36 protein-coding genes and 1 pseudogene are annotated in these 43,591 nt (G+C 66.6%); 18 read left to right on the forward strand and 19 right to left on the reverse strand.

Annotated elements, in window-relative coordinates; genetic code table 11:
* Window positions 1-1,643, forward strand: a 1,643-nt coding sequence (locus DB30_RS37185; RefSeq protein WP_146662363.1) for an RHS repeat-associated core domain-containing protein, incomplete at its 5' end; no start/stop codon positions are given.
* A gap of 900 nt (window positions 1,644-2,543) precedes the next feature.
* Here the strand turns inward: DB30_RS37185 and DB30_RS37190 are convergent.
* From DB30_RS37190 to DB30_RS37225, 8 genes are all read right to left on the reverse strand, one after another.
* Window positions 2,544-3,002: an ATP-binding protein gene (locus DB30_RS37190; protein WP_165704124.1), complete on the reverse strand. Its 459-nt coding sequence runs from the start codon at window positions 3,000-3,002 to the stop codon at window positions 2,544-2,546.
* 223 nt (window positions 3,003-3,225) lie between these two features.
* Window positions 3,226-4,296, reverse strand: coding sequence for a pyridoxal phosphate-dependent aminotransferase (locus DB30_RS37195; protein ID WP_052558205.1), 1,071 nt, complete (start codon window positions 4,294-4,296; stop codon window positions 3,226-3,228).
* Entirely contained in the window at window positions 4,293-5,606 is a 1,314-nt protein-coding gene (gene hisD, locus DB30_RS37200; RefSeq protein WP_052558207.1) for a histidinol dehydrogenase, read from the reverse strand. Before hisD ends, DB30_RS37195 begins: the two co-directional genes overlap by 4 nt.
* A gap of 82 nt (window positions 5,607-5,688) precedes the next feature.
* Complete coding sequence (locus tag DB30_RS37205) at window positions 5,689-6,078, reverse strand: YbjN domain-containing protein (RefSeq protein WP_052558209.1); 390 nt, start codon at window positions 6,076-6,078, stop codon at window positions 5,689-5,691.
* A gap of 62 nt (window positions 6,079-6,140) precedes the next feature.
* Entirely contained in the window at window positions 6,141-7,013 is an 873-nt protein-coding gene (locus DB30_RS41970; RefSeq protein ID WP_052558211.1) for a hypothetical protein, read from the reverse strand.
* Window positions 7,014-7,064: 51 nt separating this feature from the next.
* Window positions 7,065-8,216: an O-antigen ligase family protein gene (locus DB30_RS37215; RefSeq protein ID WP_052558213.1), complete on the reverse strand. Its 1,152-nt coding sequence runs from the start codon at window positions 8,214-8,216 to the stop codon at window positions 7,065-7,067.
* Between the two features lie 34 nt (window positions 8,217-8,250).
* Window positions 8,251-9,105, reverse strand: coding sequence for an XrtA system polysaccharide deacetylase (locus DB30_RS37220; protein WP_052558216.1), 855 nt, complete (start codon window positions 9,103-9,105; stop codon window positions 8,251-8,253).
* 2 nt (window positions 9,106-9,107) lie between these two features.
* Complete coding sequence (locus DB30_RS37225) at window positions 9,108-11,339, reverse strand: RCC1 domain-containing protein (protein WP_146662367.1); 2,232 nt, start codon at window positions 11,337-11,339, stop codon at window positions 9,108-9,110.
* Between the two features lie 202 nt (window positions 11,340-11,541).
* Here DB30_RS37225 and DB30_RS37230 point away from each other — a divergent pair, with 202 nt between their 5' ends.
* Entirely contained in the window at window positions 11,542-12,777 is a 1,236-nt protein-coding gene (locus tag DB30_RS37230) for a DUF2341 domain-containing protein (protein ID WP_146662369.1), read from the forward strand.
* Window positions 12,778-13,649: 872 nt separating this feature from the next.
* Here the strand turns inward: DB30_RS37230 and DB30_RS37235 are convergent.
* Both DB30_RS37235 and DB30_RS37240 read right to left on the reverse strand, forming a co-directional pair.
* Complete coding sequence (locus DB30_RS37235) at window positions 13,650-14,495, reverse strand: class I SAM-dependent methyltransferase (RefSeq protein ID WP_052558222.1); 846 nt, start codon at window positions 14,493-14,495, stop codon at window positions 13,650-13,652.
* A 14-nt stretch (window positions 14,496-14,509) separates the two neighbouring features.
* A complete protein-coding gene (locus DB30_RS37240) occupies window positions 14,510-15,001 on the reverse strand; it encodes an FKBP-type peptidyl-prolyl cis-trans isomerase (protein ID WP_052558224.1) in 492 nt (163 codons plus the stop codon).
* A gap of 64 nt (window positions 15,002-15,065) precedes the next feature.
* Here DB30_RS37240 and DB30_RS37245 point away from each other — a divergent pair, with 64 nt between their 5' ends.
* Entirely contained in the window at window positions 15,066-15,437 is a 372-nt protein-coding gene (locus DB30_RS37245) for a Spx/MgsR family RNA polymerase-binding regulatory protein (protein ID WP_052558226.1), read from the forward strand.
* A 6-nt stretch (window positions 15,438-15,443) separates the two neighbouring features.
* Here the strand turns inward: DB30_RS37245 and trhA are convergent, their stop codons facing one another.
* Window positions 15,444-16,112, reverse strand: a complete 669-nt coding sequence (gene trhA, locus DB30_RS37250) for a PAQR family membrane homeostasis protein TrhA (RefSeq protein ID WP_165704125.1) — start codon at window positions 16,110-16,112, stop codon at window positions 15,444-15,446.
* 196 nt (window positions 16,113-16,308) lie between these two features.
* Here trhA and DB30_RS37255 point away from each other — a divergent pair, with 196 nt between their 5' ends.
* From DB30_RS37255 to DB30_RS37275, 5 genes are all read left to right on the forward strand, one after another.
* A complete protein-coding gene (locus tag DB30_RS37255; protein ID WP_052558230.1) occupies window positions 16,309-17,196 on the forward strand; it encodes a hypothetical protein in 888 nt (295 codons plus the stop codon).
* A gap of 237 nt (window positions 17,197-17,433) precedes the next feature.
* Window positions 17,434-17,955, forward strand: a complete 522-nt coding sequence (gene rpsF / locus DB30_RS37260) for a 30S ribosomal protein S6 (protein WP_052558232.1) — start codon at window positions 17,434-17,436, stop codon at window positions 17,953-17,955.
* Window positions 17,956-17,960: 5 nt separating this feature from the next.
* Window positions 17,961-18,212, forward strand: coding sequence for a 30S ribosomal protein S18 (rpsR, locus tag DB30_RS37265; protein WP_052558278.1), 252 nt, complete (start codon window positions 17,961-17,963; stop codon window positions 18,210-18,212).
* A gap of 8 nt (window positions 18,213-18,220) precedes the next feature.
* On the forward strand, window positions 18,221-18,670 hold the full coding sequence (gene rplI, locus DB30_RS37270) for a 50S ribosomal protein L9 (protein WP_052558281.1): 450 nt from the start codon (window positions 18,221-18,223) through the stop codon (window positions 18,668-18,670).
* Window positions 18,671-19,121: 451 nt separating this feature from the next.
* A complete protein-coding gene (locus tag DB30_RS37275) occupies window positions 19,122-19,655 on the forward strand; it encodes a pseudouridine synthase (protein WP_052558234.1) in 534 nt (177 codons plus the stop codon).
* A gap of 14 nt (window positions 19,656-19,669) precedes the next feature.
* Here the strand turns inward: DB30_RS37275 and DB30_RS37280 are convergent, their stop codons facing one another.
* A complete protein-coding gene (locus DB30_RS37280) occupies window positions 19,670-21,115 on the reverse strand; it encodes a hypothetical protein (protein ID WP_146662377.1) in 1,446 nt (481 codons plus the stop codon).
* Window positions 21,116-21,254: 139 nt separating this feature from the next.
* Here DB30_RS37280 and DB30_RS37285 point away from each other — a divergent pair, with 139 nt between their 5' ends.
* From DB30_RS37285 to DB30_RS37295, 3 genes are read left to right on the forward strand one after another with little or no spacing between them, the layout of a single operon-like run.
* A complete protein-coding gene (locus DB30_RS37285) occupies window positions 21,255-22,403 on the forward strand; it encodes an alpha/beta hydrolase family protein (RefSeq protein ID WP_146662379.1) in 1,149 nt (382 codons plus the stop codon).
* Window positions 22,404-22,427: 24 nt separating this feature from the next.
* A complete protein-coding gene (locus DB30_RS37290; RefSeq protein ID WP_052558240.1) occupies window positions 22,428-23,039 on the forward strand; it encodes a Coq4 family protein in 612 nt (203 codons plus the stop codon).
* Window positions 23,040-23,052: 13 nt separating this feature from the next.
* Window positions 23,053-24,177 carry an SMP-30/gluconolactonase/LRE family protein gene (locus DB30_RS37295; protein ID WP_052558242.1) on the forward strand — a complete coding sequence of 375 codons (1,125 nt, stop codon included), beginning with the start codon at window positions 23,053-23,055 and terminating at the stop codon, window positions 24,175-24,177.
* Between the two features lie 361 nt (window positions 24,178-24,538).
* On the opposite strand, the gene DB30_RS37300 is transcribed toward DB30_RS37295, so the two are convergent.
* Both DB30_RS37300 and DB30_RS37305 read right to left on the reverse strand, forming a co-directional pair.
* Complete coding sequence (locus DB30_RS37300; RefSeq protein ID WP_146662381.1) at window positions 24,539-26,203, reverse strand: vWA domain-containing protein; 1,665 nt, start codon at window positions 26,201-26,203, stop codon at window positions 24,539-24,541.
* Between the two features lie 441 nt (window positions 26,204-26,644).
* On the reverse strand, window positions 26,645-28,111 hold the full coding sequence (locus DB30_RS37305; RefSeq protein ID WP_052558247.1) for a TIGR02996 domain-containing protein: 1,467 nt from the start codon (window positions 28,109-28,111) through the stop codon (window positions 26,645-26,647).
* 114 nt (window positions 28,112-28,225) lie between these two features.
* Between DB30_RS37305 and DB30_RS37310 the strand changes: the two genes are divergently transcribed.
* Both DB30_RS37310 and DB30_RS37315 read left to right on the forward strand, forming a co-directional pair.
* Window positions 28,226-28,762 (forward strand): hemerythrin domain-containing protein, encoded by a 537-nt coding sequence (locus tag DB30_RS37310; protein WP_052558250.1) that lies wholly within the window; start codon window positions 28,226-28,228, stop codon window positions 28,760-28,762.
* 108 nt (window positions 28,763-28,870) lie between these two features.
* Window positions 28,871-29,926, forward strand: coding sequence for an STAS domain-containing protein (locus DB30_RS37315; RefSeq protein ID WP_240480417.1), 1,056 nt, complete (start codon window positions 28,871-28,873; stop codon window positions 29,924-29,926).
* Between the two features lie 6 nt (window positions 29,927-29,932).
* On the opposite strand, the gene DB30_RS37320 is transcribed toward DB30_RS37315, so the two are convergent.
* From DB30_RS37320 to DB30_RS37330, 3 genes are all read right to left on the reverse strand, one after another.
* Window positions 29,933-31,534 carry a phosphatase PAP2 family protein gene (locus DB30_RS37320; protein WP_052558253.1) on the reverse strand — a complete coding sequence of 534 codons (1,602 nt, stop codon included), beginning with the start codon at window positions 31,532-31,534 and terminating at the stop codon, window positions 29,933-29,935.
* A complete protein-coding gene (locus DB30_RS37325; protein ID WP_052558255.1) occupies window positions 31,528-33,273 on the reverse strand; it encodes a polyprenyl synthetase family protein in 1,746 nt (581 codons plus the stop codon). The genes DB30_RS37320 and DB30_RS37325 overlap by 7 nt, the downstream gene beginning before the upstream one ends.
* A 224-nt stretch (window positions 33,274-33,497) precedes the next feature.
* A complete protein-coding gene (locus DB30_RS37330; RefSeq protein WP_052558257.1) occupies window positions 33,498-35,321 on the reverse strand; it encodes a hybrid sensor histidine kinase/response regulator in 1,824 nt (607 codons plus the stop codon).
* A 441-nt stretch (window positions 35,322-35,762) separates the two neighbouring features.
* Between DB30_RS37330 and DB30_RS41975 the strand changes: the two genes are divergently transcribed.
* A complete protein-coding gene (locus tag DB30_RS41975) occupies window positions 35,763-36,680 on the forward strand; it encodes a hypothetical protein (RefSeq protein WP_205633156.1) in 918 nt (305 codons plus the stop codon).
* Between the two features lie 76 nt (window positions 36,681-36,756).
* On the forward strand, window positions 36,757-38,328 hold the full coding sequence (locus DB30_RS37340; protein WP_052558263.1) for a Rossmann-fold NAD(P)-binding domain-containing protein: 1,572 nt from the start codon (window positions 36,757-36,759) through the stop codon (window positions 38,326-38,328).
* Between the two features lie 326 nt (window positions 38,329-38,654).
* On the opposite strand, the gene DB30_RS37345 is transcribed toward DB30_RS37340, so the two are convergent.
* Entirely contained in the window at window positions 38,655-39,539 is an 885-nt protein-coding gene (locus DB30_RS37345) for a transposase (RefSeq protein WP_165704126.1), read from the reverse strand.
* A gap of 766 nt (window positions 39,540-40,305) precedes the next feature.
* Between DB30_RS37345 and DB30_RS37350 the strand changes: the two genes are divergently transcribed.
* A complete protein-coding gene (locus DB30_RS37350) occupies window positions 40,306-40,803 on the forward strand; it encodes a hypothetical protein (RefSeq protein ID WP_146662387.1) in 498 nt (165 codons plus the stop codon).
* Window positions 40,804-41,505: 702 nt separating this feature from the next.
* On the opposite strand, the gene DB30_RS37355 is transcribed toward DB30_RS37350, so the two are convergent.
* Window positions 41,506-42,060 (reverse strand): hypothetical protein, encoded by a 555-nt coding sequence (locus tag DB30_RS37355; RefSeq protein WP_052558272.1) that lies wholly within the window; start codon window positions 42,058-42,060, stop codon window positions 41,506-41,508.
* Window positions 42,061-42,802: 742 nt separating this feature from the next.
* Between DB30_RS37355 and DB30_RS41980 the strand changes: the two genes are divergently transcribed.
* Window positions 42,803-43,135: a hypothetical protein gene (locus DB30_RS41980; RefSeq protein ID WP_052558275.1), complete on the forward strand. Its 333-nt coding sequence runs from the start codon at window positions 42,803-42,805 to the stop codon at window positions 43,133-43,135.
* 134 nt (window positions 43,136-43,269) lie between these two features.
* Window positions 43,270-43,591, forward strand: a pseudogene (locus DB30_RS41985) (hypothetical protein); the annotation flags it as partial.

Raw genomic sequence — 43,591 nt, forward strand, 5'->3', positions numbered from 1 at the left:
GCAACATGACCGCGATGCCGCACCTGTCGAGCATGGTGTGGAACCACGACGACGAACTGCGCGAGGTCACCGTCGGCACCGAGACGGTCTACTTCCAGTACGCGGGCGGCATGCGCAGCCGGAAGTACGTGGAGAAGTCGGGCGCGACCACCGAAGAGCGCATCTGCCTCGGCCCATTCGAGATCTATCGCAAGCGCATCAGCGGCACGCTCGACCTCGAGCGCGAGTCGATACACATCAGCGACGATACCGGCCGCATCTGCATCATCGAGACCAAGACCGTCGATGGCGGCTCCGCGATCGGGAGCCCTACTGGGATCTGGCGTTACCAGCTGAGCAACCACCTCGGCTCCACCGCGACCGAGGTCGACGGTAGCGGCGCGGTCATCTCCTACGAGGAGTACCACCCCTACGGCACGAGCGCGTATCGGGCTGTGAATGCCAGCATCGACGTGTCAGCGAAGCGCTACCGCTACACGGGCATGGAGCGAGACGAGGAGACGGGACTCGAGTACCACTCGGCACGGTATTATGTGGGGTGGTTGGGGCGATGGACAGCGGCGGACCCAGTTGGGCTCGGGGATGGGGTCAACCGCTATGCATACGTGACTGTCACTCCAACCATGTTGAAGGATACGGGAGGTAAGTCTGGCTATTCCCCGATTTACGACCAAGAGCAGACAACCCAGCACCTCGAAGATGAGTTAACAAATCTAAATGGGGAGCTAGATGAAATATGGAGTCGAATTCGAGAAGAAGGGATCAACGAGATCTCGGACGGGTTGTGGGAGACCTACGAGGATGCGATTGATGACATCGGAAGTGATATACGCACGACCCGAGACCGCCTACGGACTGCGCGGGCGGTTCTGGCCGTTGCAAAAGACCCCGCCGCCATCCACGATCTTGTTGGATTCTCCGAGGTTGAACTCGAGCTCATCTCGCGCGGCGGGCACGCTTTGCAATTGTCCGAGCGCATGCTCCAGGAGACCCGACAACACGTTGCTCGGACGCCAAACGCGCAAGAAAAAGGCAAACAGATTCGCGCCCAGAAGCAGGAGGCCAGGCTGTGGTTCGCCGGAAACGCGGCTCTGGTACTGGGGACTTGGGAGACACTCGTCGCCGCGCGAGTCGGGCTTGTCACGGTCGAGGCCCGAGCTGCGGCCGTGAGCCGCGGAAGCGCTGGCGTCGGAGCAAGTGAGGAGAATCTCAGTATCTCCGATGACTATTTCCGAGTCAACGAAACTCCTACAGGTTCTACCTCCCGGGGCACCTCTCATCTCGATGGCTTTCATGAGAATGCCCTTACATTAGTGACCAGCCGACCAGTTGGGCGGGAACCATGGGCCCCGGCGGTTCCGCCGGAACATGCGGGGACGCTGCTGCTGCCAACTTGGTCGCGTTCGAGGCGCAGGGCGCTCGGATCATTCATGGAGGATCAAATCGGTTCAACCACTGGGCGGTCAGCATTACGGAAGATGGTGCGACGACAATTATTGACCCAACTCTACGTGACAACCTCGCTGCAGCAGGCGCACAATATGACGACATCTTGCTCGGTCAAGATCGCTTTTCGTTCGAGCGCTGGCAGTTGTTGCAGCAACGATTCCCGAGCATACCCGAGTGAGGAAACTCTGGCATGAAAAAGACCCGAATCGCGATATATGGCCCCCCCCTTGCTGGCAAAACAACCATCATGCTAGCAATGGGAAATCATGTGGGAAAAAAGCTACAGTGTTTCAATGTGCCCTCGGCGCCGCCTGGAGGTGACAGTGCGTCGCCGCCGAAACACACGGCTGTGGCCCTTCACTTCACCCAAAGCCATCGACTCTTTGAACTTGTCACAATTCCGGGCGGAGTCTTCGGACCTTACGCTTGGCAGACTGTTTTGAGTTCGGCCGCGGGGGTCATACTCGTACTGGACTTCGGGGTACGTACTGAGAAAGAGATCATTGACTCCGTCAACAAGATAGGATCGCTCGATCACAATATCAATCAGCTTTGCCTTGCTATCAGCAAGCGTGACCTTGTGGCGAGGGGTGTGTCACCCCAAGTGCAGTCGGCAATAGCGCGAGCATTCTCGCATCAAAATTGTCGAGAGTTTCGTACCCGAGTCGATCTCCCAGAAACTCTTATTGCACCTGTGGAGTGGTTGAGTACCAAATTTACGTGATTGAAGCAGAACCGATACCGGACCGGGAGTCTTCGCTCGGAGCTCCGGACTCGGAGTCTTCCTGGCCGGACAGCAGGCGGAGGCCCGAGGTAGGGCCACCCCCGCCGATACCGGACCGGGAGTCTTCGCTGGAACGCCGCCGCGCGCGAGGCCCGACTCGCTCCGCGACCAAGGTTGAGTCGCAAGTTTACGTCCAATTTGGGTTCTGATGGCCCATTCCTTGGCCTTGCACCCACCTAGCCGCCGACCCCTGTCCTCGATGGATATTCCGGCGTACTTGGGCAGCCGGTCCGGCGTACTTGGGCAAGCAGCCCGGACACACTTGGGCAAGATGGGAGCGCAGCGACCGCGTTCGTAGCGTGTTTGGAGTTCAGCTCTTGGTGTTGAGGCCTCTTTGTTTGCGGCCCGAGGGGCCGACGAGGGTGATGACGTGAGCATTATGCACGACGCGGTCGCAGATCGCGTCGGCGACGGTGGGATCGCCGAGGGCGGCGTGCCACTTGGCCGTGGGAAGCTGACTGGTGATCACGGTCGAGGAGCGATCGTAGCGGTCCTCGAGGATCTCGAGAAGATCGCGGCGCTCAGCGTCCTTGAGCGGGGCGATCAGGAAGTCATCGAGCACGAGCACGCTGACCTTGGCGAGGCGCACGAGCATGCGAGGGTAACTCCCGTCGGCGCGGGCGATCGCCAGCTGTTGCACGAGACGAGGCACGCGTGTGTAGAGGGTCCGGTGACCATGGCGACAAGCGGCCTGGGCCAGGGCGGCGCCGAGGTAGCTCTTGCCGCAGCCGGTCTTGCCGATGCAGATCAAGGTTCGCTGAGCGGTCACCAATGGAGAGCGTAATATTCTCGTAGCTCATGGCTACTTTCTTGCAGAAGCACACTCTAATCGGGTGTACTGGTCTTGCTGGCGACGAGCTGCCGCTGCTCGGTCAGCGCGTGGCCCTTGAAGTCGAACGCCGTGGTGGTGGCCACGCCGGCGCCATCGTAGACACGGTAGACGCGGCCGCGATGGTTGGTGGCGGCCGGTGTCGCTAGCGGCGTAACCGGCCTCAGAGGCGCAGGCCCAGCGCGAGCGCGAGCCGCTCGAGGTCTTCGTCGGTACCCACGCTGACCCGCACACACCCCGACAGCCCAGCGACCCGGGTGACATCCTTGACCCGCACGCCGGCATCCTCGAGCTGGCTGACCAACCCCTGGGCCCGCGCGTCATCGGGCAGCCGCAGCAGCACCAGGTTGGCGTGGGCCGGGAACAGCTCGGCATCGGGCAGCTGGCCCAGCAACTCGATCAAGCGACCACGATTGCGGATCGTCTTTGCGATCATCCCCGCCTGCACGTCGGCGAACCGGGTCAGCGCGGCCTCGGCCACGGCGATGCTGGTCTGCGACACATTGTACGGATGCCGGACCTTGTTGAGCGCCAGCGCGAGCGCTGGATCGGCGATGCAGTAGCCCACCCGCAGCGCCGCCAGCCCGATCTTCGACAGCGTGCCCATGTGGACCTGGTTGCTGGGCGCGGCTGGATCCCACAGTGAACAGCCAGGTTCGTACGCAGCGTAGGCCTCGTCGATCACGAACACGGTCGCCGGGAATTCGCGGACCAACGCGTGGATCAGCTCCGCGTCCCACAGGCTCGAGGTCGGGTTGTTGGGCCGCGCCAAGAAGCACACCGCCGCGCCCGGCAGCGCCGCCCGCATGCCCACCGCGTCGAGCTGCAGCGCGGCGGTCAACGGCACCTCGCGCACGTCCACGCCAAACACCTGGGCCGAGTGGGCGTACATCACGAAGGTTGGCGTGGGGATCACCATGTGCCCGGCCCCCGGCGCGCCCGACAGCGCCGTGACCAACCCCGAGATGATCTCGTCGCTGCCGTTGCCAAGCACGATTCGCTCGGGGTCGCACCCGTGCTTGTCCGCGAGCGCCCGTCGCAAGCTGCGGCCGGAGGTGTCGGGGTAGCGGTTGAGCTCGATCTCGCGAACGATCTCGCCAAGCGCGGTGCGGACCTCGAGCGGCCACGGCTCGGGGCACTCGTTGGCGTGCATGCGGCTGGGCGCGGTCGAAGGCGGGAGGTCGTAGACCTCGAGCGGGGCCAGTGTGGGGCGGATGTGTCGCTGCCAGCTCATGACTTGCTCTCCAGGCGCTGCTCGACGGCGCGGGCGTGGCCTTCTAGGCCCTCGGCGCGGGCCAGCGTGGTGATCGCCTGGGCCTGCGCGCGCAGCTGCTCGGGACCAAGCTCGAGCACGCTGGTGTAGCGGACGAAGTCCCAGCAACCCAGCGGCGAAGAGAAGCGCGCGCCGCCGGCCGTCGGCAGCACGTGGCTTGGGCCCGCCGTGTAGTCGCCGGCCGCCTCGGGTGTCCACGGGCCCACGAAGATCGCCCCGGCCCGGCGGATCTTCGCGGCCATGCTGGCGGGGTCTTCGACGAGCAGCTCGAGGTGCTCGGGCGCGTAGGCGTTGGCCTGCGAGATCAGGGCCTCGCGCGTCTCCACGAGCACGGCCGCGCCTTGATCTCGCAGGGCCGCGCTGGCGATCTGGCGACGCGGCAGAGCTTCGAGCTGGCGGGCCAGCGCGGCGTTCACAGCCTGGATCAGCGCGGGGTCGGTGGTCAGCAGCACCGGCGAGGCCAGCACGTCGTGCTCGGCTTGGCTGATCAGATCCGCGGCCACGAGATTGGCGCTGGCGCTGTGATCCGCGACGACCAAGATCTCCGACGGCCCGGCGATCGAGTCGATGTCCACGCGGCCAAACACCAAGCGCTTCGCCGCGGTCACGTAGGCGTTGCCGGGCCCCACGATCTTGTCCACGCGCGGGACCGTAGCGGTGCCAAACGCGACGGCCGCGATCGCCTGGGCGCCGCCGATCTGGAACACCCGATCCACGCCAGCCAGCGCCGCCGCTGCGAGCACGACCTCGCTCGGTCGCGGGGTCAGCAGCACGACCTCGTCGACCCCAACGACCTTGGCCGGGATCGCGGCGTGCAACACCGAAGATGGGTAGGCCGCGGTCCCGCCTGGGGCGTACACGGCGACCCGCGCGAGCGGGCCCACGCGGCTGCGCAGGGTCTCGCCCGGGGTCTCGGTGCCCGTGCTGATCAGCGCTCGATTCTGCAGCTCGTGGAACGAACGCACGCGCGCCGCCGCCTGCTCGAGCGCCGCACGAAGCGTGGGGTCGAGGGCAGCCAAGGCCTGGTCACAGCGCGACCGGGGCAGCTCGAAATCAGACGCCTCCAAGCTCCGCTGCTCGAAGCGCTGGGTCAGCTCGATGATCGCCGCGTCGCCGCGGGTGCGGACCTGCTCGACGATCCCCCGCGCGGCCTGATCGGCCTCACCGTCGAGCCCAAACGAGCGCCCGCACAGCTGCCGCCAGCGCTCCGCTGGGTTTGGGTCGTGACCGCGTAGATCGAGGACAGACAGGCCCATGAACGGCTCCGACATGCGGCCGCACCTTAGCACTCATCCTTGGTTGCGCGGAGCTCAGCGCGGCGCCCCCTCGTGACATTGCTGCGAGCGCTGCGGCTCAGTTCTCGTCGGTGTGGAAGATCGCCTGCTCGTAGCGATCTGCGGTCATGGCCATGTAGGCCAGCGACTGCTGAACCTCGCTGGCGTCGGCCTCGCGGATCAAGAAGGTGTCCACGACGGCGAGCTTGTCGTCGTGGATCGCCAGCGCGCCGAAGCGCATGCGCGCGTTGAGCCGCAGCGCCGCGGTCAGCCGGTTGTTGTTGAGCGACTTGACCGGGCCGATGACGCTGTAGAAGCGGACGTAGGTCTCGCCGTCCTCGTCAAAGCTGTCGAGCGCGATCTTCTGGCTGCGCGCACCATCGAGCGGGATCGAGACGCGCCCTTCGCTGTAGCTCCAACCGGCTGCTTGGCAGATGTTCTGGAGCGTCTGAATGATGGTCTCGAGCATGCCCCAGGGTCGGCGAGGAGCCTGCGCGGATCAAGGGTCAACCGCGCGCTCGCTGGGTCCGCTCACTGCTGGAAGCAGTAGATGGGTAGCTGCGCCGAGCAGTGCTGAGCACACTGCTGCGCCGCAGACCACCCAGACATGCCCTTGGCGTCGCCGACCACGCCATGCTTTTCCTGCTGCGAACCGTTGTTGACCCACTCCGTGCAGTTGGGCTCGACGTAGACCCCACCGTTGCTGGTGCCCGTCCAGACCGCGTAGGGGAGCTGACAGTCTTCAGCGGGGGCCGGCTGCATCGGGGCGCCCGACTCGTCGCGGTCGATTGGCGCCTGGATTGAACCATCGACGAGATCGGCCCACGACTGGGCGACGACGACGAGGTCGGTGCGAACGTAGGGCCCCACCTGGCTGTAGTACTTATCTGGGTAGTTATCGGCGGTGCTCAACCACGGCGCGTACTCGCCCGGGAGGTTGGCGCTCTCCGCTGCCTCGGCGCATATGAAGGTGGCGCCCGCGATGCCGCCCAACAAGCCGTTGCTGCGCGTCGAGGTCACGAACACGTACTTGACGTCGACGCAGTCGGTCGCCATGCAGATCTGATCTGCACCACACGTGTCGCCACAAGCACCGCAGTTGTCGGGATCCGAGACGAGGTCGACGCACAGGCCATCGCAATCGGTGAGCTCGGGTTGGCAGGCGCTGCCGGTGTCGTCCCCGTCCCCGTCCCCAGTCGTCGTCGTGTCCCCATCACCATCACCATCACCATCGCCGGTGTCGGTGGTTGGGTCGCCGTCGCCCGTGCTTGGATCCCCGTCGCCGTCGCCTGGCCCGTCGCCGGACTCGTCGTCAACGGCTGACTGGCGATCGTTGAAGGCCGGGTTTGGCGAGGTGCACCCACACATGAGCGCAGCGGCGACGACAACACGGACGCGCGACATACGGGGCCATCATAGCGCGTGCGCCCGGCCACGCGAGTCCGCGCTGGTTCGTCAGGTTTCGCGCACGGACGGCGTCCACGCCAGCGCAGCCAACACCCACAAGTGCCGCCAGTGGACCGTGTCGATCACCAACGACTCCACACACACGGCGGCCAACGAGGCCGCGACCACCGCCATCGCAACTTGGCGCCGAGGCTCCCGCGAGCTCAACGCCGTCCAGATCGCCATGAACAGCGACGAGAACATCAGCCCCGCCAACGCGAGCCCACCCAGATACCCATTCTCGACCAAGCCCCGCACATAGGTGTTGTGGGCGGCCCGCGTGAACACCCGCTCGGACTGCCCAGGGCCGATCCCAAACGGGCTCGAGATCGCGACCTCGAGCGCTTCGCGCTGGGTCGCAAACCGATCCACGTCGTACTCCTGCGGCCCAAGCCGCTGGGCCAGCATGTCTTGGACCACGCCAACGTCGACCAGGCGATCCAGCGCGACCGCCAGCAACACCACCGCGACCGGCACCGCGAGCAGCGTCATCGTCCGCGACCGACGCGAGCCCACGCCAACCAAGCGCAGCAAGAAGAACGTGAACATCGCAACCGCGATGCTGATCCAGGCCCCGCGCGAGTAGGTCAGCAGGATCCCCACACCGCACACGACCAGCGCCACCGCCCACGGCAGCCGACGCCCGCGCTCGAGCAAGACCAAGCGTGAAGCCGACCACACCGCGGGCGCGACCAGGTAGGCACCGAGCACGTTGGCGTCCTTGAAGAACGCGTGCAGGCGACCCTGCGGGGCCAGCTGCTCGGCGAAGGGCAACGCGCCAAAGTAGGCGGCGATCGCGATCGTGGTGGTCACCACCGCGCCCCAGGTCCACCCCCACATCACCAGCTGCGCGCCGCGTTCGCCGTGCTTGCCAACGAACCCCGCCGTGAACACCCAGGCGATCGCCAAGTAGGCCGTGATCGCCCCAAACCGCAGCGCCACGCCAAGGTCGCGGGCCGGCACCAGCGAGATCGCGTTGGCCAGCAAGAACAGCGCGACCGCGGCCAGGGCGACGCTCCCACGCTTGGGGATCGACAGCCGCCGCATCACCAGCGCGATCGGCAGCAGCAAGATGATCAGCAGATCAAAGGGCGCCGGCTCGACGACGACCAACGCACCGAGCGCCATCAGCACGACGACCACCACGTCCAAGCCGCTCACGCGGCGGCGGGGCTTTGCGTCACGCGGGCGCGACTCAGGCTGCTTGCTCGGCACGCGTGCGGGCCTTGGCGACGTTGGTTGCCCACGGACCCATCGGCCCCCACTCGAACTCGGTGAGCAGGCGCTCGAGCCGAGCGAGGGTCTTGCCGAGGTTGTTGTAGTGGCGGAACCGCTTGACCGCGGACAAGGGCATGCGCGGCTGCTCGGGGTCGAACTCCCACGGGTGCGCGTAGAAGATCGCCGGCCGGCCCGCGCGATGGCAGCGGCGGATCAGCGCGGCGCTGAGCTCGTAGGGGTACAGGCGAAAGTAGCCGCCGCCCGTGCACGGCAGCCGCCGACCGCCAAACTCCACGACCGACATCGGCAGCTCGAGCAGGTGTTCACCGATCTTGTAAGGATGAAGCGGCGCGTCGGCGATGCCGTACTCCGGGTGGCCGCCAAACGGGAACACCGAAGAGTCCCAGCGCAGCCCGTGGCGCTCGAGCACCGGGACCGCCCACATCGTCTGCTGGGTCAGCGAGAACGAGGGCGCGCGGTAGCCCAGGATCGGCGCGCCCGCCAGCTCGCGCAGCAGCGGCATCGCCTTGCCTAGATCCGCGTCGAGGCGCTGGGGATCCAGGTAGCCAAGCCGGTGGTGGTGGTAGCCGTGACACGCGATCTCGTGACCGGCGGCCGCGACCTCGCGGATCAGCTGGGGGGCCCGCTCGGCGATCCAACCCAGCACGAAGAAGGTCGCCTGAACCCCGCGACGATCAAACAGATCGAGCAGCCGCTTGGTGCTGTCAACGACCCGCAGCTCGCACGCGTCCCAGACCTCACGACCCAGCAGGTCGTCGAAGTTGGACACGCAAAACCAGTCCTCGAGGTCGATGCTCAGCAGGTTGCGCATGGCTAGAAGAGCGGGACGACGCCCACCGAGGCCGGGAATTCGTCGTCGCCAACGAAGTTCTCGTTGCCGTAGCCAAGCCGACCTTGGCCGCCGTCGCCCCAACACAAGATCCTGCCGTCTTCCCGGGTTGCGCAGGTGGTGTAGCCGTCGGCGGCGATGTCGATTGCGAGCCCGCCGATCTCGACCGGGCCCCCGCTGCTCGCGGGCTCGTTGTCACCGATGTTGGTCACGTTGCCGTAGCCAAGCTGCCCGCGCGCGCCCCAGCCCCAGCAGCGGATCGTACCGTCGTCGAGCAGCGCGCAGGTGTGCGCGGTGCCAGCCTCGAGCTTGACCGGGGTGCCGCCAACGTCGACGAAGCCGACCGCGCTCGGGACGTTGCTGAGCCCGACCCACGCGACGTTGCCGTAGCCAAGCCGGCCCTCGTTGCCCTTGCCCCAACACTTGACTTGGTTGGTGTCGAGGATCGCACAGTTGTGATACCAGCCGCCCGCGAGCTGGGTGACCAGGCCGCCGATCGGCACCGGACCCGCCGAGGCTGGGGTCTCGTCGTCGCCGATGTCGTTGGCGTTGCCGTAGCCAAGCTGCCCGTTGTTGGCCTCGCCCCAGCAGCGCACGGTGCCGTCATTGAGCAGCGCGCAGGTGTGGGCAAAACCCAGGACCAGCTGCGTGACCGTGCCGCCAACCATGACCGGGCCAAACATCGCCACGTGCTCGGCCGGGGTCTCGTCGTCGCCCACGTCTTCGTTGAGGTTGCCAAGCGCGTAGCCAAGCCGGCCTTCGCTCTCGCGGCCCCAGCAGACCACGCTGCCGTTGCCCAGCACGGCGCAGGTGTGAAACGACCCGCCCTCCGTCGCCAGGATCGCCGCGGGCCCGCCCAGATCCACGAAGCCAACGCTGGACGGGAGCTCGTCGTCGCCGATGACGTTGACGTTGCCGTAGCCCAGCTGCCCGTCGCCGGCCCGCCCAAAGCAGCGGACCTGGCCGCCGGCATAGCCGACGCAGCTGTGCGAGATCCCAGCGACGACCGAGCTGATTGGCCCGGCCAAGCTGACAAAGCCCGCGCTGCTGGCCGGCTCGTCGTCACCAAGGTTGTCCTCGTTGCCGTAGCCGGTCCGGCCGTCGTCGCCGTTGCCCCAGCACAGCAGCTTGCCGTGATCGAGCAGCCCGCAGGTGTGGTTGCCGCCCGCCGCGACCTGGATGATCTGCGTGCTCGAGCAGTCGTTGTGGCACGCGTCGTCGTCGTTGGCGTTTTGGTCGTCGCAGTCCTCGTTGTCGGCCCACACGAACCCATCGCCGCACACGGCCAGCTCGCAGGTGATCGGGCAGCTGTCGGTGTTGTCGGCGTTGCCGTCGTCGCACTGCTCACCGGGGCCCTGGTCGCCGTCGCCGCAGCCGTTGAGCACGCAGCCGTTGAGGCAGCTCATGCCCGGCCCGATGTTGTCCATGCCCGGATCACACTCTTCGTTGACCGCGTGCTGGAAGCCGTCGCCGCACGTGTTGTCCAGACACGCGGGGGTGCAGTCGGCCTCGGGGGCATTGAACGCGCCGTCGTCACAGTCTTCGACGCCCTCGCGCACGAAGCCGTCGCTGCACTCGGCCCACACGCAGGTGTTGAGGCAGTCATCCGTGTTGCTGAGGTTGCCGTCTTCGCAGTCCTCGCCGGGATCGACGATCCCGTTGCCGCACTGCCCGGTGGTGCAGTCGCTGTTGCAGCCGTCACCGTCAAACGGGTTGCCGTCGTCGCACTGCTCGCCCGGGCCCCAGAACCCGTCGCCGCACACGTTGATCTGGCAGCCGGGCACGCACGCGTCGTTGGGGCCGATGTCGGGGCCGGTGTCGCACTCCTCGATGCCCTCGAACACGAACCCGTCACCGCAAAAATTGAGCTCGCAGCTGTTGGTGCACGCGTCGTTGTTGCTGCTGTTGCCGTCGTCGCACTGCTCGTCGAGGTCGACCACGCCGTCGCCACACTCGCTCCAGCTGGTGTCCGTGTCCGTGTCGGTTGGGTCCGTGTCGGTCGTGTCCGTGCTTGGATCGGTGGTGTCTTCGTACGAGAAGCTCGTGCCCTCGTAGTCGGTGTCGACGAACAACACCGTGTCGGAGCGACCGCAACCTGCGAGCGCCAGCGACACGACACACAGCCCGGTGACACCGCTGACAGCGGCCAACGTGGTCCCGCGAGCGCGACCCGAGCGGGCGGTTAGGGCGCCACTCCGGCGCGCAGCAATGAGCATGGGTCGAATGTACACCGACACTGCTGGCTTGTCCGCGATCGCGTGCACGCCCCCCTCACGAAGTCGAACCACAGGCTCGCCGCGGGGTGGGCGGGACACTCCGTGTGAAGGATCGCCGACCTCGTGACATGCAGCCCTCCGCCTCGCGCCCTTGGTCTTCAGTCCCCACCATGTGCGGATCCGGCTCCGCTATACTCCGCGGATGCGACTGTGTTCGAGTCGAATTTCGACCCTGAGCCTGCTGTGTCTGTGTCTGTCGCCTACGTTGGGGTGCTTTTCCGACGAAAACCCCAACGCAGGACGGGAGACGGGAGACACGCAGGGCGATGGCGATGGCGATGGCGACGGCGATGGTGACGGTGACGGTGATCCCGGCGATGGCGACGGCGACCCCGGCGATGGCGACGGCGACCCCGGTGACGGCGACGGCGACGGCGACGGCGACGGCGACGGCGACGGCTGGCAGCAACGTCGCAAGCTGACCTTCGTCCCAAGTCTGCTCGGCGACGGCCTGACCGACTTCCCCGTGTTGGTCGTGCTCAACCAAGGCCGGATCGACTACGACCTGATGAAGGCCGACGGCGGAGACCTCCGGTTCTTCGACCGAAACCAGGCCCCGCTCGCCTACGAGATCGAGAGCTGGGACCCCAACGGCACGTCCTACGTGTGGGTGCGGATCCCCGAGATCGACGCCAACGACGATCACTTTTTCATGGACTCTGGCAACCTGCGCGCGGGCGACTCGCAGGACGCCCCAGCGGTGTGGGCAGGGGTGTATCTCGCGGTCTGGCACCTCGCGGATGACACGAACGGCAACATGCACGACTCGACCGGCAACGGCTTCGACGGCGTGCTCTCACCCGGAAACGACATCGCATCGATCGCCGGCGCGGTCGGGCCAGCGCTGTTGTTTGACGGCGACGAGTACGTCGAGATCGCCGATGACGACGCGCTCGACCTCACCCAAAGCGTGACCGTGGAGGGCTGGGCCCGGCCAACCTCCACGGCCTCGAGCTATCGGGCAATCCTCGCCAAGCCGGTCGGGAACAGCCCCTACGCGCTGATGGCTTCGTCGTGCTGCATGCCCAACCTGTCGGGCTTCCATGTGCGCACGATGCAAAACTTCGCGGTCGGCGCGACGGCGGATGAACACATTCCGATCAATCAGTGGTCGTACATGGTGGGCATTTTTGACGCCGGCGTGATGTCGGGCAAGCCGTTCTTGTTCTTGGATGGCGAGCTCGAGATGATCGGCGACAATGGGATCGTCGCGATGAAAGTCAACGCCGAGCCGGTTCGGATCGGCGTCAACTTCAGCGGGGCAATCGACGAGGTCCGCATCGCACCCGTGCCCAAGACCGCCACGTGGGTTCGCGCGCAGGCGGAATCAATGAACGACGAGCTGCTATCCTTCGGCCCGCCGATGCCTCCGCCCTGAACCCGCCGAGGCTCGGCCTCAGACCGTCGAGCATGTAGAGCGGCCTGAGCGGGTGCGGGGGTCGATGTGCTGATCGGGCAGCGCGCACGACCCGTGAGGGTCTCTTGTGCGCTTCTCGTCGTTCGAGACGGCGGCTACGCGCTCGGGATCGAGGGGCGTCTTGGGGTCCAACAATGCTGGTTGCGGTGGTTCCACTCGATGCTTGCCGTGGTCGATCGAATGCTTTCGAGTGGTCGAGCAGGTGCGGCGACTGCGAGCATCCGAGCATCCCAACATCCCAGCAGCCCAGCAGCGGCCCGGCGTGGCGTCGCCCAAGACGCCGCCGATGACAACCCGCTCGCAACCGGAGCCGGGCGTGCGCGGGCGATGCTCGAGGTACGCCCGCGAAACCAGTAGATGCCGGCAAGGGTGGACGACGGCCCGCTCGAGTGGAGCGGTAGTTGACCCAGAACTGCCCGATCCCAAGCGCGTAGCCGCCGTCTCGAACGACGAGAAGCGCACAGAAGACCCGTGAGGGTCGCTCCGGGCACAATAAGAGGGCGTTGCGAGTGCATCACCGAAGCCACAGCCCGACCTCGCCGACAGCGATCCATGACAACGCAAATTAGCGTCTTGAGCCCTCCGTGCCCGGAGCGACCCTCACGGGTCGTGCGCGCTGCCCGATCAACACATCGACCCCCGCAGACCCCCCAAAGCACGACCCAATCAGTGTCTCGCTGCGACGAGACTGTCCCGCTGCGACGAGACACTCGGCTCTCAACTCGTCCGAGACCACGGCTCCTCCACACCACCAGTCGTCGGCGGACTGAAGTTTACGGCCTCTGTCGCTCACCCGAAGCGACCTCCTTGCAAGGATTGGGGTGTCGAGGGCACTAGCGGCGGCGCGCGGTGACCAACACCCGGTTCTCCCAGCCCGTCGCCCGCCCGAGCAGCCCAAACCCGACGATGCCCGCGCGCAGGATCGGATCGGACTTGTTCTTGGCCAGCAGCTCGCGCATCGGTGTCGAGCGCGGCTCGATGTCCAGCACGTCGAAGCCAAGGTCCCCCAGCACGATCTTCCAGGCGCGGCGGCCGAACTTGAAGATGTGCGTGCCGGGGTGGATCCCAACCTCGAACGCACCTTGCGACTGGACGCGCCCGCGCAAGAACAACACGTGGTGGTACACGCTCTCTTGCGCGGGGGTCTCGGCGATGAACACCCCGCCGGGCCGCAGCACCCGCAGGACCTGGGCCAAGAACGCGTCGGGCCGATCCATGTGCTCGACCACGTTGAACGCCGCGACCACGTCGAGCGAGTTGGCTTCGTAGCTCTCGTCCAAGGTTGCGAGCCGGACCGCGCCGGGCATCCGGCGGTTGGCCTCCTCCACGGCCGTGGCCGACAGATCCGCCCCGCTCGCGTCGTAGCCAGCCCCGCGGGCCTGGTAGATGAAGTCCCCGTGCATGCAGCCGACCTCGAGCAAGCGCGGGTGGCTGGACGGCGGCGCGACCCGGCTCAGCTGCTGCAGGCGCGCCGCGTTCTCCGTGTGGATCGTGGCCTCGACCTCCAGGTAGGCCGCCTCGTTGTCGGGGTTGAAGTCCTCGTCGAAGCGGGTTGGATCACACCACAGCACCATGCAGTGGGGGCAGCGGCGGATCTCGAAGCGCGGGCGATGCATGTGCACCGGGGCTTCGAGGTAGCCACAGAACACGCAGTTGGGCTGGGCGTGGGCTTGGACCACCGCAGCATCTTACGTCATGGGCTGGCGCGCCGCTCGACCAGCTCGACCAAGAACGTGAGGTTCGCGTCAGGCGGCAGGCCAGGCATCTTGCGGCCGCGGTAGGCCAGCCGGGGCGGGACCACGAAGCGCCGCCGCTCCCCGAGCCGCATGCCCTCGAGGCCAAGGTGCATCCCGTCGATCACATCGCCGCTTTGGTTGAGCTGGACCGACAGCGGCTTGCCGCGATCGTGCGAGCTGTCGAGCACGGAACCGTTGGGGAGCAGCACGATGTAGTGGACCTTCAGCCACTCGCCGTCGCTCGCGCTCGGGCCCTCGCCCTCGGCGAACACGTCGATCTGCACGCACGGCAGGCCGCGCGGGCCCTCGAGCGTCTCGGCGTCGCAGTCCGGGTTGATCGCCGCGCGGACCGGCGCGCCCTCGTAGGCTTCGCGGGGCGCGGGTTGCTTGGCGCAGGCGAGCAGGCCCAGCGCGAGCAGGAGCAGCGGAACAAGCGACGAGCGGCGCACGCCACAGGGTACTCGGGGTTTGGCAATTTGACGCGTGGCGTGACCAGGGGGACAAACCCCGCGCATGAGCGCCGCCAAGCCGATCGAGATCTACCAGTACCCAAACTGCTCGACCTGCCGCAAAGCCCTGAAGTGGCTCGACGCCCAGGGCGTCGCCTACCGCAGCATCAACATCGTCGATCAGCCGCCCAGCGAGGCCACCCTCGCCAAGGTCATGAAGCTCGCGGGCGTCGAGCTGCGCAAGCTGTTCAACACCTCGGGCCAGAGCTACCGCCAGGGTGACTGGAAGCAAAAGCTCACCGAGATCTCCACCGCCGACGCGCTCGCGGCTCTGGCTGCTGACGGCAAGCTGATCAAGCGGCCGGTGGTGATCGGTGATGGGGTCGCGCTGATCGGCTTTCGGCCCGACGAGTGGGCGCAGACGCTGGCTCCCTAAGTCAACCTAAGTCAACGGGATCTCCAGCACGTAGCGCTGAACCGCGACGACATGGCAAGCGCTCCCGCCGATCACACACAGGTGCCAGATCAAGTGGTGGTAGCGCAGCGAGGTCATGCGAAAGAAGAACACCCCACCCGAGTAGAACGCCCCGCCCAAGAAGATCCACACCAGCCCCGCGGTTGGCACCGCCGCGATGATCTGCGCGGGCGCGGCCAGGACCATCCAGCCCATGACCAGGTATGAGATCACCCCGACCTTGTCGAGCTTGGACTCGTACTCGTTGGGCTTGATCAGCGTGCGCACCGTGCCGACCAGCGCCAAGATCCAGATCGCGGCGAACATCAGATTGCCCGTGCGGTTCTGCAGGGCGACCAGCGTGAAGGGCGTGTAGGTCCCTGCGATCAGCAGGTAGATCGCCGCCAAGTCCACGTTGTGAAAGAAGTGCTTCGCGCGGCCGGGGACCAGGCCGTGGTTGAGCGCCGAAGACAGGTACAGGGCGATCAACGAGCCGCCGAACACCGCGGCGCTCGTGACATGCACGACCCCCTTTCCGCTGGCCGAGACCACCATCACGACCAGCGCGATGATCGACAAGATCGCGCCCACGCTGGCCGAGATCGCGTTGGCGAGCTCTTCCGGGGGACTGAATTTTTCTTGGCCGATGGCGGGCACGCGAGGCATCTCCGGCACGCTGGCCGCGTTCAAGCTGCTTTCAGCTCGGGCGAGGGCTTCTCGCCCGCTTGCGGACGCATTCGTAGACTGGTCCACCCGGGGACTGTAGCCGGGGTGATCACCGCGCGTCCCTCGTATCTCCAGACCGCGCCCGGGCCCCTGTGACGGGCCGGCAGCTGTTGTAAACTTCGCGCGGATGGCCGGGCCTCCGACCCACAGCGAGCCGCTCGAGCCCGCGCAGGCGCAGGACCACGACGGCGCGTGGGTGCTCGCGCAGATCGCCAACGAGCTCGAAGCGGAGGGTCTCGAGGTCGAGCAGCTGCGGGATCTAACCGAGGAGCTGGCGATCATCGAGCGTCCCCCCGGGCTGCTTCGCCGGGTCACCAAGCGCGCCCGCGCGGTCGCGGTCGAGCAGTGGTCACACTTGGTGGGCGAGCTGCAAGAGAGCCGCGAGGCCGTGGCCCTCGTCCGTGCCCGCGGCGCGCGTGAGCTCAGCGAAGAAGAGCGCGCGATCGTCCGCGAGCAAATGCTGGATCTCGTGCGGCTGTTCCCGGCCGGGCTGATCGCCGCGGTCAACTCCGCGCTGCCCGTGCCTGGGACCAGCGTGTTCACGCCGTGGTTGCTGGTGAAGCTGGGCCTCATGCCCTCGCGCTGGCGGGAGTCACACCTGCTCGATCAGCTGCGCAGGCAACAGCTCATGCTGCAGCGAACCGGCCACGCCTCGCAGGCCGAGCGGATCGGCGCGGTGTTGCTGCAGCTCGAGACCGAGGCCGAGGAGCGCGAGCTGATCCAACGCGAGACCCGGCTGCTGACCCACTGGGATGAGAACGGCAACGGCCTGTGGGACGAGGCCGAGCTCGAGGCCTACGGGCGCGAGGTCGACAAGGTCCGGGCGCTCGTTCGGGTTCACGCCGCCCGCAAGCGGTGGTTCTTCGAGCACGAGGGCGAGGTCTACGGGGCGGCGCGGCTGTCGGAGATCGAGGATCTTGGCGAGGCGGCCAGCAGCTTGCTGGTGTGCTTTGACGGTCGCACGGGGTGGGTCGCTCTCGAGCACGTGCTCGAGAGTGAGGCGGACGCGGGTTAGGGGCCTCGACGTCGGCTCCTGCGGCATGTGCTCGACCCAGGAGCCCATGGACAGACGCGCCAACCGCGGCACCCATGATGTGCGTGATGGCACACGCCCGCACCCACCACCCCCAAGCCCCCCTCCACTTGTCAACCCGCACCGCTTCGCGTAGATCAGCCGCCCCCCAGGGACCACGTCCCCGGGGCTCCTTGCTCCGCGGATGGTCCGCGGGGCCTCACGTCCACGAGGAGACTCATGACAGAAGCACAAATCAGGTCTTACAGCGCCCTGCGAAACACGCAGCGCGAGTTCGAGACCACCCTGATCCTGCGGCCCGACATCAACAAAGATGGCATCGCCAGCATCGTCACGCGGATCCAAGCGATCTTCGAGAAGAACGGCGGCCGGATGCAGAAGATCGACAACTGGGGTCTGCGAACCCTGGCCTATCCGATCGAAACCAACAAGCGCGGCATCTACCTGTACATCCGCTTCCTTGGCGGCTCGGACATGGTCAAGGAGCTCGAGCGAAACCTGCGGATCTGGGACAACGTGATGCGTTACCTGACCGTGGTGATCGACGGTGACGTCGACCCGGCGGCGCGGCCCAGCGACGTTGACGACCAGACCCTCGACGCGGCCTCCGATGTCTCGGCCGATCCGCTCGACATCGAAGCGGAGAAGGCTGCGGCCCTCAGCGCAACGATCCACGACGCGGACGACGACGACGACCGCGATGACGATGACGACGACGATGACGACGAGGAGGAAGAGTAATGCCCATGTCTGAAGACTCCGACGAACGTGAAGGTGGACGGCGCGGCAGCCCCCGACGCAAGCGCGTCTCGCCCCTGGCTGACCCCAACGTCGTCATCGACTACAAGAACCCGCAGCTGCTCAAGCACTTCCTCACCGACCGCGGCAAGATCGTCCCGGCCCGGATCACTGGGGTCACCGCGCGTCAGCAGCGATCGATCACCAAGGCGATCAAGCGCGCGCGCTTGCTGGCCCTGCTTCCCTACTCGGTGCAGTGATGGCCATGCTGCAGATCATTTTGACCAAGGATGTCGACAACCTCGGCCGCGCCGGGGAGCTCGTCCGCGTCAAGCCCGGCTACGGCCGCAACTACCTGCTGCCCCGTGGACTCGCGTTGCTCGCAACCAAGTCCAACCTCGCGCAGCTCGATCACCACCGGCGCGAGATCGCGTCGCAGCAAGCCAAGCTCCGCACCGAGCTCGAGGCCAAGGCCGGCAAGCTCAAGGAGGCCGTCGTCTCGATCCCGCGCAAGATCGGCAACGAAGGCAAGATGTACGGGTCGGTCTCGACCAAGGACATCTCCGAGGCACTCGCCGCGCAGAACGTCGAGCTGGATCGCCGGTTGATCAAGCTCAGCGAGCCGATCAAGCTGGTCGGTGAGCACGAGGTCGAGGTCCGGTTCTCGGCCGACGTCTCGGTCTCGATCAAGGTCGAGATCATCGGCGTCCCGGCCTAGCAGCCCGTGGTGTAATGCATCGTGTCGCCTCGCGCCGGAATTTTCGTCGAGGGCGCGAAGCCAAAACGCCGCTGTGGTGGGCCCACTGCAAGTTTTGGCGACAAAGCCCTCGGCGAAAAGGCCAAGCGAGGCGGCGCGAGGCATTGCACCACGGGCTGCTAGCCCCAAATCAAGCGCTGAATTGGAAAAGGTGAGTGATTTGGGGCTAGTACGAGCCGATAGGCGAGCGTTTGGGGTGAGCGAAGGGGGCTCCGCCGCCGAAGCGAGGGGGCTTTTGAAAGCCCCCTTGAAGACATAGTAGGCCCGAGTCGAGCGCGCAGCGCTTGATTCGGGGCTAGCACACGCCGACCAAGTCTTCGCCCGGCGCTGCCCTCTCGGTCTCGAGGGAGCTCGCCGGGCGTCTCTAATTCGGTATTGGCCAGCGATCGTGAAGATGCGCTAGAAGTCTGGCGTGGCCCGGGTCCTGCTGTTCAACAAGCCCCACGGGGTCTTGACGCAGTTCAGGGCCCAAGGCGACGTGCCCACGCTGGCCGCGTACATCGACGTCCCAGGCGTGTACCCGGCGGGTCGGCTCGACAAGAACTCCGAGGGGCTGCTGGTGCTCACCGACGACGGCGCGCTGCAGCATCGGATCAGCGCGCCCAAGCACAAGATGGTCAAGACCTATTGGGTGCAGGTCGAGGGCGAGCCCAGCGACGATGCCCTGGCGTTGCTGCGCGCTGGCGTCGAGCTCGACGATGGCTGGACCAAGCCCGCGAAGGCCCGGCGGCTGCCCGAGCCGAGCGTGTGGCCCCGCGACCCGCCGATCCGCGAGCGCAAGTCGATCCCCACCGCGTGGATCGAGCTGAAGCTCAAAGAGGGCCGCAACCGGCAGGTCCGGCGCATGACGGCCGCCGTGGGCTACCCGACCTTGCGCCTGATTCGCTACGCGGTCGGGCCGTGGACCCTAGAGGGCCTCGCGCCCGGCCAATACGTGTTGGTTTAGCCCACCGGGCTTGGTCAGCCGGGGTCTTCGTTGATCATCTGGATGATCTCGTCGCGGGTCGTGTCCGCGACGGTCTCACCAAGCGACACGCCCTCTTCGTAGTCGTCGTTGAGCCCAGTCATCCACTCGTCGCTGGGCACGAAGTAGCCCAGCGCGTCGCCAGCGTTGCCGAGCACGGCCTTGTAGGGGGCCGTCATCGCGTCCTTGATCGGCAGGCCGCAGCGCGTGAGCGACTCGCCCGGGAACGCGACGATCTGCGCCTGGGTCCCCAAGCGCACGTACGCCGCCTGGGTGATCACCGTTGACGTCAGCCCGTTCTGAATGAAGTCGTAGTCCAAGATCCCAAGCTGCCCGGCCAGGTTGAACAGCGCGTTGTCGACCGGCAGCTCCCACTCGGCGTAATCGTGAACCAAGATCGGCTCGACCGGGACCGCGTCGGCGAGCATCAGCTGGGCCTGCGCCGCGACGTAGCTGCCGTAGGCCTCGGCCCGCTCGAAATCGTCTGCGTACATGCCCTCGGGCACGCTGGGGCTGACGTCGCCCAGGATCCCGTTGAAGAACACCACTGGCGCCCCCGTGCTGGCCTCGAGCGTGTCGACGGCATAGCCGCAGTAGTCACGCGAGAGCTCGGTGTTGTCGGCGCCAATGATCACCGGGTGGGCGGCGAACGACATCATCGTGCCGAGCAGGCCAGCGTCGGACTTGCGATGGGCCTGCAGCACGAACACGGTGTCGTCGGTCATGGGCCAGTCGCGGCGGTTCTTGTTGGCCGCGGTCGAGTTGCTGACGCTGAGCTCGGCCGGCTGCCGGGTCTCCCAGGCCGCGAGCATCGAGCCCACGGTCTCGACGGTGACCTTGGTCCGGTAGCTGTCCCCGACCCCGCCCCACAGGCCTTGAAAGTCGGGCCCGGAGTGCGAGTGGGTGGTTGCGATGATGATGCGATCCTCGCTGAGCCCGGTCAGGTTGGCGGCCTGGCTGCGGATCGCCCGGGTCCATTGGTTGCCCATGCCGATCGCGTCGACGACCGTGAAGATCACCCCTTCGTCGCCGATCCCAACCGCCATCGACCGGGCGTACAGGGAGTCGTGGATCGCCGTCGCGGGGCCGCCGACGAACGGCGCCCCGAACCCGCCAAGATAGACCGAGCCCAGCTGCGCCGGGCTGGGGTCGACGTTGCGCACGTCGAAGCCAACGGCGAACTCGGGGTCGACGTCGCCGTCACCATCGCCATCTCCGTCGCCGTCTCCGTCGCCCGGATCGCCATCGCCGTCCCCGTCTCCGTCTCCGTCCCCCGTGGTCTGGGTCGCGCCATCGCCATCGCCGTCTCCGTCGCCCGCGGTCTCCGTGGCCGTGCTGCTGCCTTCCCCGCTCGCGTTGCCGCGATCGTCGGCGCAGCCAAGCATCAACACGAGGGACAGACACGGCAGCAGTGACCAAACACGTAAATGAAGCTTTGACATGGGCGTCCTCAGATCAAGTGACCCGCCTAGCGTCGCGCACCAGACTCGAGGCGTCGAGCCCTTTTCGGCCGTCACAGTTTTTCCGCTCACGCGGCGCCAAATGATAGGCTCACCGCCTACCATGCGCTGTTCACTCGAGTTGACTACCCTCCTGTCGACCTCGCTGCTGCTCGCGCAGCTGGCGGGATGCGCTGACAGCCCAAGCGAAGACACGACCACCCACGCTGACTCGAGCGACACTGACGCTGGCGATGGCGACGGTGATCCCGGCGATGGCGTTGGCGATGGCGACGGTGACGGTGACCCCGGTGACGGTGACGGCGACCCGATCGAGCCCCCCGCGCTGTCATTGTGTGGGACCGAACCGCCGCCTGGGGCCACGCTCGCCCCCGCGTTGCCGGCCTACAGCGGACCCGGGACCTGCCCCACGCTCGAGACCGGGCCCGAGGTGTTCAACGTGATGCAGACCGAGCACGGCGAGCGGCAATTCCTGCTCGTGGTCCCAAGCGACGCGCAGCCGGACGAGGTGTTTCCGGTCATTTTCATGTACCACTGGCTTGGCGGCGCGGCGCTCGATTTCTACGAGCAGGCCGAGGCCCAGTACGCGGCAGATTACTACCGCTTCATTGCGATCATCCCCGAGGGCCGCGACGGGAGCACCGGTGTCCCATTTCGGTGGCCGTTCTCGGTCGCCGATGACGACGCGCAATTGGAAGAGGAATTCACCTTCCACGACGACATGCTCGCGTGCGTGGCGGAGCAGTTCGCGCTCGACAAAGAGTGCGTCTCGACCATGGGCGTCAGCGCCGGGGCGCTGTTCTCCGCGCAGCTCGCCAGCCGCCATGGCGAGCACCTGTCTAGCTTGATGTCCCTGTCTGGCGGCTCCGGCGGGGATCTGATCAAGCCGTGGATCCCGGCGGCGAATCGCATGCCGGCCTTGGTGTTGTGGGGTGGGCCATCCGACCTTTGCTTGGGCGTGAACTTTGACAGCACCTCGATGGCGCTCGAGGCCGAGCTGCAGGCGGACAATCACTTCATCGTGGAGTGCGTGCACAACTGCACCCACGCGACCCCACCCTTCGAGCCCGAAGACCCCTCACTGCCAACCTATGCTTCGACCTGGCAGTTCGTGCTGGATCACCCATATTGGTTGGAGGATGGAGAGTCGCCGTATACGGACTACGTCACGGCAACGGGCGGGCTGCCACCGGCCTGGCCGCAGTGGTGCGCGATCGGGGCGGGGAATGCAACGATCCGCGACGGCGAGTGCGGCGGGTCGCAGTGCTGAGGCCTGTGTGAGGGTTACTGCGTCATGACCAGGCTCGAGCTCCTGCGCAAGATCCGAGAGGCCCAGGCCAACCCGGCGCTGATCGGCGATGTCCCGGTCTACAAGGGTGAGCTGTCTGGCGCCCGCGCGCGGCCAGAGGTCGAGGCCCAACTCGACCGCGTTCGGGGCTACGCGCCGCCCGTGGATCTAGACGCGCTCGCGCAGCTGCCCGATGGCACGCTTGGCCGCGAATACCTGCGCTTCTTGCAGTCCAACAAGCTGCACCCGATCGTTCTGACCGGCAATTGTGACCCCGAGATGGTCGCGCGCAACGCCTTCACGGTGCGCTACGCGATCATTCACGACATGGTCCACGTGCTGACCGGCTTCGACGCCAGCTGGCCCGGTGAGGTTGGGGTCTGGGCGTTCGTTGGCGGGCAGAACTACAGCGCTGGGTTTCGGCTCACCGCGATCGTGGCCTTGTTGTTCGCCCCGCTGCGCTGCCCGCTGCGGCTGGGGGCGGCGTGGCGGAGCTTCCGCCGTGGGTGGGGGATCGGCAAGCGGGCGAAGTTGCTGCTGGCGGTGCGGCTCGAGGACGAGTTTGCGCGGCCCCTCGACGAGCTGCGCGCCGAGCTTGGGCTAGCCGGGCCAGATTGATCTACCGTACCCCATGCCGCGCAGCCGCAAGATCGCGCTCGTCTCCCTCGCCACCGTCGTCGCGCTTGGGCTCGGCTGGGGCATCTACCTGCTGGCGCTCGCCGGCCAGCTGACCTCGCTCGAGTTTCACTCCGACGCCGCGTGCGAGCGGATCGAGGGCGTGGTCGGTGCCGAGGATCTCGCGTTCACGGCCGCGTCTGGAACCCCCGAAGGCGGCGTGTTCGTGTCGTCCGACGACCGCCGGGCCACCGCCGCGGGCAACCCGGTCCGCGGCGCAATCTACTACTACTCGCTCGCAGCGGATCCGCCCGCCGTCTACGCAGCGAGCGGCGACGCGCCAGAGGTGTTTCATCCGCACGGCATCGGCTCGACCCCCGAGTCCGCCGCGACCGAGCGCCTGTTCGTCGTCAACCACCCCGGTCGGACCTTGTTTGGCCCCAACGAGGGCGCCGAAGGACCCGCGCACACGATCGAGGTATTCGACGTCGTCAACGAAGACGGCCGCGTTCGCCTGGCGCTGCAGCGCACGATCACCGATCCCCTGCTGGTCAGCCCCAACGACATCGCGCCCGTCGACGAGGAGCGCTTCTATGTCACGAACGATCACCTCGCGACCAGCGCGCTCGGCCACAAGCTGGAAGACTACGGCCGGCTCGCACGCGGCCACGTGCTGTACTGGGATGGCGCCGCGTTCTCGGTCGTCGCCAAGGGCATTCTCTACGCCAACGGCGTCAACGTGAGCCGCGATGGCAAGACCGTGTACGTCGCGGCCGTGACCGGCGGGCGCGTCCACGTGTTCGATCGGGATCAGAGCTCGGGCGCCCTGACGCCGCGCGAGGAGGTCCCCGTTCACGGCCCCGACAACATCACGATCGCCGCCGACGACTCGCTGTGGATCGGCGCGCACCCCAAGCTGCTGAGCTTCAGCGCCTACGCCAAAGATGCGACAAAGCGCTCGCCCTCGCAGGTGGTCCGGCTGGCGCAGACGGAGTCCGGCGCGTGGGAGACCGAAGACGTGTGGCTCTCGGATGGCAGCGAGATGTCCGGCTCGAGCGTCGCGCTGGGCGTGGGCGCGGATCGGTTCTTGGTTGGCTCGGTGTTTGACGCGTGGCTGCTGGACTGCACGCGTAGCCCCTAATACCCTGCCGCAGTGTCACAGTTCCTAGAGCGCCGATCAGTTTGGAGTCGCGTCGTCAGGTGCGTCTGGGGCCGTTCCTGCCTAGGAGCCCGTGGTGCAACGCCTCACGCCGCCTCGCTTGGTCTTTCCGCCGAGCTCTTCGTCGCCGAAACTTCCAGTACGCCCGGTACAGGTGCGTTTCGGCTCCTCAATCTCGACGAAAATCCCGGCGCGAGGCGACGCGATGCGTTGCACCACGGGCTCCTAGGAGGGAGGCCGAAGCTGTATCCGGCATGCTGCGAGCGCCGACCGACAACGGCAGGAGCGGCCCCAGATGTGCCTGGCGTCGTGACTCCAAACTGATCGCCGCTCTAGCAGTACACTAATCCAGACTTGGGCAGTCCTGCGCGGGGTCGTTTGAGACCACGCACGACCCCGCCGAGTACGCCCCGGCCGGCGGTACGACACCCGCCGCGTACGCCAGCTGAAACTCGAGGTTGGCGCCCAGGTCCGTGCAGTATTCGGCGATGTCATCCAGCCCATCTTCCGACTGCCCGCCAATGTCTGTGCGCGCGGCGAAGCAGACCTCGTCGTCGCCGCTGGGCATCACGTAGCTGCCCGAGGCGGGGTCCACCGCATAGGCGCCCTGCTCGTCACGCAGGCACTCCGGCACATCCCGCACGCCGAGCCCGGGGACGGTCTGCTCGACCTCGCAGATTGCGTTGACGAGCTCCGTGTCTGGATCGGTGTCGGCGGCACACTTGAAGTAGCAGGCCGGGATGATCTTGCTGCGGATCTGGTCCGCGATCGCCTCGAGCGCGCCGGTGTAGTCCGTCGCGCAGATCGAGTGCAGGTTGTCCGGGGTGTACTCGTTTGTGAAGTCGCGCAAGCGGGCCGGCGGCACGGCGGCCTCGCCCATTGGCCCGGTGCAGCCCGGCCCAATCCCAAAGTCGTGCTGGAATTCTGGATCGCTGTCGCCAACGTCCGCGTACAACAGCGACCCATCGGGTTGAACGCCGCCGATCAACGCGACAATGACCTCGGCGCTGGCGTTGAGCTGTTGCTTGTCCTGCTCGATCTGGTCTAGCTGGCCAAAGTAGCGGCTCAGGGGATGCAGGACCGCGGCGTCGGGATCTGCGGTCACGTTGCCGAGGACGTCCTTGTTGACGGTCTCGCAAGCGTCGTAGCTGCCCGGATCACCCACGCAGTCAACGCCCGCGTTCCAGCACACCGCCGAGCTTGGGAACATGTCGGCGGGGTCTGCCCAGAACTCTCGATTGCCGTCCTGCTCGAAGATCGTCGCCCAGGCTTTGTTGTAGGAGCAGTCGGCCTCGTCGGTCACGAACACCACAGCCAGCAGCGCGTTGGCTCGCATGAAGCCGTAGCTGTCTTCGTCTGCGGTCTGCGCCCGCGTCAAGGCCAAGTACATGCTCTCGAGCGGGCTCTCGAACCCGCAGCCGTTGATGCCTTGGGGGCCAAAGCAGCGAAACGCATCATAGGTGCTGGTCCCGGCCGGGATGTTGGTGAAGCCCTCGATCCGCTCGAGCCAGGGGCGGGGCTTGGGGTTGGCGTCGAAGTCTGTGGCGGTTGGCTGGATCTCGAGCGCGGCGGCGTCGAGGGTGCAGATGTCGTTGCAAGCCAGATCGCTGACGTCTTCCTCGCCATCGTTGAAGATGAAGTCGCCCATCCGCGTGCGGCACGAGCTGAGCACCAGGTTGCCGGCTTCGGGCGTGGTCGCGCCGGGGGAACACCACGGGTTGCCGTTGTCGGTGGTCGTGATCCCGATCCGATAGTTGGCCTCTACGTCGTTGGCCTCGAGCACCTGAATGAACGCGCCAAAGTTGGCGGCGAGGTTGGCCTGCTCGGCGCCCATCGAGCCGGAGTTGTCGATCACGAACAGGATGTCGACGTCTTTGTTCTCCGTCAGCTGCAGCTGGTCGTCGGCCTGCGGCGCGGACTCGAGGTCGACCGGTTTCAGACCCGGACCGCCGCAGCCAACGAGACACGCGAGCACAGCCGAACCAGCAATCAAGACTCGCGTGGTCATGCCGACCATGCTCGCACGTTTAGGCTGTTGAGGCACGCTATTGATCGTACTCGGGCGAGGCCCGAACACCGCGGGCCCCCGTGTCGTGCGAGCGCGCGCTAGCCCCGAATCAAGCGCTGCGCGCTCGACTCGGGCCTACTATGTCTTCAAGGGGGCTTTCAAAAGCCCCCTCGCTTCGGCGGCGGAGCCCCCTTCGCTCACCCCAAACGCTCGCCTGTCGGCTCGTACTAGCCCCAAATCATTCACCTTTTCCAATTCAGCGCTTGATTTGGGGCTAGCCCGTGAGCCCGGCTCCAAACGAGCGATCGGCCACCCGGCCCTTGCCCGCGTCGGTGTACCAAGACCCGCCACGAGAGCCCGCGACGGGTCCTGGACCCGCGGGGCTTGGCGGTTGGGATGCGGCATTCCAGAATGCATGGAGCACGATTGTACTCGAACGCCTCAGCTGCTCATGACGGCCCGTCCACCGTAGCGCTGGTCGAGCAAGGCCCGCGCAGGATCATCTTTGACCTTACCCAGCAGCAGCTCGGCGGGCTCGAAGTGGGGCGACTGCGCGAGCGCGGCGTAGCCCTCGTAGCTGAGCTTGCGGTTGTTTGACAGGCGCAACGACGTGACGTGACGCAGACCCGGCCACGCAGCGAGCTGCGCGAGCCCGGCGTTGCTCAGCTTGTTCGAGGACAGGTCGAGCTCGGTGAGCCGATCGAGGCCCGAATTCACCAGCATCGTGATTGCCTTGTCGGACAGCGAGCAGCCGTTGAGCTTCAGCGCCGTCAGCGAGGCGGCCGGCGGGGTCGCCAGCAACATCGCCAATCCCTTGTCACCGATCCCCGTGGTGCCCAGGTCCAAGTGCGTGAAGTGTTCAGCGCAGGCCGCCAGCAGCTCCGGCCTAGCGGTGAAGTTCTTGTTGCTGGTCAACACCAGCTCGCGCAAGTTGGCGCTGGGCTGGGGGAACAAGCCCATGAGCGCGTCGATCGTGGTGGTCTGCGGGATCGCCAGACGCCGCAATTGTTTGATCGTTGGCCAATCCACCAGCGCCCCCAGCTGCGGCCCCAAGCTGTTGTTGCCGGCCAGCGAGAGCGCGCGCAGCTGGTTGAAGACGCCCGAATGGCGCAGGTGCTGCAGCGCCGCGTCGCCCAGCTTGTTCTGGGTCAGATCCAGGGTCTGCAGTGCCGCCAGCGTGGGCGCCCGCGCGAGCACCTCGAGGCCGGCGTCACCAATTGTGCAGCCTCGCAAGTCCAGGGAGCGCAGCTGATCGATCGGCAGCGGCGGCGGAGCCACGTAGTCTTCGAAGCTGCTGCCAAGATCCGTGGCCTCGTTGGCCAACAGCTGGCACCCGCTCACACCCAGGCTGCACTTGGCCAGCGACAGCTCGCGAAGCTGGGACAGCCCCCAACTCAGCGCATGCGCGACGCTGTAGTCGGTGAACCAACCGTCGGGCTCGAGACCCAGGTGGCGCCACGCGTCGACCTCGGGGAAGCTTCGCTGCGCGTCCGGGATCCACTCCGAGACGAGCAGGGTCATGCCGTCCAAGGGCTCGAGGCGGCTGAGGTCGGCGGCGACGCGTGACGCGGTCTCGATGTCCAGGGCCAACTTGGACACGAACCCACGCTCGAACGTCCATCGCCCGGTTCGCACCTGCTGCTCACGCTGATCTTCGGGGACCCCGAGCAGGTCGAGCAGCGGCGCCAACCACTGAACGGCGTGGGTTGACCGCAGGCGCTCGGTGCTGGCGCGGAGCATCGGGTAGTCGGCGTGTAGAGGATCCATGCCCTCGAGCCGGCACTGGTGGGCGATGAAGGTCCCGCGGGGGTCGCCCTCGCCCATTAATAGATCCGCGTAGACCAAGCGCGGCGCGAGCTCGGTCGGCGCCGCGTGGATGGCTTGCAGCAGCTCGTGGTTCTGGCTCACGGCCGGGCTTTTACCCCATCGACCGTCAACGATCCCGCGCGACCGCAGCAACGCCCGACAGCTCCCCGATTGGGCGGCTTGCCCCGCCCGCGGGCTGAGGCAGATCTTCGAGTCATGTCCGCGCCGAGCCCATCGATCCCCCGCGAGCACTGGACCACGCACCCGCACTTCCCGGACCAGGTCTTGCTGCTTGGCTCGCACGCGAACTTTCGTCGGATCAGCAGCTACCTGGTTCGGGCGGCCGAGGCCAGTGAGGGCCCGGCCGGGATCGCCTCGCTGTACATGGGCTGGATCGCGGCGATGCGCAGCCATGAAGCGTACGAAGAGCGCAAGCTGTACCCCTACCTCGCGCGGCGCTGGGCGATGAACTTTGATGCGGCCTGCGCCGGCCATGAGCTGCTGCATCGGCTGCATGTCGACGTTGTCACAGCGCTATCACAAGCCGGTGACAGCCAAGCCGCGACGCCAATGTTGGCCGCGGCGCTGCGCCGCCACGACACCGCGCTCGTCGAGCACCTCGAGCTCGAAGAAGATCTGGTGATTCCATGCTTGCTCGCGCTCGAGCCCGAGGAGTTCCACACCTACACGATGTTGTCGCTGCCGGCGTTGCTCGCTCGCCTCGACAATGATGCAGACCGAGCGGTCCAATGATGCAATGAGGGGCGGTTGCGCCCCCGGCCCATCAGCCGATCTGGAGGCTAAATCCGCGGTTGAGTTAATCGTGCGTGGAGCATAAGTTGCGTCAATACGAGCGTGACCATGGACGCGACACCGCAACACAACCTACCTTCCATCAACGTTCAGGGCGTCGGATTCGAGTGGGACACGAGCGCGGGTCTGGTCCGCGTGTTCGGTATGCCAGTGCTGACCATGTGGATCGAGTCCTCACTGGTCGGGATGATGCTCGGCATGCAGCGCATGGTCGGCACAGAGCGGTTCAAGCTGTGCATGCAGAGCGGCGGAATTGAGAGCATCGATGGCGATTGGGGCGTGATCTCGAGCGCCCCAAGCTTCGAAGCTGGCTTTGAGGCGCTCGGGTCCTACGCGGTCACCTGCGGGTGGGGCGAATGGACACTACATTCGCTCGATCGCGACAAGCACAAAGCAGTGTTTCGCGTGCGCAATAATTTCGAGGCCCTGTATCAGAAGGCGCTCGGCGTGGATTGGGGCACCGACATGACCGGTGGCAAGTTCGCGGGGTTCTGCGCGCGGCTGTTTGGCGTCGACTGTTGGGCCACGCAGACCCGGTTTCAGGCGCGGGGCGACGAATTTGACGAGATCCACATCGCGCCGTCCAGCGTCTCGCTCGCCGATAAGTTCAACCAATTGCTGCACGCAGACTCAGCCTCGGCGGCGGACCTCGCCGTCGCGCTCAAGCGGCTCGAAGACGAGAATCTCGAGCGAAAGCGCGCCGAGCGAGAGGCCCAGGAGCGCCTCAGCCTGATCGAGGACCTGTCCGCACCCATCCTCGAGGTCTGGGACGGCGTGCTGGCGCTGCCGATCCTGGGCTCGCTGTCGGGCGACCGCGCGAGCACGCTGATGGAGCGGCTGCTCCAAGAAGTTCAGCGAACCCAGGCGAACTACGTGATCCTCGACCTCACCGGCGTCGAGATCGTCGACACCCACACAGCGGATTACATCCTCAAGGTCGCGCGCTCGGCAGAGCTCTTGGGCGCGCAGTGCATCATTACCGGGATCCGGCCGGCCGTTGCCCAGACCATGGTCGCGCTGCAAGCCAACCTCGCGGACATCGTCACGCGGGCGACCTTGCGGCACGGGCTCAAGTACTGCATGAGCGCCCGCGCGCGGGACTGAGACCCATCACTCCAGCCCGCGCTTGCTGAGCAGTCGCCGGCCAAACACCAACCGCGCGAACAGATCCGTGACGCTGGTGACGGCCGTCCAGAACCGCACGAAGATCAGCCCTGCCCGCGCCAACCTGGCGCTGACGATCGTAGCGATCGCCCCCGCCGCCGTGAACACGCGGAACACCGACCACAGCGGAAACCCGCGCAGCTCGGCGTAGCGCTTGTGCAGCCGCCACAGCTTGCCAAACGCCGGCATCAGCGTCTCGAACCGATAGCCCATCGCGTGGGCCAGCGAGTACACGTCGAGCGACATGAAGGGCACGGCGACCATCCCACGATAGATGCTGGGGTTGAGCAACAGGCTCAGCCCCGCGAGCCCGCGATAGCGTTGACCCGCCTCGCGGACCACCATCCAGTTCACGGCCAAGTGTGCCGATTCGTCGCGGGTGATCCGCTTGACGAAGTCGTCGAACCACGGGCTCCTGAGCGCGGGGTGGGTCCGCAAGAACGGCACCGTCCCGGCGTCGAGCATGGTCTCGAACACCGGGTTGGCGGTGGCGATCAGCAGCACGTCGGCGTCGGACTCGTGATCGAGCGCGTCAAACTCGTCGAGCACCAATGAGTTGCCAAGGCCGGGCGGGCGAACGCTGGCGCCGTGGAGCGCGAGGACCCGGCGCAGGCCGTTGGCGTGGCGCCGCTCCTCGTCGGCGAAGTAGCCATACAGCGCGCGCAGATCGTCGCTGGTCGATGCCTTGGCCAAGATCGCAAAGTTCATGCCCGCGATCTCTTCAATGTAGATCAGCTCGCTGATCAGCCGGACCAAGAGTGGATCCAGCGGCGGCAGCGGACCGGTGGGCCAGTCGACCTCGTCTAGACTCCACTGGTAGCCCTGGGCCGCGAGCCGCAGCTTGGCCGCGGCTTTTTTGTGGGTGTCCCACGTGAGCGTGAGCCCTTCCGAGCGGACCCAGGCCGGCGTGCTCGTGCTGCCAGGGAACAGCTTGGCCGCCGCCCACCAGGCGAACACCCCCACGATCATGCCGCTGGGTACGTCCACGAAGAAGTGCTGCTTGGTGGTGAGCGTGGTGACGCTGATCGTCACGGCCCACGCGATCGCGGCCAGCCAAGCCACGCGCCGATGCTTCAGCGCCGAGGCCCAGGTCAGCGCGATGCCCCAGGCCAGCGCGACGTGCAGCGAGGGCAGGCAATTGCTCGGGCTGTCGGCGGCCCGAAGCCGGGCGAGCTCGCGCTGGCTGGCGCTGTCGAGCTGGGTCAGCGGATACAGCTCGCGGGGAAAGCTGGTCGGGAACACGACGAACACCAGCGCGCAGGTGGCCGAGGCGATCAGGATCGAGGTCATGAGCCGGGCACCGTCGGCCCGGGTCGGGATCGTCAACCACGCGAACAGGCTGACCCAGGTGATCGTGCCGTACAGCCAGACCGTCCAGGGCAGAAAGGGCACCGCGCGATCCAGGGCCGTCAGCGGGAGCACGCTGGGCTCGAACACGGCGGCGCTGAGCTTGCCCAGCGCGTAGAAGCACAGCAGCAGGGTCAAGCTCAGCGCCCACATGCCCACGCGCTTGGCCACGTGAGCCAGCGAGGCGCCGCCGCTCAACATTGTCGGCCCCCGAGCTCGTGGGCGAAGCTCGCGATGGTGTCGCGCGCCGGCCCGGGTGGCAGAGCCTGCAGCGCCTGCTGTGCGCGGCCCGAGTGCGAGCGGACCCGCGCGTGACAGTGCTGCGCGACGTCGTGCTGCGCGAGCTTGGCTTGGACCCACTCGAGCTCGTGCTCCCGGCCCAGCGCGTCGGCCAGGCGCTGGCGTTCGTCGCCCTGTAGCCGCTCACGCAGCACGATCGTTGGCAGGGTCATCTTCCCGGCCCGCAGGTCCGTCCCCGGCCGCTTGCCGAGCGCCGCCGCGTCGCCGAGGTAGTCCAGCAGGTCATCGATGATCTGAAACGCCAGGCCCAGCTCGCGACCAAACCGAACCAGCGCCTTGACCTGGACCGCGGGCGCCTCGACCCCCAGGGCCCCGAGCGCCGCCGCGCATCCAAACAGCCGGGCGGTCTTGGCCTCGATGATCTCGTAGTAGCGCGTGAGCGAGAGGCTTGGGTCGCCGGTGTGCTCGAGCTCGAGCCGCTCACCATCGGCCAGCGCGGTCGCGGTGTTGATCACGTGGCGGCGAATGTCGGGGTGCATGCCCTGGCTGCAGCGGAGCACGCGGGTGAACACGAACACCGCGATGCCGGTCGCGAACACGTCGGAGGTCGCGGTGTGCAGGGCCGCGTGGCCGCGCCGCAGCGAGGCCGCGTCAACGATGTCGTCGAGCACCAGCGTGCCTTGATGCAGCCACTCGATCGCCGCCGCGAGCGACAACACCCGGCGGGCGTCGCCGCCACAGGCTTCGGCGGCCGCGAGGGTGATCAGCGGCCGCACTCGCTTGCCGCCCTGGCTGCGCAGGTACGCCGTCGCCCGGGTCAGGACCTCCGAGCCGCTGTGGGTCAGGGCACCGAGCGCCTGCTCGACCTCCGGCTGCCAGCGCCGACCAAACTCGCCAAGACCTCCGCCGCCGAGGACACGACTGGGCGACGTTGACGGGAGCGTGGGAGCTGCGAGCGGCGTCCAGGCCTGGGGATGGCGAGCGATCGGCAGCTCGCTAGGGGCCCGCGAGAGCGCGCACGAGAGCAGGTCGACCGGCGAGCGCTGGGGCAGCTCCGCGAGGGCGATGATCGCTTGCTCGCGCGCGCGTGGCTCGGGATCGGCGGGGTAGTCAGCCTGCAGACCGATCGCCGCCAGCGCCCCACCCCAGCCGGGCGCGTCCAAGGTTCCACGGTGGGCCTCCCACGACAGCCCGACCCAGGTCACGTGGCGGTCGAGCACGTCGTGGACCGCGTCGGGCACCCCTCCCAACACGACCCCGACCGCGACCGCCGCTCGCAAGAACAGCACCGCCTCGGGGATCTGTCGGTCGCAGGCGTGGTGGGTGGGGCCGAACAATCGGTCCAGCACCCGGGTGACGGTGGCCTCGTCGTACTCGAGCAGCGACGCCCAGGCCCTGCGCGCCCACTGCAAGTCCCGACTGAGCAAGCGCGCGCGCTCGTCGGTGTCGGGCAACCCGAGGTGCAGCCGGTGGTTGTAGCCCTCGAGCGTGGCGATCGCCGCGCGCTCGGCCCGTCGCCCGGCTCGCAGCCCGAACCCGCGCGAGACCTGGATGACCAGCGCGCCGCCCAAGCCGGTGCGCGGCAGCGTCCACGGATCCCGCTCGAGCGCGACCAGATCCAGCGCCCGCGTGACCGTGGAGTACACGGGACGCAGCAGCGGCGCGTACCAGCGAGCGTCGATGCCAGCAGTTTGGACCACGCGTGAAGATGCTACCCCGACTCCCGAGCTAGTGCCCCACACCCTAAGTTCGTTCCGGGTTAGGTGCGGAGCTGAGGCCCAAGGGCGAGGAGCGGCGACGACGCTGTACCGGGCGTACTGCTAGGAGCTGCGACACTGCCGTTGGGCCTCAGTGCCGTGCATAACCCGGATCGAACTTAGGGTGTGGGGCACTAGAGAGGCCCGCTCAATTGTGGTTTCGTGCTTCAGCGGCCCAGCAGCTCGGCGGGGGCCAAGACCTCGCGGATCGCCTGGGACAGATCCCGCAGCGAGACCGGCTTTTGCAAGAACTTGGCGCGACCTTGCTCGACCTGCTCGCGCAGTTCCTCGACGTCGAGGTTGCCCGACATGTACATCACCGGTGGGACCCGACCGGCAAGTCGCGCAGCGAGCTGCTTGGCCATCTCGGCGCCGCCCATGCGGGGCATCGAGAGATCCGTCAGCACCAGATCCACGACGAGCTCGCCAGCGAGCAGCTCGAGCGCCTCGACGCCGTCGCACGCGACCGTGACGGTGTAGCCCAGCGCCTGCAGGGTCTTGGCCATGGTCACCCGCACGCCCGCGTTGTCTTCGACCAGCAAGATGCGCTCGTCGCCGCGCGGCACCGCGTGTGGCCCAGAGTGGGTCCGCCTGAGCGGCCGCCGAACCAACGGCAGGTGCACGCGAAAGCACGCCCCCTCCCCTTGTTCGCTCTCGACCTCCACGTTGCCGCCGCTTTGCCGGGCCACGCCATAGACATTGGCCAAGCCCAGACCCGTGCCGCTGCCGGCCCCCTTGGTCGTGAAGAAGGGCTCGAAGATCTGCGGCAAGATGTCCGCAGGGATGCCCGTGCCGCTGTCGCGGACCTCGAGACACGCGTAGCGCCCAGCCGCGAGGGGCTCGGCCGCGACGGTCAGCTCGCGCACGCTGCTCGCGTAGCGCAAGGTCCCGCCCTCGGGCATCGCGTCGGCTGCGTTGACGGCGAGGTTGACCAGCACTTGGTCGAGCTGCGACGGATCGAGCCGGACCCACGCGGGGATGTCGGGGATGTCGAACTCCAGCGTGACGTTGTTGCCGATCAACCGGCGCAGCAGCTTGCCGGCCTCGCGCAGGCGCTCGTTGAGATCGATGACCAGCGGGCGAACCACCTGGCGACGGCTGAAGGTCATCAGCTGCGCGACCAGCTCGCGGGCCGACTGCGCGACGCTGAGGATCTCTGACACCTGCTCGCGCGCGCTTGGTGACAGCGAGCGGTCCAGCGCCAGCAGATCACCCGCGCCAAACACCACCGTGAGCAAGTTGTTGAAGTCGTGGGCGATGCCGCCAGCGAGCCGGCCCACGGCCTCCATCTTCTGGCTGTGACGAACCCGCTCCTCGAGCTGTCGGGTCTTGGTCAGGTCCTCGAGCATCGCCATCGCGCCCGTGACCCGCTCCTCTGCGTCCCGCAGCGGCGCCGTGTGCATGCGCATCTCGACCCGCGAGCCGTCCTTGCGCAGCCGCGTGCTCTCGACCCCCGTGAAGCCCGAGCCCCGCAGCACGACCTTGTCGAACAGCTCCTCGAAGTCCGAGCGCTCGTCCTCCGGCACCAGCGGGTAGGGCCGGCCCAGGATCTCGTCGCGCGTCCAGCCGAAGGTTCGCTCCGCCGCCCGGTTCCACATGACCACGCGCTGGCGCTCGTCGACGGTGAGGATCGCCAGCGGCGACGCCTCGATGACCGAGTCCAAGGTCTGACGCGCGACCCGTAGCTGCCGGGCGAGCACGGTCTCTGTGCGTTGCTGTTGAGCGCTGACGTAGTAGGCGACCGGCCCCGTGTTCGCAGGCCGGATCAGGAGCTCGACACGAACGTGGCCCAGATCGTGCTGGACCGACGTTGGCGGACCGCCCGGCGACGGCAGCGAAGGCGCCCACGGCAGCAGCTTGGCCAGCGAGCGTCCGACGGATCCGCTTGGCCACGCCAGCTCGACGATCCGTGCGAAGTCCGGGTCAAACTCGAGCACGGCACCGTCCGCATCGAGCAGACAAATTCCGACCTCGTGCTGGGCGCTTCCCACTTAGGCCACCATAACTCTGCGATTTCTCCGCTGCTGTACTTGAGTGATCGAAGCAGGAGTATTTGTGGTGACCCTGCTCAGCTCGGGAGCTCGTTCGTCCGCCAAGCTGACCAGACTGGCCAGCCTCGATTTCAACTCGACGCGTCCGCGGGCATGCGCATCTCGGGAAACCGTGACCGGGTGCTCATCCGTCGTTCTGACTCGACCGCAATTCGGGAACATCTGGGTTTGCATGGTCGGGGGCTATGCGCCGGATCGCGCGGAGCCGGACGAGGACCAGGCCCGCCACGCCCCGGCGTCGCGCGGGGCCCTCGCGGCCGCCGCTGCTGACCGTTGCGCGTTGTGCCTGTCTTGAACCTCAGCCAGCGAGAACGCTCGCCCGCGCCGGAGATGGTGTTCGCGGACATGGGGTGGGCAGGGCAGGCTATCGTCTCGGTTGTCATGAGGTCGTACCTGCCGAAGTGCCTCGCCACGCTCGCCGTGCTCGGTCTGTGCGGCTGTACGCCTGTCCCCGCCAACGAGGAGCAGGGTGAGGCGCAGACCGGGACCGAGAGCGGCGACGGTGATGGTGATGGCGATGGCGATGGCGATGGTGACGGTGATGGTGATGGCGATGGCGATGGCGATGGTGATGGTGATGGTGATGGCGATGGTGATGGTGATGGCGATGGCGATGGCGATGGCGATGGCGATGGCGATGGCGATGGTGATGGCGATGGTGATGGCGATGGCGATGGTGATGGCGATGGCTTCGGGCAGATCATCGGCAGCTGCGGGCTGATCGCGTCAGAGCTCGAGCTGCCGACCCCCTCGCTGTTCACGGTCCACCTCGACTTCGGCGACGACCCCTACGATGACCCCGATGACCTCTCGCTCCTCACCGAGGGGGCGCAGGTCATCCTGACCACCCCCAACGGGGGCGGTAGCTCGACGATCAGCGAGGCGTTCGCGTTCGAAGTGCTGGCCCGCTGCGATGACGCCGAGCTGCTCGCGACCGAGACCGAGATCGGCTACGACCCGCCGGACAGCAAGAAGACCGACATGCTGGTGGATCTTGCGATGCACAAGGTTGGGGTCAGCGTCACGCGGGCGGTTGGGTTTCCGCCCGAGAATCCCTATCCGCCGATGCAGGCTGCCTCGCTGATCGCTGGCAAGCTGGCGGACATCTTGGTGAGCTCGCAGAACGTGGTGCCCGAGGACGCGTGGGTCAAGCAGATCCTGGTGGTGATGGCCTATGCAGACATGCACGCCCAGCTGATCGAGGCCGCCTGGAACGAGCTCGACGTGGACACCAAGGCGGACACGATCGTCTATGTGATCGTGACCGACGGGATGGACACGCCGATCTATTTTCGGTGAGCCACGCCATGGTGCATCGGCTCCGCCCACGCTCGCGGCGCAGGCGGCGACGGGTGGGACGGGCTACACCGTTCACGTGACCGAGACGCCAGAGGTGATCGCCGTGGCCGGGGCGTCGGGATTCGTTGGGTCGGCCCTCGGTCCCGTGCTCGCGCGTCGGTTCGAGACGGTGGGATTGTCCCGGCGAGCACGCCCACCGGGCGGCGGCTACGGGCAGTGGCGGGCCACCGACCTGTTCTCGCTGGCGGACGCCGAGCGGGGCCTCGCGGGCTGCGACCGCGCCGTCTACCTGGTTCACTCGATGCTGCCCACGGATCGGCTCGCGCGCGGTCGCTTCGAGGACTTCGATCTGATCTGCGCCGACAACTTTGCGCGCGCGGCGAGCCGGGTTGGCGTCAAACAGATCATCTATCTCGGCGGCCTCGTGCCCAGCGACGCGCGCGAGGGTCTCTCGCGGCACCTCGCCAGTCGGCTAGAAACCGAGCGGACCCTGGCGAGCCACGGTGTCCCCGTTGTCGCGTTGCGGGCGGGTCTGGTGATCGGAGCGGGCGGTTCGTCGTTCGTGATCATGCGGCAGCTCGTGTCGAGGCTGCCGTTGATGGTGTGCCCCGCGTGGACCGGCACCCTGACCCAGCCGGTCGCCCTCGCTGATGTCGTGCGCATCATTGACAGGTGCTTCGGGCATGAGCAACTCGCTGGTTCCCATGACATCGGCTGCCCAGAGGCCGTCACCTATCGCGACATGATGCTTGCCACCGCGGAGGCGCTCGGCAAGAAGCGGCGGCTGATCTCCGTGCCGCTGTTGACGATCGGTCTGTCGCGGCTGTGGGTCTCGCTGGTCACTGGGGCGCCCAAGGAACTCGTCGCGCCGCTCATCCAGAGCCTCGCGCACCCGATGGTTGCCCGCGATCTCGAGCTCCAGCGCAAGCTCGGACTGGAGCCCACCACCCTGAAGGCGGCGCTCGCTGCCGCCTTAGACCCGAATCAAGCGCTGCGCACTCGACTCGGGCCTTCTGTGTCTTCGCGGGGGCTTTCAAACAGCCCCCTCGCTTCGGCGGCGGAGCCCCCTTCGCTCACCCCAAGCGCTCGCCTGTCGGCTTCAGCGCTTGATCTGGGCCTAGAAACTCCTGCCAGCTCCCGGACCGAGCTCGCCCCGCTGAGCAAGCCGCCGTCCCCCGTGGTCCGCCGCCGAAGCCGACGCCGCAGTGCGCTGGTCCGAGCCGTCCACCGCATGCACGTGGCACCAGGTCGCGACGCTGTCTGGGTGGCGCGAGAGTACATGACATGGTTGCCGCGGACGCTGGGGCCGATCCTGCGCGTCGAGATCGTAGGGGACCGGACGCGCTTTTACGCCCGGCCCATCGCTACGCCCCTGCTCGAGCTCACGCTGTCTCCCGAGCGCTCGACCCCAGACCGACAGCTGCTCTACGTGACTGGCGGTCTGCTCGCCGATCTCAACGCCAGCACGCGACCGCGCCTCGAGTTTCGCATGCTCGACGGCGGCACGACGGTGCTCGCCGCGGTACACGACTTCGCGCCGAGCTTGCCGTGGCCGATCTATCTGACCACGCAGGCGCTGGTTCACGATTGGGTCATGCACCGCTTTTGTCGACACCTCGAAGCGGCGAGCGCTCATATGGGGTTGTAGACGAAGCGCTCTTGGACGACTGTTCGACGTCAATTAAATTTGCCGGTCAGCGACATTTACTTTTGCCGGTGCGTTTCCTCCTGCCCGCGGTGCGTTTCCTCCTGCCCGGACCTTTTCCTCCTGCCCGAAGGACTTGTCCGCTACCTTCGCTGGGAGCCGCCCTCCGTAGAGATCGCCCCCTCCAAAACGACCCCAATCGCTCAACCAACCGTCCACAATCCCCAGCTGTAGGCTCCAAATGCCGCTGGTTCGCCCCACTCTCCCGCCCCGAACCAGCACCCGCAGGCGGGTCGCCATGCCCGCCCAACCTCTGCGTTCGCACTCAGCTACGAATACGCAGCAGACCGCGCTCCATACCTCTGGCACATCAACCAAGTACCCACAGGAAACTCGACATCCTTCTCTCCCCCAAGCCACCGTTCCCGCGCCTCCGCATACGCCTTCTCGAACGCCTTCTTCCGCCCCAGCGCCGCGATACGCTTTTCCTTATCCGTCGCCGACACCGTCGGCCGCACCCCGAACAACTCCTCCGCGCCGGGCATCATCGCCCAGGGTTGCTTCTGGACGTTGCGCATCTTGACCACTTTCTTCCCCGCCTTCTGCCGCCTGGCCTCCAACTCGTTCTCACGCACGCCCACCCGCTCGAGCACCAAATCCCGCAATTCATCGTCACTCAGCTCGGGCATGATCGGTGGCCGCACGAGCCGCAGCTTCACTGTCTCTGGAATCGTACTGCGGTCACGCTTCGAAGGCGTCCGCGCGTCGGGGCGCTTCCGTTTCTTCGGCTTTGTGCCTGGCTTCTTCCGGGCCCAGAGGCCGTACCTGGGCTTTTGTAGGACGATCTCCTCGCCATATCGCATTCGTGCTGTCGTCACACCCTTCCAATGCCGCGCCCGGGTCACCAGATCACTCGCACACGGATTCGTCAGTGTGTAGACCGCGTGCTCCAACACCTTCCCGTCGTCTTGCGGCTCGACGAGCCCATACCCCTTTTCGATGTTCGTCCCCGATGACTTCCGCAGAGCGTTCAGAGTCCGCGCCGTCAACGAGTTGAGCTCCTTGACGAAATCTGGCAGGCATGCCGAGTGTGCCGTGAGCAAGATATGAAAGTGATTGCTCATGTACACAACCTCATGGAGCGAGACGTCGTTTTTCGCGCAGGCGTGCGCGAGAACGAACAGCAACGTCTCTGTGACCTGTGCTGTCGGCACAAAGCGAAACCCTCGTCCCACGGCCTTGCACGTGATGAAGGCGGTCTGCTCCTCGTGGATGAATCGCGGTGGAGTCGCCACATGAGCCGTATCGGCCCGCTTCGTTGGTGTTTGCAGGCTATTTGCGGTTGGCCGGAATTTCATGTGGGGTCGCGGATCCACTTTTCCGCGGGCACCGCGCACAGTCGTTGAGCTGACCGGTCCTTCGGCCCAGGCTGACCGGTCCTTCGGGCAGGTCCTTCCCGGGCAGGTTTGACCCGGGCAGGTCTGACCGTGACCGCGGGCAGGTTCCTTGGCACGGCCAGGCTGACAGGTCCTTCGGGCAGGGCTGACCAGGCTGACAGGTCCTTCGGGCAGGGCTGACCAGGCTGACAGGTCCTTCGGGCAGGGCTGACCAGGCTGACAGGTCCTTCGGGCAGGGCTGACCAGGCTGACAGGTCCTTCGGGCAGGGCTGACCAGGCTGACAGGTCCTTCGGGCAGGGCTGACCAGGCTGACAGGTCCTTCGGGCAGGGCTGACCAGGCTGACAGGTCCTTCGGGCAGGGCTGACCAGGCTGACAGGTCCTTCGGGCAGGTCTGACCGACCGCGTACCACGACAGCGCCAGTCGATCACCACCGGCCGCTCATCGACCTGGTGTGGATTGCCCCCGATCTACCCGTGACGTCCCCAGCGGCCCGATTCTCGCCGCCGCTGTGAGTCAAATCCGCTCCCCAAAGACGACGCGACCAGCGGCCGCCGCTTTGGACCGGTGCTACCTCCCGAGCATGTATCGAACCTTTTCCTGGATGTTGTTCGCCCTGACGCTGACTGCCTTGGCCTGCGCGGAGCCTGAACTCGAGCCGGCCGAAGACTGCAGCACCGAGCCCCCCACCGACACCAGCATGCTCGCTCAGCGCAGCGTCCGGATCGGCCACCTCGATGGCGCCACCTTCGTCCCGTGGGTCGACGGTCAGGAGGTCCAGAGCATCATCGGGTTTCAGGGCTCATCAATGATCACACCATACATCGATCTGCCAACTGAGGCCGGCGATGTCGATGGCGCGTGTTGGTGGGTCGAGATCGAGTATCTGTCGCCGATCGACAACTTGCCCGGGGGTCAAACTGGCCTGGTGTTCTCGCAGGAGGGAGAAAGCATGCGCGCTGGCCCCTTGTTCGAGCAGCCCGACACCAGCTACTACGGCAAGCCGGTCACGGTCCGGGTTACCGTCGCCAGCCGCGATTTCGTCGCCGTTGACGAGGTCGAAATCGTCATCCGCTCATGACCACGAGTATGTGGGGCGCGGCTTTGGTCTGGGCTTCTTCGGTTGCAGCCCGGACTCACGTCGTTCCCGCGCACGCGCCCGGGCTGACAGGTCCTTCGGGCTGAGTTCACGCGCGGGCTCAACTGACAGGTCCTTCGGGCTGGGCTCACGCGGGCTCCGTCGCCGTTGACGAGGTCGAAATCGTCATCCGCTCATGACCACGAGTATGTGGGGCGCGGCTTTGGTCTGGGCTTCTTCGGTTGCAGCCCGGACTCACGTCGTTCCCGCGCACGCGCCCGGGCTGACAGGTCCTTCGGGCTGAGTTCACGCGCGGGCTCCGGCTCCCGCAACTGACAGGTCCTTCGGGCTGGGCTCACGCGCGGGCTGGGCTCACGCGCGGGCTGGGCTCACGCGCGACAGGTCCTTCGGGCTGGGCTCACGCGGGCTCGACTGACAGGTCCTTCGGGCTGGGCTCACGCGGGCTACGGGCTGGGCTCACGCGGGCTGCGGGCTGGGCTCACGCGCGACAGGTCCTTCGGGCTGGGCCGACTCCGGGCTGGGCCGACTCCGGGCTCCGACAGGTCCTTCGGGCTGGGCCAACTCCCGGGCTCACGCGCGACAGGTCCTTCGGGCTGGGCCGACTCCGGGCTCGCAACTGACAGGTCCTTCGGGCTGGGCTCATGCGCGGGCTGGGCTCATGCGCGACTCCTTGGTCAGGTCCTTTCACGAACGTCCGCGCTGCAACAGTTGCTCTGGAGAAACGAGCATTGGCGCTCCCTCGCCGCTGAGGCGTCGCCAAAGCACCCATGGATCAAGGCCCAGATTGGCGAAGACATCCTCAACATGACCCCATAGGGGTTCCTCAGATGCTGGCCGCCCCTCCGGCAAAAGTCGGGCCATCGTCGACCCAGACAGTTCGGCTTCCTTAACAGCGTCCTCGAAAGAAATTGCGAGGTACCCACAAAAGAAGTTCCGAAAGTAGCCCACCTCCATTTTACCGATTTCGGGACGCTCAGCCAAGACCCGAAGCCAGTCCCGGTAGTGCATACCCTTCCAGACGAAACACAGGTGCAAGAGCAGCGACGTCCCCCTGGAGCCCGGATGAGTAGAGAAGACGCTGCGGAGTACCCGTGTATGACCGAGCAGGCTGATCCGCTCGGCGTAGTTCGACTCGAGGTCAGGGCCGCTCTCGTCGTTGTCCCAGTCCCAGCCGAGCAGGTCGCTATTAATCGACGCCAATAAGATGGCGATGTCTCCGCGGTTCGTCTCGTCCGTCATCTACAGCAGCGTTACTATCTCCGTGCCGTCGAAGAAACCACGCTGCCGCAGTAATTTCCGGGCTCGGCGCAAGTTCTCCGCGGCGGGCAGGTAGTGCCCAGACCTATTGACGATGTGGGTGACCCTGCCGCTATTGTCCAGGAAGAGCTCCCCCCACCGTAGACGTTCGCTCGACCTCCGGACAATCCCAGGGGATCAGATCTTGGCGTTCTTTGCGGACTGACCGAGCGACTGGCCGCTAGCGCTCAATCACAGAGAGGACCAAAGACTCCAACGGAGGACCCAATCCAACGGAGGACCGGACTCCAGGAGGGACTCCAAGTGGTCGATTTAGTCGTTTGGATCAGTGGTTTCGCCAGGACGGGCCGCGCCGCCGAGAGGGTGTCCGTTCGGGTGACAGCATCCAAAACAGCGATCCAGCACGCCTGCCACGGGGGAGGCTCGCGTGCTCATGGCACACAAGAACCACGTGAACACACACTGGCTCAACTGCGGGACCGACAGTGGTCGGCGACAGACGCACGGCTCGTCCTGGCAGAGCTCGAGCGCAGCGAAGAGACGGTTGTCACAGCCCGGGCTATGTGATCGCAACCAGCTCGGCAGGGCTGATCGCCGCCAGCTCGCCTGAACTGATCGCACTCAGCTCGCCTGAACTGATCGCACGCAGCTCGGCAGGACTGATCGCCAGAACTAAACAGGCGACCAGTCCCGGGCCGTTGTTCGGGATCAGGCGGCGATCCGCGTGGTCTCGACCAACGTCATGCCACCGCGCGGGCGCGAGGACTTCATGGCGCTGATCGAGCACGGGCTGAAGGTCGCCGGGGCCAAGACCAAGCTGCTGTCGGAGCAGGCGATCGAGATCCTGTGGCGGGTCAGTCATGGGCTGCCACGACAGGCGAGCCGGCTGCTGCGGACCAGCTTGACGCTCGCGCACGACCGGGACCAGAGCTTCGTCGACGACCGAGTGATGCTCGATGCGTGTGAGGAGCTGCAACTCGGCCGGCCGACTGTCACGCAGGGTCATGCCGAGGCTGTGCAGCCCCGTGGTGATCGTGGGACAACATCTCGCAAATAACGCGGGACGGTACACAGGCCAGCGTCGTCGAGCCGGCCCAAGGGGCGAACTGGCATCTCCGCCAGACTACGAGGCCCCCCCTACGGTGCGCGATCTCAATTGCCAGCCAAGGCCCGACGTGCGAACGTGACCGCATGAAGCGGCTGCCCTTGCTGAGCTTGTTCGTGCTTCCACTCGTCTTCGCGTGCAGCGACGACGGCAAGAGCGACGACACCACGAGCGAGTCCAGCAGCACCGTGCAAGGCGACGGCGACGGCGACAACACCGGGGATGGCGACGGCGAGAACACCGGCGATGGCGATGGCGACACCGGAGATGGCGACGGCGATCCGGCCTGCATCCCAGGCGAGCTCAACTGTGAGTGCAACGCTGGCCAGTGCCTTGGCGACCTCGAGTGTGTCAACAACACCTGCGTCGCCAGCTGTATCCCCGGCGAACTGGGCTGTGAGTGCAACG

The organism is Enhygromyxa salina, from assembly GCF_000737335.2.
Taxonomy (GTDB): domain Bacteria; phylum Myxococcota_A; class Polyangia; order Nannocystales; family Nannocystaceae; genus Plesiocystis; species Plesiocystis salina_C.

Coding starts and splice junctions, on each gene's coding strand:
- DB30_RS37220 (WP_052558216.1), bottom strand. CDS start 9,105: ATGCGCAACCTGCTGAGCATCGACCTCGAGGACTGGTTTTGCGTGTCC.
- DB30_RS37230 (WP_146662369.1), top strand. CDS start 11,542: ATGCGACTGTGTTCGAGTCGAATTTCGACCCTGAGCCTGCTGTGTCTG.
- DB30_RS37355 (WP_052558272.1), bottom strand. CDS start 42,060: ATGACGGACGAGACGAACCGCGGAGACATCGCCATCTTATTGGCGTCG.
- hisD (WP_052558207.1), bottom strand. CDS start 5,606: ATGTCGGAGCCGTTCATGGGCCTGTCTGTCCTCGATCTACGCGGTCAC.
- DB30_RS37245 (WP_052558226.1), top strand. CDS start 15,066: ATGAGCGCCGCCAAGCCGATCGAGATCTACCAGTACCCAAACTGCTCG.
- DB30_RS37320 (WP_052558253.1), bottom strand. CDS start 31,534: ATGTTGAGCGGCGGCGCCTCGCTGGCTCACGTGGCCAAGCGCGTGGGC.
- rpsF (WP_052558232.1), top strand. CDS start 17,434: ATGACAGAAGCACAAATCAGGTCTTACAGCGCCCTGCGAAACACGCAG.
- DB30_RS37295 (WP_052558242.1), top strand. CDS start 23,053: ATGCCGCGCAGCCGCAAGATCGCGCTCGTCTCCCTCGCCACCGTCGTC.
- DB30_RS37300 (WP_146662381.1), bottom strand. CDS start 26,203: ATGACCACGCGAGTCTTGATTGCTGGTTCGGCTGTGCTCGCGTGTCTC.
- DB30_RS37350 (WP_146662387.1), top strand. CDS start 40,306: ATGTATCGAACCTTTTCCTGGATGTTGTTCGCCCTGACGCTGACTGCC.
- DB30_RS37310 (WP_052558250.1), top strand. CDS start 28,226: ATGTCCGCGCCGAGCCCATCGATCCCCCGCGAGCACTGGACCACGCAC.
- DB30_RS37280 (WP_146662377.1), bottom strand. CDS start 21,115: ATGTCAAAGCTTCATTTACGTGTTTGGTCACTGCTGCCGTGTCTGTCC.
- DB30_RS37225 (WP_146662367.1), bottom strand. CDS start 11,339: ATGCTCATTGCTGCGCGCCGGAGTGGCGCCCTAACCGCCCGCTCGGGT.
- DB30_RS37255 (WP_052558230.1), top strand. CDS start 16,309: ATGGCCGGGCCTCCGACCCACAGCGAGCCGCTCGAGCCCGCGCAGGCG.
- rpsR (WP_052558278.1), top strand. CDS start 17,961: ATGTCTGAAGACTCCGACGAACGTGAAGGTGGACGGCGCGGCAGCCCC.
- DB30_RS41970 (WP_052558211.1), bottom strand. CDS start 7,013: ATGTCGCGCGTCCGTGTTGTCGTCGCCGCTGCGCTCATGTGTGGGTGC.
- DB30_RS37315 (WP_240480417.1), top strand. CDS start 28,871: ATGGACGCGACACCGCAACACAACCTACCTTCCATCAACGTTCAGGGC.
- DB30_RS37290 (WP_052558240.1), top strand. CDS start 22,428: ATGACCAGGCTCGAGCTCCTGCGCAAGATCCGAGAGGCCCAGGCCAAC.
- DB30_RS37205 (WP_052558209.1), bottom strand. CDS start 6,078: ATGCTCGAGACCATCATTCAGACGCTCCAGAACATCTGCCAAGCAGCC.
- DB30_RS41975 (WP_205633156.1), top strand. CDS start 35,763: ATGAGGTCGTACCTGCCGAAGTGCCTCGCCACGCTCGCCGTGCTCGGT.
- DB30_RS37195 (WP_052558205.1), bottom strand. CDS start 4,296: ATGAGCTGGCAGCGACACATCCGCCCCACACTGGCCCCGCTCGAGGTC.